The sequence below is a fragment of the Lentibacillus jeotgali genome (assembly GCF_000224785.1).
GTDB lineage: Bacteria > Bacillota > Bacilli > Bacillales > Amphibacillaceae > Lentibacillus > Lentibacillus jeotgali.
In genome coordinates this window covers 57,672-115,342 of sequence record NZ_AGAV01000013.1, presented here as the reverse complement: position 1 = coordinate 115,342, position 57,671 = coordinate 57,672, and the positions used below count along the sequence as shown (strand labels likewise).

The window sequence follows — 57,671 nt, the reverse complement described above, 5'->3', positions numbered from 1 at the left end:
TCAGTAGCACTGGGGATGCTGTTTGCTTTCAGGGTAAGTAAAAAAGCATTTTCCGCGGAACTCCCGTATGAACAGTTGGTTTCCTGGCTTAAACAAAATGGGTATCCACTAAATATACCTGATATAGAGCCGGAGGATATACTGTTAAAAATGAAAAAAGATAAAAAAACATTACGCACTACAATTCAAATGGTACTTTTAGAAGATATGACCAAACCAGCGTTAATGGAAATAAGCGATGAAGATTTATTGGAATATTTGTATGACTTTCAAAAAGAACTTGCACAAAATCATTCATAAGGGGCGGTACGGAATGAAAAGCAAACAAATATTAAAAGAAATGACACCTTATCAGCCTGGGAAACAGACTGAAGAAGTAAAAAAAGAATATGGGCTGAACCGGATTGTCAAGCTGGCATCTAATGAAAATCCGTTTGGTTATTCCAGGAAAGTGGATGATTATCTTTCCGGACAGAAGCCTGCCCTGAATATTTATCCTGACGGTTATACGTCGAAACTGAGAACGGCGCTTGTAAATAAATTAGAGGTTTCCGAACATCAGCTGATCTTTGGGAATGGAACAGACGAGGTTGTACAGATTATCGGACGCGCTTATTTATATCCTGGTGTCAATACGGTCATGGCAGCCCCGACATTTCCGCAGTATAAACACAATGCGCTTATAGAAGGTGCCGAAGTCAAAGAAGTACCCACAATAAACGGTTATCATGATCTTCAGGGGATGCTGGAGGTTATTGACGATAATACAAACGTTGTCTGGCTGTGTTCACCGAATAACCCGACAGGAGCTCTTATACCGCGGGATGACTTGTATGAATTCTTGGGAAAATGCCCGTCGGATATACTGGTTGTATTGGACGAGGCATATTTTGAATATGCTGACAGTCAAAAGCAGCCGGATGTCTTGCAACATTTGCACCAATATAAAAATTTAGTGGTTCTGCGTACATTTTCCAAAGCGTACGGGCTGGCAGGATTACGGATAGGCTACGGCATTGCAAACGAAGAGTTAATACCAAGGCTTGACGTAGTCAGAGGTCCATTTAATACCTCATCAATTGCTCAACAAGCAGCAATCGCCGCTCTTGATGATGATGAATTTCTGAAAGATTCTATAAGCCGCAATAACAAAATAAAACAATCATTCGAACAATTTCTGAATTCAATCGGCTGGCCTTTCTATGATTCCCAGACCAACTTCTTGCTGGTGTCTACCCCGATCAGTGGTAAAAAAGCATTTCACTTTTTACAGGAAAACGGGTTCATCGTCCGTCCAGTCGAAGGATTAGGTTCCTCTGAAACAATCCGGGTGACTATCGGCACTGAAAAGGATATGCAAGAGTTACAGGACGTCCTGTACCAGCTGCATCAGAAAGTAAATGAGGGATTATTGACGTGAAAACAACAGTTACAATCATCGGACTTGGCTTGATTGGCGGTTCTTTGGCCCGGAGTCTTCATGAATCTGAAGACAACTATATTATTGGCTATGACATAAACTCCAAAACACTTGAATTTGCTTTGATGAACGGAATCATTGATGAATCCAGCACAAATGTTGCACAAGCTGCTAAAAAAGCTGATGTCATTATACTGGGAACACCAATTACCGAAACACTTGAATTTTTGACTCAGCTGGATGAGATGACTTTTGAGCAAGACGTGATCGTTACCGATGTGTCCTCTGTCAAAAAGCCGGTCATTGAGAAAGCAAACACATTAACAAACTCGCACATACAGTTCGTCGGCGGTCACCCTATGGCGGGATCGCATAAGCGGGGAATTAAGGCAGCCAAGGGGCATCTATTCGAAAATGCCATTTATGTACTGTCACCAGCTGAATACTGTCCGCCATTCGCGGTAGAAACGCTTAAAAGTCTGTTGCAGGCTTCAAAAAGCCGTATGATCGAATTAAAGGCTGATGAACATGATGACATGACAGGTGTTATTTCACATTTTCCCCATCTGATTGCATCTGCACTTGTTCGGCAGGCCAAAAAATGGGAGGAGACATATGAATTTATCCCAAAGCTTGCTGCCGGGGGATTCCGTGATGTTACGAGAATTGCTTCGGGAAATCCGGTGCTATGGCAGGATATTTTTTATCACAATAAACAAAAAATGGTGCGGATGATCGATGATTGGATGAATGAAATGACCGCGTTAAGGACGATGCTCCAAAATGATGGCAAATCGGAACTGACAGCCTATTTAGAGCAGGCAAAGGAATTCCGCGACGGGCTGGGCACTCAGGAAAAGGGAGCTTTTCCGGCTTTTTATGATCTGTATGTTGATATCCGTGATCAGGCGGGTGCTATTGCTTCTGTAGCAAACATACTTGCAGAAAATGAAATCAGCATTACCAACATAAGAATCCTGGAAATACGCGAAGGCATCACTGGTGTTTTGCGGCTGAGTGTCTCGACCAAAGATGAGCAGCAGAGAAGCTATCAGATTTTACAGCAATATGGTTATGATCTAATGCTTGAGGAATAACAAGAGAGGTGATCCCTATTGAACGAGGTAACGTTGACACCTTTATCCGGTCCAATTATCGGGCAACTTAACGTACCGGGAGATAAATCGATATCCCACAGGGCTGTCATATTGGGCGCGCTGGCAGAAGGGACCACGAACATCACGAATTTTTTAACCGGTCAGGATTGTTTGCGGACAGTGGAAGCTTTCAGGCAGTTCGGTGTATCTATTGAGCAAGAAGGCAATTCACTTAAAATAAACAGCAAAGGTCCCAGTCATTTTACAGAGCCTGCAGAGCCTCTTTATTTTGGAAATTCAGGCACCACTGCCAGACTAATGCTCGGAGTCCTGGCAGGCCTGCCATTTTTCACTTCCGTTTATGGTGATGCCTCGCTGACTAAGCGGCCAATGGATCGTGTTGTAACGCCGTTGAGAAAGATGGGAGTGCAATCTGACGGATGCTCAGACGGTTCATATTTACCGATGGCGATAAGAGGCGGGAATATTAAGGGCATCGATTATACACTACCAGTTAAAAGCGCTCAGGTTAAATCAGCAGTCCTTCTGGCAGGATTGCTGGCGGAAGGCGTTACAAATGTAACTGAAGAAACTGCTTCGAGAAATCATTCGGAAAATATGCTGCAGGCTTTTGGTGCTGATATAATTACTAAAGATCATCAAATCCGTATCACAAACCTACAGACTTTAAAGGGGACCGATGTTTACGTGCCAGGGGACATTTCTTCTGCAGCATTCTTTATGACAGCTGCTGCGATTGTACCGGGTAGCAAACTGACTTTAACAAATGTAGGTCTGAATGACAGCCGCACTGGCATCATAGACGTACTGAGGAAGATGGGAGCTGCAGTTGACATTTCAAATAAACAAACAACTGGTGGCGAGGCATTCGGAGATGTTACAATTTCATCTCAAAAACTTAAAGGTGTCGTCATAGACGGTGACATCATTCCAAGATTAATTGATGAAATCCCGATTATTGCATTAGCAGCCACACAGGCAGAAGGTGAAACAGTGATACGGGATGCCGCAGAACTGCGGCTTAAGGAAACAGACAGGATCGAAGCGGTCACAGACGGATTATCCCGTCTTGGTGCCAATATCAAACCAACCGAAGATGGAATGGTCATTAACGGCGTTTCCGGACTTAGTGGCGGAAGCGTAGCAGCATATAATGACCATCGAATTGCAATGATGCATGCCATTGCATCTTTGATCACGAAACAAAACGTCATAATTGATGACATTTCATCGATAGCTATTTCCTACCCCGACTTTTTTAAGCATTTAAACAGCATAACCGATAAAGGATAATGTCAATAAGGAATCTGTTAAAGCACAGGTTCCCTTTTTGTGCTCACAATTTTTGTCCTTGAATAAACAAATTGTTTTCGATATGATGAAATAATCAAAAGATATGTACGCAGAATTGAAAGGATGTTCTTAATGGACAGTACCATAATGGAAGCCGTTCATCTGATGGAGGCCAAAGAATCGGACAAGGCGATTGCATTACTTGAAGAATATTTGCCCAAAGCAGATGATGAAGATAAATTCACCATCGCAGAATTATATATTCAATGGGGATTTTTAACAGAAGCTATTGATCTTTTGGAGGAATTATCAAATCGTTTTCCGAAAGAAAGTGAAATAAAAATCATGCTAGCGGACGTTTATATCGAGCAGGACAATGATGAGGAAGCTATAAACCTGCTTAATGAAATCGAAGAAGATGACCCCGCATATGTGCAAACACTCATGCAACTGGCGGATTTATATCAGGCTCAGGGATTGTTCGAGGTAGCTGAACAAAAATTATTAAGTGCAAAACATTACGAACCGAATGAGCCGATTATTGATTTTGCGCTGGGAGAATTGCTCTTTTCAAATGGGGATTATCGGGAAGCCATCACGTATTATGAAAAAATACTCCCGGTTGAAAAAGAAATCGCCAACGTATCGATTAATGATCGGCTGGCAGAAGCTTACGCAGCATCAGGTGAATATGAAATTGCCCTGGAGACTTACCAGAGCATTGATAGTGAGGATCCGGATACTCTCTTCAAATACGGTTTTACTGCCTTACATGCAGGCCGGCGGGATATTGCCATTCAGGCCTGGAAGCATGTAATTGAACAGGATATGTATTACCATACCGCATATTATCAATTGGCAAAAGCTTATGAAGAGGAAGAAATGATTAACGAGGCATACGAAACGGCCAAACAGGGGATTCAAATTGATGAATTTAATAAAGAACTGTACTTTTTCGCAGGTTCAATGGCGCACCAGTTAAATAAAGATGAAGAAAGTGAAAAATGGGTGAGGGAAGCTGTAACCCTTGATCCGGATTATAAAGAAGCCATTTTATTTTTAATTGAATTATTTAAGCAACAGGGAAAAGAAGATAGCATCGTTGATCTGATTAACGAGATCAAAAATATGGGGGCCAGTGACCCGCTTTATGAATGGGAACTTGCCCGGGCGTATAATGAATTGGAATCGTATAACAATGCATTAAAACATTACCAGGAAGCATATAATAGCTTAAACCAGGATAGCGATTTCCTGAAAGAATACGGCTATTTCCTGACGGAGGAAGGGAGGATCGATAACGCCATCCAGATCTTTGAAGCCTACTTGCATCTGCAGCCGCTGGATCCAGAAATTGAGGAATTCGTACAACGGTTAAAGCAGTCGGAAGATATATAGTCCACATGAACGTTATATTTGAAGGAGGTTCGTTACATCAATGCAAACTCCTGTGTCTGTAAAGGATAAAAAAAGCTTTATTCAATGGTTTTTAAACAACTACCAGCTAAAAAAGCGGGAAAGTGTGTGGATTCTCAACTATATTGTCAACCATAACAAACTGCTGTCAAATGTTCATTTCGTCCGAGAAGCTAAATTTTGTCCGCGCGGATTAATCATAACCAGCAACTGTTCTGATGAAGTACCGTTCCGCTTTTACAAAAAGCAATTAGTAACAACCGATGCCGAAAAGCCCTTTCATGACATTCGCATGAATCAGCATGAGCCCTTATATATTCAATTGAATTTTAATAAGTCCCACCAGAGTATTTTTTATGCCGCGGTACTTGTTGAAAACCCGTTTATTCCGGATGAATACTTCATAACAGAAGCGGATCAGAAAATGGCAAAACAATTATTAGATAAAGCCATTTATGATTCCCGGCGTAAATCACTCTGGGAAAAAATTGACAGCGCTTTAGATGAGCGGGACCGGCAAACGTTCACTGAATTATCTGAACAACTACATAAATTGGAACGGAGCAAATCAAATTAGCCTTATTAACCTATACAATAGGTTGATTTTTTTTGTCTTATTAGGATAACATATAAGCTATATGAATTTTTTCTCTGTTTTAAGTATAGAGAGGAGAGGAGGTAGTATACTATGGAATGGACGAAACAGGATTTAAAGCAATATATTCAGGCAAAAGAATATGTTGACACCGTCATTTTACCTTTAATACCTTTTCACTATTCAACTGATTCAAGTCTTGAAAAAGATGCGTTTCAACGCGAAGTATTGTCAGTTTTTACCCGGGAACTTGAAAAGGAAATAACCGGCAGGGTTATGTTGTCTCCGAACTACAATTATTTAAAGTCCGCCGATAAGGAAACAGAAGTGACACGGATCAATTCATGGGTTGATGACACGCGGTCACAGCCTTTCGATCATTTGTTTTTCATAACATCTGATGCTGGCTGGAAGAAGTTTGAACAGGACATGAAGGGGACCTTAATCTGGCTTCCCGGCGCCGTGACTGAATCAATGCAAGCCAAGGAAAGACAGTCGGTTATCCGAAGTCAGGTCCAACAGGTGTGCGAGCTTATTCGTTCGTATTGGAAGGATAATAACTAACAAAATCTCCGGGTTTAGGTGAAAAATTTGGCGGTTGTTCTTAAAATGAATCATTTCATGAGATTCCCGGTGAAAGTGCAAATGGATTTATATTGACCCGCTCATCAGATTGCGCTATCATGGTATTGTCCTAGTAATCTGATTTAATAAACTTGTCCGTGAAAAATGTATAGAGGGGGGGGAAATCATGAGCGAAGACAAGCAACCAGTATCCCGTCGACAATTTTTGAACTATACACTTACAGGTGTAGGCGGTTTTATGGCAGCAGGCCTGATGGTTTCACCATTAAGGATGGCAATTGACCCTGTGTTGCAGTCGGGGTCGTCTGAAGGCGATTTTACCAATGTTCAGCTGGCTGAAGAAGATATTACAAACGAACCTCAGCGTATTGATTGGGAAATTGAACAAGTTGATGGCTGGTATACATCCAAAGTCACCAAGTCTGCATGGGTTTTTAAAAATGACAATGGTGAAATAGTTGCACTTTCCCCGATTTGTAAGCACCTTGGCTGTGTTGTTTCATGGGAAGGCAGCGAGGAACATCCGGAGCGGTTTTACTGTCCTTGTCATGACGGATTGTATTATAAAGACGGCAAGAATGTTCCTGGAACACCTCCGACAGCCGGCTTGGATATTTACGAGCATAAAGTTGAAAACGGAATGTTGTTCCTTGGTAAAGCTCAACTTAGAGAGGAGTTGTAAGGGCTAATGCTGCAAAAATTATATGACTGGATAGACGAGCGTGTGGATATTACGCCTATATGGCGCGATATTGCAGACCACGAAGTTCCTGAACATGTTAATCCGGCCCACCATTTTTCTGCCTTTGTTTATTGCTTTGGCGGATTGACATTTTTCGTAGTGGTTATCCAAATACTGTCCGGTATGTTTTTGACCATGTATTATGTTCCGGATATTGAAAATGCATGGCGATCGGTTTATTACTTGCAGACTGAGGTCGCACATGGCCAAATTGTACGCGGTATGCATCACTGGGGAGCCAGTGTTGTTGTCGTCATGTTACTGCTACATACATTGCGCGTATTCTTTCAGGGCGCATACAAAAAACCGCGTGAACTTAACTGGATGGTTGGCGTGCTTTTATTCTTCACCATCTTAGGCTTAGGTTTCACAGGCTATCTTCTGCCTTGGGACAATAAAGCATACTTTGCGACAGAAGTTGGGTTGAATATCGCAGCGGATGTTCCGATAATTGGAGAAGAATTAAAAACATTGCTAGCCGGAGATGAAGAAATTGTCGGTGCACAGACATTGGCACGATTCTTCGCAATTCACGTTTTCTTCCTGCCAGCTGCATTGTTTGCCTTATTAGGTGTACACTTTATATTAATCCGCAGACAGGGAATATCCGGACCACTATAAATAGAGGAGGTTAAGCTGTGCATAAGGGTAAGGGAATGAAGTTCGTCGGGGATTCCCGAATCTCCACGGAACGCAAACCAAATATACCGAAAGATTACTCAGAATATCCCGGCAGGACAGAAGCATTTTGGCCTAATTTCCTGTTAAAAGAGTGGCTGGCAGGGGCTGTGTTTTTAGTAGGCTTTCTATGTCTGACATTAGCACATCCGTCTCCGCTCGAAGGAATGGCCGATCCGACTGATGCAGGATATATACCTTTGCCGGACTGGTACTTCCTATTCTTATATGAATTGTTAAAGTATGACTTTGCAAGTGGACCATATATTTTATTTGGTATCATTATTATCCCTGGATTAGCTTTCGGCGGATTGCTGTTGGCACCTTTCCTGGATAGAGGCCCAGGCAGACGGCCGCACCAGCGCCCAGTTGCAGTTGGCATGATGCTGTTAGGGCTTATATCAACCATCTGGCTTACTTATCAATCTGCTTCCGGAGTCGACTGGGAATCAAGGGCTGAAGCGAATAAACCAATCCCGCCATCAGAACAGGCTAATATTGACAAGGAATCCGAGGGGTATGCAATATTTGAAAGTAACTGTATGAGTTGTCACGGTGAAGATCTTCAGGGTGGTTCTGCCGGTCCGCCGCTGATTGGAATTGATCGTTCTGCTGAAGAAATTAAAAATATTGCCCAGAATGGTATCGGCTCCATGCCGCCGGGACAGTTCACAGGCTCGGACGAAGAGTTAAATAAACTCGCTGAATTTATTGTTTCGGTGAATGAACAACAACAATAATGTGATGTGAAACACCTTTACCAAAACAGAATTGGTGAAGGTGTTTTTACTACGATTTTTTAATCATCTTAGGCTTTCGCCATTAAAGCTTGGCGATAAGCCAACATTTCTAAGAAGGGACTTTGTAATGATTAAATACATACTCCTTGATAAATGGTTCTTATTCCTGTTGTTTATCATTAACTTATTTGGCACTGCTTACGGTTATTACTGGTATCGATATCAATTATCCGAAACGCCTGATACATTCCTGTTGTTTGTTCCTGACAGTCCTACCGCAAGTTTGTTTTTTACGATTGTATTAGTGTTTTTTCTGTTTAATAAAAATATCCCATACATTGAGGCACTTGCCTTGATCACACTATTTAAGTACGGCATCTGGGCAGTTGTCATGAACTTGCTCACCTTTATGATTGAAGGATCACTGGGATTCACAGGCTATATGCTTATGTTTTCCCATGGGGCAATGGCGATTCAGGGATTGCTCTATGCACCTTTTTACGCGATTAAGTTACGGCACATCGTCGTTGCAGCCATTTGGACATTGCATAATGATGTCATTGATTATGTGTTTGGGCAAATGCCGATGTATGCATCTTTAATGTCATACATAAATGAAATTGGCTATTTTACGTTTTGGTTGAGTATCGTATCGATTGGGATAGCCTATCTATTGACAGTTAATTTGAAAAATTCACTTTGATGACAAGTTATATAATGGAATAGCCGCACATACATTAGTTATGAACATGTTATGTGAGGTGACCTCCATGAAATGCATGAAGAGTTTGCTGATTGTCATGACCGGGATATTCGTATACACACAACTGTCAGCACCAATCATCGCCTCAGCGTATGAACCGTTAACATTCACAGCAAAAGCCGCCTCTAATGTGAACATGACTCCCTTTTATTGGATGGTGGGGATTGTTGGCGGTTCGATAGCGATTACATTATCTTATGTCAGCTGGAGAAAATACAAAGGAGAAAAAAAGAAACAAACAGAGGACGACACAAATAATTGACGATTGATGAGTTTTTGACTAAAATTGACCTTAAGGAAATGTATTAAAATCCTATAAATATAACGGAGGAATGAACATGCTAGGTGGTATTGGCGGATATATCATTTATATTGCGCTATTAATGCTTATCCCTTTATGGGCCCAATCCAAAGTAAAAAACACGTATAAAAAATATGCAAACAAAGCAACGTCATCCGGTATGACCGGAGCTGAAGTCGCACGTAAGATTCTTAACGACAACGGTATTTACAATGTAGAAGTTCGTGAAACGAAAGGGTTTCTTTCAGACCATTACCATCCAAAAAAGAAAACCGTAAACCTTTCAAGTGATAATTACCATGGACAATCCATGTCATCCTCTGCCATTGCAGCGCACGAGGTAGGGCACGCCATTCAGGATGCACAGGACTATGCGTTCCTGCGCTTTAGGTCTTCACTGGCTCCTTTAGCGGCAACGGGATCGAATATGGCGATTTTCCTGATAATCGCTGGTATGATCTTTAGTCAGGGGCTGCTATTACTTGGTATCATTTTCTTTTCAGCAGCTGTCTTGTTCCAGTTAGTAACACTACCGGTTGAATTTGATGCTTCCAATAGGGCAATGGCACAGCTTGTTTCGACAGGCGTTATCCGAAATAACGAAGAACGTGAAACGAAAAAGGTTTTGAATGCTGCCGCATTGACATATGTTGCAGCTGCGTTGGTTGCTGTTGCTGAACTTGTTCGGTTTATCCTTATTTATGCTGCCAGCGGTGAATAGGAAATATATGATAGTAGAAGGGATGACAAATCGTTGTCATCCCTTTTTGATATGAGAATAGTTATTCTATCGGGTTTTTGTTTTCATCCAATGTAAATCCTTCGCCAACGACATCGTGTACCGAGCTCATGGCGACGAATGCATGCGGATCTATTTCATTTATAATATTTTTGAGCCGGACGATTTCATTCCTTCCGACAATACAGTAAAGCACATCGCGTTTTTCGCCAGTAAAACTCCCGCGGCCGTCCAATACCGTTACCCCCCGGTCCATCTCTTTAATAATGGCATCAGCGATCTGATCACTCTGGCTTGAGATGATTGTTGCCCCGCGTGCTGCATAGGCACCTTCTTGAATAAAATCAATGACTCTTGCCCCAATATAGACAGCCAAGAGCGTATACATGCCTTGCACCATGTCAAGGTAAGCAGCAATAGATGATGCTATGACGAAGAAATCAAAAAGAAACATCGTCCTGCCCATACTCCAGCCGGCATATTTATTGACAAGCCTTGCGATGATATCAACCCCGCCGGTTGTACCGCCATAGCGAAAGATAATACCCAGGCCGACACCGATGAACACCCCAGCAAAAAGTGCTGCCAGCGTCATATCCGACTGCAGTTCAACTGCGAACGGGTTAATCTGAAATACGGCCAGAAACAGTGAAACGGCCAATGTGCCAATAATTGTATAAATAAATGTATTGCGTCCGAGAAATTTCCATCCGATGAAAAAGACAGGAATGTTAAGCACAATATTGGAAATGGCCGGATCCCAGTCCCATAAAAAATACAAAAGTAATGTTATGCCTGTGAATCCGCCTTCACCAAGGTTATTTTGCATATTAAAATGGACAATCCCAAACGAGAAAACAGCTGATCCAAACAGAATAAATACAATATTTTTAAGTTTTAAGCCGAGCATCACCAATAAACCTCCCATTCAATCCAAATAGATGCTTTTTCTATTATAGACAATTAACATGCAAAGTCAAAAGCCCAATGATTTGTCAAAACGAGCCCTTTTAGCTAACATAAAAAGAGATTAGATTTATATAAAGAGGCGATTTAAATGACAGCAAACCATCCGCGGTATACGACGGAAGAAATCCAAAAACGGGTTGACAATTATATCGGGCAGTTTAAAGAAGGTTATTTTTCACCCTTAAGTCTGATGGCCAGGCTTAGCGAAGAAACCGGTGAGCTGGCTCGTGAAGTCAATCATTACTACGGCGAAAAGCCAAAAAAGACCACGGAAGAAGAAAACACCGTGGAAGAAGAACTTGGTGATATCATGTTTGTTTTAACTTGTTTTGCCAACTCGCTTGATATTGATTTATCTGCAGCATTCGAGCGTTCAATTGGCAAAATCGAAACGCGAGATAAAGATCGCTGGACGCAGAAATAATACAGACTGATACAAACATTACAACAGGAGGTTTAAGACCATGCAAATTAAAATCATAATAGCAGGACCGCGCGGAAAGATGGGGTCAGAAGCTGTGCGGATGGTACATAATGAAGAATCATTCGAGCTTGTTGCTTGTATTGATCGTAAAAACGGAGGAAAAACACTAAACGAGATTGAGAACCTGCCCGCATTGAACATTCCAATTTATGAAGATCCGGAGCAATGCTTTCAGGAGACGGATGCCGATGTGTTTATTGATTTAACAATTCCTGATATTGGGTTTGAACATACGAAACTGTCTCTGCTGTATGACATCCGCCCGGTTGTTGGAACTTCAGGCTTTACAAACGAACAAATTGAAGCATTGGAGGATTTATCAGCAACACATGGCACGGGCTGCATTATAGCTCCTAATTTTGCGGTTGGAGCCGTTCTGATGATGCAATTCGCCAAAACGGCAGCCAAATATTTACCTGATGTTGAAATCGTTGAGAAACACCATGATCAAAAACTGGACGCGCCTTCAGGTACGGCAGTCAAAACCGCAAACATGATACAGGAGACACGTGAAAGTAAACAGCAGGGACACCCCAATGAAAAAGAAACATTTAACGGTGCGCGGGGAGCTGAAACAGATGGCATTCACATTCACAGTGTACGGCTGCCAGGATTAATGGCGCATCAGGAAGTGTTATTCGGCGGACCCGGACAGACGCTGACAGTCAAGCATGACTCATACAACCGTGCATCATTTATGGAAGGTGTTAAACTGTCTGTCAACAAAGTGATGGAATTAGATAAACTGATCTATGGACTGGAGAATATTCTTGAATAGGCGGAGATACGATGAATATCGCTTTGATTGCACACGATAAAAAGAAGCAGGACGTCATTCATTTTACGATTGCCTACAAACATGTTCTCGAAAACCACCAACTGTTCGCAACAGGGACGACCGGCAAAAAGATTGCTGAAGGTGCCGGATTGACCGTTCACCGATTTCAGTCAGGTCCGCTGGGCGGTGATCAGCAAATCGGTGCAAAGATAGCTAGTAATGAGATGGATGCCATTATCTTTTTCAGGGATCCACTGACTGCTCAACCGCATGAACCGGATGTCAGTGCCTTAATGCGATTGTGCGATGTTCATCTGATTCCGCTGGCAACCAATCCCGCAGCAGCCGAAATCATGATCCATGCACTGGCAAGGGGCGACTTTGAATGGCGTCAGATTGTAAAACAAAAAGAGCAAGAAGGTAATATCACATGAAGAAAATTGGTATCACATGCTATCCGACGGTCGGTGGTTCAGGTATAATTGCCACAGAGCTTGGCATGCTGATGGCTGAACAAGGGCATGAAATTCATTTTATAACCTCCAGTCTTCCGTTTCGGTTAAACGGAGTTAATCCTAACATTTATTATCACGAGGTTGAGCTTAATCATTATCCGGTTTTTCAATACCCGCCATTTGATCTGGCACTTGCCAATAAGATGGCAGAAGTCATCGACCAGGAACAACTTGATATTCTTCACGTTCATTATGCAATGCCACATGCAATCTGTGCTATACTGGCTAAAGATATAGCCAAACATGATGTAAGCATCGTTACAACCCTGCACGGGACCGATATTACGGTTCTGGGGATCGATCATTCTCTGAAGAAAATGATCCGTCATGGCATCGAACAATCTGATGCCGTCACTGCCGTATCCAACAGTCTCGTGCAACAAACCCATGATGTGGTTGGTGCCGACAAAGACATTCAGGTCATTTATAATTTTGTAAACGAAGCGGAATATGCAAAAACAGATGCCGATTTAATCCGGGATGAGTACGGCATCGATCCCGATGATAAAGTCATCATTCATATCTCCAATTTCCGTAAAGTAAAACGTGTTCAGGATGTCATCTATACATTTCAGCAGATTCAGGAAGAAATGCGTGCAAAACTCCTTTTAGTTGGGGACGGACCAGAGTATTCAGAAATGCATCAGCTTGCAGCAAAATTGGGCCTGACTGATAGTGTATTGTTTTTAGGTAAACAAAAAAATGTCAGTGATTTGTTATCAATATCTGATTTAAAATTACTCATGTCTGAAAAAGAAAGCTTCGGTCTTGTCCTTTTAGAAGCGATGTCGTGTGAGGTTCCCTGTATCGGCACAAATATCGGCGGCATACCCGAAGTGATTAAGCACAATGAAACGGGGTTTATCGTTGAACTTGGAGATACTAATCAGGCTGCGGCATATGCCATTGATTTGCTGCAAAACGATGCGCTGTTAGAACAATTTTCTGTTAATGCTTTAAAACATGCCCGAACCTATTTCTATTCACAGGACATTGTACAGCAATATATCAATTTATATGACCAGCTCATGACGAATTAACACTGAAGATGGTGATTCCGGTGCAATGGACCAAACAGTTCAGACAAGCAATTGGGGTATTGGAACAAATCGAATCATATGGTTACGAGGCCTATTTTGTCGGCGGTTGTGTACGTGATTTATTGTTGCGTCGACACATCGGGGATATAGATATTGCCACATCCGCCCGCCCGGATGTCATTCGGGAGATTTTCAGTAAAGTCATCCCTGTAGGTCTGGAACATGGGACAGTTATCGTGCGGTATGAACATCACTCTTATGAGGTGACGACATTTCGGGTTGATGATGAATACACCGATCAAAGGCATCCTGATTCCGTTCAATTCGTTACAACAATTGATCAGGACTTAAAACGGCGTGATTTTACGATCAATGCGCTGGCAATGGACAAGACGGGGGTCATAATCGATCTGTTTAATGGCCAGGAGGATATCCAAAAAGGAATCATCCGTACGGTAGGCAATGGTTATGACCGGTTTAAAGAGGATCCTTTACGCATCATGCGTGCACTCCGCTTTTCAAGCCAGCTGGGCTTTTCACTGAATAAACACACATTAAAGGCAATGCAATCTGTAATAAATGAATTGAAATCGATAGCAGTGGAACGCATTTTACAGGAAACCGCTAAATTCTTTGCAGGAGCATATATTGAAACGGGCATGAATTATTTCAAGGTGATAAACGTAGAGCAGCATTTGCCTGTTTTTAAAGATAACCCTGCGATTATGAAACGGCTGCCGCAACCTATCAAACCGCTGCAGTCTTTCGGGGCGGTTATAGCTATGCTCCATTTTGTCGAACCGGCCATTTCAATTGATACCTGGGCAAAAAAATGGAAGTGTTCCAATAGAATCAAATTTGAAGCAGAATCCTTTATTAAAGCGTTGTATTATTATGAACGTAGCGGGTTGGATCCATGGCTTGTATATGGCCTGCATACGACTGGCTACAGTGACTTTGTCTTACTGGTTAATGTGTTGTTTGATAACCGCTTATCTAAGCAAATTGTTAATAAAATGGCTCATAGCCTTCCGATTCATTCTAGCCAGGCGTTAGAGATTAACGGAACAGATCTGCGCCTGCTTTTCCCGGACAAACGACCCGGACCATGGATCGGTGATACTTTGAAGCAAATAGAGAAACAAGTCGTTACAGGACATCTGAATAATAACAAGAATGCATTAAAGGAATGGGTGAAATGGAATCCACACGCTACCGATTAATTGAGCTTCTTGAAACAAGTAATCATCAATATGTCTCAGGACAATTTCTCTCGGAAAAGTTAAATATATCCCGCAGTGCAATTTGGAAACATATGAAAGAATTGGAAAAAGACGGATATTTAATTGAAGGCGTCCGGCGGAAAGGTTACAGAATTGCCGGATCCCCTGACAAGGTGAGCGAGAACACATTGCATTGGGGGCTGCAGACAAAGTGGCTGGGCAAAAATATCATACATAAGACAACAACAAATTCAACACAGCAAGTGGCTCATCAGGCGGCACGGGACAACGCTGAACATGGAACTGTCATAATTGCTGATGAACAGACAAGAGGGAAAGGGAGGATGGCCCGTCAGTGGCATTCGACCAGAAATAAGGGCATCTGGATGAGTATGATATTACGTCCCTCGATTCCTCCTGCTGCTGCACCGCAGCTGACATTACTGGCGGCCACTGTCCTGGCTGATGTCATTACGAAATATACTTCAGCAGAACCAAAAATTAAATGGCCGAACGATCTATTGGTCAATGATAAGAAAACAGCCGGCATTTTAACTGAAATGCAGGCTGAACAGGATCGGATACAATATATTGCGGCAGGGATCGGAATTAATGTCAATCATTCAAATAATGATTTCCCAGAGGACATAAGCAATAAGGCAACCTCACTTAAATTGGAAACAGGTGAAGATCAGCAAATCGTACAAATCATTCAGAAAATCTTAATGTCCTTTGAAAAGGCCTATGATTCGTTTATCCAGGACGGTTTTTCAGATGTAAAAAATAAGTGGGAGTCGTACGGATATAAAATTGGAGAAGCCATCCGGATCCGGACAAACAGTGAACTATTGGATGCGACCTTTACCGGTATTGCTGAAGATGGCGCATTGATTGTTCAGAGTGAAACGGATGGACCTCGGAGAATTTATTCAGGCGAAATAGAATGGTTCCGCAAATAAGTCGGAAGGAACAATTGTAAATGATTTTACTGTAATACGTTTAATTGAGAGTAAGGTGGCATTATGAACGAAAGGTTTGTTGTAGTCGATCTTGAAACAACAGGACATTCACCGGCAAACTCCGATAAAATTATTGAAGTTGGAATAGTTGTTATTGAAAACAATGAGATCGCCGGCGAATATTCCACGTTTCTTAACCCAAATAAGCCGATCCCGGCTTTTATAACAAATTTAACAGGTATAACGGATACAGAAGTTCAGGAAGCGCCTTTATTTCAGGACAAAGCTGCAGAGATAACAGCTTTGTTTGAGAATAGTTATCTGGTGGCACATAATGTACCGTTCGACTTAGGTTTTCTGAATGGTGAACTGCATAATAGCGGTTTTCCTGAACTGCATAACCCGGTAATGGATACAGTAGAACTTGCCCGGGTGCTTTATCCGCAGGCTCCAGGTTTTAAATTGGGGCAATTGGCGGATTACCTGCAGATCACACATGATGAACCGCACCGTGCATTAGCAGATGCGCATATGACTGCAAAGTTACTGTTAATATTATTGCAAAAGCTCAGACAGCTTCCTTATGAAACCATCGGGCATATGCTCAATCTCGAAAAGGGTATGAAATCCGATTTGAATGCCATACTGTCAGAACAGCACCAGGCACTTGCCTTTTCAAGTGATGAAAACGAAGGTATGGATATATATCGGGGGCTGGCTATGAAAAAAGTGGCCGATACTAAACCGAAGAAACAGCACATCGATACATCTTTCGGCGTCTTCCTTGATCGTATTTACGAGGCTGGCGGCGCCATGGAACAGCACCTGCACAAGTATGAAAAACGCAGTGGACAGCGCGAAATGTCTGAAACAGTATTCGATGCCTTTCACACAAAGAAACATGCGCTTATTGAGGCAGAAACAGGGACAGGGAAAACATTAGCTTATTTGCTTCCGGCCATTTATGAGGCAGTAACCCAAAATAAAAAAATTGTTATCAGCACATATACAACTCAGTTACAATCTCAATTGCTGGATGAAGAGATTCCATTAATCCACCAGCTTGTATCATTTCCATTCCGTGTCGCTTTGCTTAAGGGCAAACAGCACTACATCAGCCTTGAAAAATTTGAGCGTGCCCTCACTTCAGAACAGACAGAAAATTACGATGTCACTTTGACAAAAGCCATGCTGCTCGTCTGGCTGACAGAAACGGAAACAGGGGATATTGATGAGATTCAGCTTCCATCAAGCGGCTATTTATTTTATAAGCAGATATCGACGGATACAGAAGGTGTTATCGATCCATCATCACCATGGTTCTCGCGATCATATTATCAACGAGCCCGCAGAAAAGCACAGCAGGCGGATATTCTGATTACGAACCATGCCTTATTGTGCACGGATATGTTTAATGATTATCAGTTGCTGCCCTCCTATGATAAAGCAATCATTGATGAAGCACACCATTTGGAAGAAACGGCTTCCAAACATTATGGTTTAAGACTGCATTACGTCCAGGTACAAAACACGCTTTCCCAGATAGGGAGAACAGATGAAAGTGACTGGCTGAGCAAATTGCTTATGGATCATCCGATAAATGATAATGACCGTTTTTCAAACGACGCCTGGGATGATATCTTCGGAAATACAAAAAATGAAGTCGATGATTTGTTTCGCATGTTGTTTCAATATGTTGTTGAACAGAAACAAAAAGATAAATCCCTGAGTGATACCGGCAGGATCCAGTACCGTTTTGTTGGTGATAAAGAAGATCCTCAACAATGGAATGTCATTAAGGAAATGGTGAGTAGGCTAACCTTTTATCTACGTGACCTGATCCATTTGCTTTCATCCCTGAAACAACATCTCGAATCCATCCAAACACCGGTTGATCACTATTTGGAAGATGTCAGAACACATATGGAGGCACTCCAATCCATCATCGACCGGATGGAACAGCTGTTTTTAACGGATAGCGAGCAGGCCGAGGTCAAATGGGTTGAGATGGAAGCATACGGAGCCAAAAATGCTGTTTATCTGTATAGTGAACCGACAGACATATCGACTCTACTGGCCCATGACTTTTTCAACCAAAAAGAAAGTGTCGTTTTGACGAGTGCCACATTATCAGTACGGAATTCATTTTCTTTCAGCCAGAAAAGACTTGGACTGTCACCGGAACAGGTAATGACCGCCAAAATAAACTCGCCGTTTTCCTATCAGAATCAGGTGCAGTTAATGATCCCGGATGATTTCCCTGATGTCAGACACAGTTCATTGGATGAATTCGTTCATGCTGTATGTGATGCCATTATATCACTGGCTAGGATTACCGACGGCAGGATGCTCGTTTTGTTCACATCATATGACATGCTGCGGAAGGCTTATCATCTGTTGAGAGAAACAATTGATACCAGTACATTTATGCTGATTGCACAAGGAATATCCAGCGGCAGCAGATCCCGGCTGAAGAAGAATTTCCAAACATTCAGCCAGTCCATTCTGCTGGGGACAAGCTCCTTCTGGGAAGGTGTCGATATCCCGGGAGAGGACCTGTCATGTCTTATGATCGTACGACTGCCTTTTCAGCCGCCGAATCATCCTGTATATGAGGCAAAATCGAATCAGTTTAAACATGCAGGTAAAAACCCATTTTTTGAATTAGCTTTACCAAACGCCGTCATCCGATTCAAACAGGGATTTGGCAGGCTAATTCGTTCCACAAATGACCGCGGGATCGTGTTTGTATGTGATGCCCGCATCATGAAGGCACGATATGGAAAATATTTTACTGAATCAATTCCCGCTGTACCGATAACGCATGATACAACACACGCGATCATGGAGAATGCACAAGAATGGTTTTAACGTATAAAAAATACTGATGCATGGGGTGATGCATCAGTGTCCAAAGGGTATGGGGCCGGAAATTTATTTGTTGAAATAAATAACACATTTGCCGCAATGCTTGTTATACTATATAATGTGATTTGCTAATTTATTTTCAACGTTACTTATAGTGTTAGCATAGTTATCGGCAATATAAGTAGCAAAATATGATAAAATAAGCAGCATTTTATAATTACAGGATGAGATAAATGAGGGAGAAACGCTTTTTACAATTGACGATACCCCGATGGCTGAAGTGGGGGTTGGGTATTGTTATTTTTCTGACGGTTACATTTCTTGCTTTCGGAATTTATTTGTATCAGGCTGTTGAGGGTAATCGTACAGCAGCATTTGAGCAAATTCAAACGAAGCTACTCGAGGAAACCAAACTAAATTCAATCAGCAATATTGAGCGCTATCATGGTGAAAATGCGTATTATACAGTTTATGGCAAAACGAATGCGAACGATGACGTCATTGTTTTTTACCCGTTCGACGGTAATTCTTCCAATATAATACGCGTTAACCAGTCAGAAATCATTGCAGAAAAGAAAATTGAAGAAAATTGGTACAATCAGTGTAATACCTGTACACTGTTTGATATTAAACCGGCCGTCATTTCGAATGATGGTAATCAGCCCGCATGGGAAATAACATATGAGAATAATCAAAATCAGTATGTGATGGAATACTTATCTTTTCAAGATGGATCAACGATTGACGTGATCCGGTTCAACCAGATATTTGATTAGGAAGGTGATGAATATGGAACTGGCAAATCGAGTGAAAACATTAACGCCCTCATCGACATTGGCGATTACTGCAAAAGCGAAAGAATTAAAATCTCAAGGATATGATGTCATCGGGCTTGGAGCAGGGGAACCTGACTTTAATACACCAGAGTATATACTAAAAGCAGCCGGGGAAGCGATGCAGAATGGCTTTACCAAATATACGCCGGCCGGCGGCATTACGGAGTTAAAGCAGGCAATTGCAAATAAATTTCGCCGTGATAACGGACTCACTTACACAACTGAGGAAATCATCGTTACAACAGGTGCCAAACACGCCCTATATACACTCTTCCAGGTTCTGTTAAATAAAACTGATGAGGTAATTGTACCTGCTCCGTATTGGGTCAGCTATCCAGAGCAGATCAAACTGGCTGAAGGAAAACCTGTTTTCATTAATGCAGAGGAAAAAAATGCGTTCAAAATAACGCCGGAACAGCTTGAAGCTGCCATCACACCGAAAACAAAAGCTGTCATTATCAATTCACCAAGCAACCCGACTGGTATGATGTATAATCAGGAAGAACTGCAGCAGCTTGGCGAAATTTGTCTGAAGCATAATATTTTAATCGTGTCCGATGAAATTTATGAGAAATTGATTTATACGAGTGACAACCACGTATCGATGGCTGAAATCTCGAGTCAACTGAAAGATCATACTGTCATTATTAACGGTGTATCCAAATCGCATTCAATGACGGGGTGGCGAATTGGGTATGCCGCGGGACCGGCTGACATTATTAAGCCCATGACCAACCTTGCGTCTCATTCAACATCCAATCCGACGTCTATTGCCCAGTATGCAGCGTTAGCGGCCTATAATACAGATGAAGACCCCAATGCTGAGATGCGGGAAATATTCAGTGAGCGGCTTGAATTATTGTACGATTTGTTAACAGACATACCAGGAATTTCTTGTGTCAAACCTAAAGGTGCCTTTTATGTCTTCCCGAATGTACGGGAAGCCGTCAGTCAGAATGGCTTTGATACTGTTGATGACTGGGTTAAGGCGTTGTTGGAGGAAGAAAAGGTTGCCTTAGTGCCAGGATCAGGGTTTGGCTCACCGGAAAATGTCCGTTTATCTTATGCTGTATCAGCCGATTCACTAAAAGAAGCCGCAACACGAATCAAGCGATTCATACTAAATCATCAATCATAGCTTTGGAGGGTATATTTTGAAAACAACAATTTCTCAAGTACCAGCATATGAAGATCAAGACGTGACAATTGGTGTATGGCTTGCTAATAAAAGGTCAAGCGGTAAAATCGCCTTTTTGCAATTAAGAGACGGCACCGGCTTTATTCAGGGTGTTGTGGCCAAAAATGATGTGACAGAGGAAGTATTTCAGCTTGCAAAAAATATGACCCAGGAATCATCGATGTACATTTCAGGAAAAATTGTTGAGGACACGAGATCACCCTTTGGTTATGAAATGCAGGTAAAAGACATTAAGCTTATCCAAGAAGCCGTTGATTATCCAATTACACCGAAAGAACATGGCACTGAGTTCCTGATGGATCATCGTCATTTATGGCTTCGGTCAAGCCGTCAGCATGCCATTATGAAAGTAAGAAATGAAATTATCCGAGCAACTTACCAATTTTTTAATGATCAGGGGTATGTGAAAGTTGATCCGCCGATTTTAACAGGATCTTCTGCAGAGGGCACAACCGAACTCTTCCATACACAGTACTTTGATGAAGAAGCTTATCTGTCCCAAAGCGGACAATTATATATGGAAGCTGCTGCAATGGCTCTTGGTAAAGTGTTTTCATTTGGTCCGACATTCCGGGCAGAGAAGTCAAAGACGCGCAGACATCTGATTGAATTTTGGATGATTGAACCTGAAATGGCTTTCGTTGATCATGAAGAAAGTCTGGAAATACAGGAGCAGTATGTCAGTTTTGTCGTTCAGTCAGTTTTGGAAAATTGCCAGCTTGAACTCAATACACTTGGAAGGGATACATCAAAACTGGAGAAAATCAAAGCGCCATTTCCTAGAATCAGCTACGATGGTGCCATTAAATTGTTAAAAGATAAAGGGTTTACCGATATTGAGTGGGGAGAAGATTTCGGTGCACCACATGAGACAGCAATTGCCGAGAGCTTTGAAAAACCAGTTTTCATTACAAATTATCCGGCTGATATTAAATCCTTTTATATGAAGCCTGATCCTGAACGGTCTGAAGTTGTTTTGTGTGCAGATCTTATTGCACCGGAAGGCTACGGAGAGGTTATCGGCGGTTCGCAGCGTATTGATGATTTCAAACTTATGGAACAGCGTTATGAAGAGCACAATCTCACTGGTCCTGCCTATAAATGGTATCTTGAATTGCGTCAATATGGCAGTGTACCGCATTCCGGTTTTGGATTAGGTCTTGAACGGACGGTTGCCTGGATAGCCGGAGTGGACCACGTTCGCGAAACGATCCCATTCCCAAGACTGCTGAATCGTTTATATCCATAATTTGAATTGTTTTTAGTCATGATCCCTTGCCAATCAAAAGCAAGGGATTTTAACATCTCTTCAGACTGAAACATGCTATAAATAGAAATAAGGCAGGTATTCATTTATGACACGATTCATTTCATTTCAAGATATTTTATTAAATCAGGTGCAAGTGCCTGTTCAATTACTTGATAAATACAAAGCATTGGGGCTTAATGAACAAGAAGTAATGGTCATTTTGCAGCTGCTTCGCTTTTTGCAGGAAAAGAATGATTTTCCGACGCCAAATGACCTTGCCAGTCAGCTGACCATCAGTGAGAAAGAATGTGCCAATATTTTACGCAGCCTTATCCAGCGGAATTTTTTATCCATCGAACAATTAAAAAATGAAGCAAACCAGATTACTGAGGCGTACAGTCTTAATCCACTTTGGAAAAAGCTTTTTACGGAAGACACAGAGGAGATTCAGACGGAAAATGACGGGACAATTTTTATATTGTTTGAACAGGAATTCGGCAGACCGCTTTCGCCATTTGAAATTGAGATGATCAATACATGGTTGGATGAGGATAAACTTGTACCATCGCTCATAAAAGCAGCTTTAAGGGAATCTGTTCTCATGGGAAAGCTTAATTTTAAATATATTGACCGGATTCTCCGCGAATGGCAAAAGAAAGGAATTCAAACGGTTGAACAAGCGCGCGATGCCAGTAAAGCTTTCCATGAACATCAGGCAGTAAAAAAGGAGCCAGCTCCTAAAAAACGGGACACATCCATTTATTATAACTGGCTGGAGGAGGAATAACGGATGCTTAACAAAACACAGGTTCAGCATTGTCTTGATATCATGAAGGAAATGTATCCTGAAGCAAAGTGTGAACTGAACCATGACAATCCTTTTGAACTCGTTGTTGCTGTTTTATTATCAGCTCAGTGTACAGATACCTTAGTCAATAAAGTTACAGCCACATTATTCAAAAAATATAAGACACCCGAAGATTTTCTGTCGGTACCGCTTGAAGAACTGCAACAGGACATTAGATCAATCGGCCTTTATCGGAACAAAGCAAAAAATATTCGAAAGCTATGTCAAATGCTGATTGATGATTATGACGGAGAAGTGCCAAGAACGAAACAGGAATTGATGAAGCTTGCCGGAGTAGGGCGAAAAACCGCCAATGTGGTAGCATCAGTCGCATTCAGAGAGCCGGCGATTGCCGTTGATACTCATGTCGAACGTGTTGCCAAACGGCTGGCAATTTGCCGCTGGAAAGATTCCGTTTTGGAAGTCGAACAGACTTTGATGAAAAAAGTCCCCAAAGACGAATGGGCCGATACGCATCATCGGATGATTTTCTTTGGAAGGTATCATTGCAAGGCCAGAAACCCGCAGTGTCCGGAATGCCCGTTGCTTGATCTATGCCGGGAAGGGCAAAAGCGGATGAGAAAAGCAGCTGCGGCAGAAGGAAAGTAAAAAGAGACAGCCTCTTTAATTTTGGAGGCTGTCTCTTTTTTAATGGTTGTTGTTAACTTGCGTTTTCACTATCTTCTTCTTCGGCACCTTGGTCATTATCGCCATTTTCTTCGCTACCACTGCCGTTGCCATTACCCTCGCTGTTACCTTGTTCATTTTCAGTGTCGTTACTGCTACCGTCACCGTTACTTTCTTCAGCTTCAGTGTCGCCCTCGGTTTCTTCTCCATTTTCATTGCCGCCGTTATTGTTACCATTACCTGGACCATTTCCACTACCAGTGCCGTTATTGCCATTTCCTTCGTTATTACCGCCATTTCCATTACCGCCGGAATCATCTGTCTCAGGGATCGTCACTTCTGTCGTCGATTGTTCTCCTCTAACACCCTGGTTGGCACCATTTTGACCTACAGGTGTAACAGCTATCGAATAGGTTTGACCTGGTTGAACACCATCACCTTCAATGACGATTCCCGCTGAATTAACCGTTTGTGTCTGGAGCTGGCTGCCGCCTTGAGAAACAGCCACTTCAAATTGAGCAGGCGGCCCATCATACTGCCAGGAAACATCTATCGCCGAACTGGCTGAGGTAGCATTAAGGCCGTTGACTGCCGGAATGTTTCCTTCACCATTCTCTTCTTCGTTCTCTTCCTCGTCTTCTTCATTTCCTGGTACTTCAACAGAGGCTGTCACCGGTTCACTGGTATTTGAATCCGTCGTGGCAACAACCTGAATTTCATATGTTGTGCCAGGTTCAACATTGGAAATTTCCATCGATGTATCGTCAGTAGACGAAAGTCCCTGCATTTGACCGCCATCAACACTTGCGCTTACCTCGAAGGACACATCTTCGCCTGAATCATAACTCCATTCCACTTGAATCGAACCTGAATCCTGATCATAATTTGCCTCCAGTCCGTTGACCGGATCAAGCTGGTCAAATTGTTCCGAAGTCTCGGATGGTTCATTTCCTTTTACAAACAGTTCAGTAACGATTTCTGATTCAGGTGTATTCTCACTCGGCAGTTTGGCAGGTCTTGACCCTTTTTCGACCGGTACTTCCACAACCGAATCAGGTTTTGAAAAGTCTGGTGTCTCAACACCCTCTGACAGTTCCGACATCGTGTTCTTATATAATTCCTGCGCAATTTTTGTGTCCGGTAATGCTATGTCGTTGTTGTTATAACCGGTCCAAACCGAAATCGTGTAGTTCGTAGTATAACCGCTGAACCAGGAATCCGGAGAACCCTCAACACCTTCTCTTGTAGTTGTTCCAGTTTTTCCGGCATCAGGCAGTCCGGGAACGTTTGCCTGTGTACCTGTCCCCTCTGAAATAGCAGTTTGCAGCATGTCGTTTATCATATATGCAGTGGATTCCGACATTGCTGCTTCAGATTCCGGCTTTAAATTTACAGTTCTGCCACTGTCCGGAAACTCCACTTTTGTAACAGCGTACGGCTCATTATAAACACCACCATTTGCAAAGGCGCGATAGGCACCTGAGAGTTCAAGCGGATTTGTACCGATATGTCCCCCAAGTACATCACCTACTAAGATGTTATTGTCACCGAATGATATACCCAGACCTTCGGCAAATTGTTTGGCAGTCTCTCCTCCGATCTCTTCATATGTTTTCGCTGCCGGCACGTTCAGTGACTGCTGCAGCGCATAACGCATGGATACCCAGCCATAGTACTGATTAGCCCACGTATTTATTTGCTTATCACTTCCAGCGATATCATATGGACCGTCATCATTAAGCTGATGATACGTCGACCATTGATTCTCTTCAATCGCAGGTCCATAACCAATAATCGGTTTAAACGTTGAGCCTGGCTGGCGGCTGATGTCTGTTGCATAATTCAAACCGTCATTTTCCAAACCTCCACGGGCACCGCCGATCGCACGTATCGCACCTGTTTGCGTATCAAGCACTGTCATACCTGCTTGCATCTTCTGTTCGTTACCTTTCGGGCCGGTGACCGGTGCCGGATAATTGATTGGACTGTCCTCAGCGAGCAAAGACTCAACGTGTTTCTGTGCATCAATATCGATTGTTGTGTGAATATCTAAACCATCTGTATAAATATCGGCACCGTCAACTTTTTCCTCAACTTCTTTACGCACCTGCTGCAAGAAAGCCTGATATGGCGTCGGATTCGGTGTATCATCAGTCAGCAGGGAAGGGATGTCCACTTGCCTTGCTTCTTCAGCTTCACTTTCTGATATTTTCCCGTTATCAACCATTAAGCTTAGAACTGTACTCATCCGGTCTTTTGTTAATTCAGGATTTTCAAATGGATTATAGGCGGATGGACGCTGCGGCAGACCGGCAAGAATGGCAGCTTCCGGCAGTGTCAGTTCACTCAAGTCTGTTTTCCCGAAATAACGTTCTGCCGCTTTGCCGACACCGTATGCCCGGTTCCCGTAATAAATTTTATTCAAATACATCTCGAGTATTTCCTCTTTAGAATATTGTCGCTCCAATTTTAAAGCCAGCCACATTTCCTGAACCTTGATGCTAATTTTCTTTTCCGGTGACAGGAAAGATTTCTCAACCAGCTGCTGGGTAATCGTACTGGCGCCCTCAGAACCGAAACCATTGGTTACATTGGAAACTATCGCACCGCCAATCCGCCATATATCAATACCGGGATGCTCAAAAAAGCGTGCATCCTCAGTTGAAAGAACAGCATCAATCAGCACTTGCGGCAGTTCCTCGTATTCAACTTTGGTTCGCTGCTCGGCCCCCAGGTTGGCAAACAGTTCACCATCTTTATCATATATTTTTGACGGAAATGGCGTGTCCAATTTTGATGCATCAATTTCCGGTGCTGTGACAATATAATAAGTAAACAGTGCACCAACACCTATTCCTAAAGCCAGTATAGCAATACCGGTAATCATTATTATTTTTTTCCAAAGCGGTTTTTTAGCAGATTTTTTTTGTTTTCGTCTTGCTGTACGAGATTGGCCGTTTGTTGCCATAACTCTTTTTCCTCCTATCTAAAAATAAAGCTGATCAATGATGGCTAAATAATTAACCCTTGCCTGATAATGAAATGGAATTCTATACGCCGATTTTTGTATCGTCTCATAGGGAATTGATTTTTTCCCATCGTTAAATTGATTATCCCAGTAAGGGAAAAACATTTCTGCAGGTATATAATATGTTTCATTATAGACGGAAAATCGTATAATTAAAAAGCAAATACCTCCGTGTCTGATGACTCCTTTCATATGTTCAATCTGATGTCCATGTATATTTGCCAGCGGAAACCTTGTTTTATTTTTGGTTTCCTTTGCCTCGAAATCAATATATCTTGAGCGGTACACACCATTATAGTCTGTAGTGGAGGGCTGTTTAAAATATCCCTCGGTTATGACAGCGGCACTTCTTTTTGGGTAATGGACATTTACAATCTGTACCGGTGTCGGCTTTTTATGAATAATTGCCTTATCGGTATTCCGATAAAAGTCATTCGTGGCATTGATATCTTCTTCCAGCGTCATCCCGCGGTTGCTGAACCCCATTGTGCGGGCTGCACCAGATACTCGTTGGACATGTTTGTTTTTTTGACCATTTGGATAACGCATTCTTCTCCTCCCGGTTTATTACAGTATCATACCAAAAAATACAGAAATTGACTATATAACCTATATAATGAGGTCATCATATGGATGTCGCGCAGGGAAAAAACAACTATATTCATTATATTATATCTGAAACAAAACAGCACAATTTTGATAACGTTTCACGGACAAAAGCCTATCACAACTTTTATGAAGCCTTTCCCGAAATAAAATGGGCATTGGTTGCCGGCGTTGTATCACGGAACGCAGGGTGGAATATGACCGATTTAGCCTTGCCGCCTTTCCGGAAAATACTGTCAAATACTCAGCGAAAGCGTCTGTTTATGACATACGAGCGTGCCAACTGGCTTATATTTTCCGATGCCTATCCGCAGCTTTTGACTTATAAGCTTTCGACTTATTTAAACAAGCCAATGTTTCACTTATTGTCTCATTTTTATGTATCCCGGTTCATGCAGAAAGAATGGGCATACTTTTGGAGGCATCAGGACAAAGAGCGCCTTATGATTTCGCTGATTATCAACGAACAAAATGTTATCCACCATCCTGTCATTAAGCAAGATTACTTTAAGCACCGGGTATTTCTGCGCCCGCCATACTTGTTACAGGACATGCTGCTGCTGAATGCCATTATTATACCAACCAGATCATTGACACTGTATGGGGCTTTCGTCCATGATTTTACGAATGTCAGTAAACGAATTGCGCTTGGGAAAAGAATTGCATCCATTCTTTTTCATCCCGCCGTTTACGACGACATGTATAAATTTGTGCGTACAGTTGAGCACACGGGCTCTCGTTATGATTATGAACGTTTTCTCGGTTTACAAACAGACAAGGCCCCGTGGTTGCGTACCATTTATCCGATCATAACCCATCAAGATACCATTCGGAATGATTGGTATAAAAGAAGGGGGGTAAAACGAAAATGGATGGAGAACATTTTTCAAAAACCGGATCCAGACATCAAAAATACATTTTATAACAGACGCAAAATGCTCTATGCCTATTATCAGTTAAAAAGTATATTCACGTAAAAAAGGATTTGCCATAAGAACAAATCCTTTTTTGCGCAATTTTAAGTTGACGGACGGTTCGGGCCGTCTAATTTTTTGTTTTGGCTTTTACTTTCTTTTTTCTGGTGATGCTCTTCAGTTTTATGCTGAGATGGTTTCTTAGACATGACTTCTACCTCCTTTGCAATTAGTTTGTCTGAACTGAAGCGAATATACTCTTGTTTTGCCATTATTCTTCTAGTTTTGTCGATAGGGAAGGTAAGGAACGATTTTTCGAGAAGTAGTGATTAACAAATACTAATATGAGGGTGAGCATGATGGCAAAAATCAAGGCAGCCAGTTCAAAAGTGAAAAGAAACAGCACACGGGATTTCAATGATGCATTGTCAGATATGACTGACCGACTCCGTCTGCTCGATCAAAAAATCACCATGGCAGTTGACAACAGCATCCAGGAAGAATTCCAAAAGCGGCAACAGGAACTTTATCGCACAACTTACACAATAAACAAACTGGAACAAAAGCAGCGAATCGACCGAAAAAAGGTTTCTCCCAGTCGCTTCGTTCCTGAAGAATTAGAAAAAAGACTGTCATAAAGGATGCTTTTTAATTGGCCGGATGATAAAATGACTCTGTCAGTTAAAATGTTGCAAAGGTCATGATATTTTATGAATTTAATGCAGGAAACCGAACAGCTCAAGGAGCATCTTGAACGATTAAAGCATATATATGAAGAAAATAACCCCCCCGAAAGTAAAAAAGATAAGCAGTTTTTTCTGATGGTTAAGGAGCGTACAGAACCAGTCTATGAGATACTGGCCGAGTGGGAGGAGAAGGTGCTTAAACTTGTCAAAGAGCGAAAAGTCAATCTTCATCCGCAGCAAATTACCTCAACACGGGAAAATATGGAACTGCTTTTGCTGAATAGCTATTATGTTGATGTAAAGCGGAAACGTTATATGGAGTTAAATCATTCGATACTTTTTATTTTCGATCAGTTGTTAATTGAGCTTTATGACGAATAAAACGCTTTACAAATGATGGTGATATCGATTACAATAACCTTCCATTTTGGTTAGAGGGGGAAAAGTATGAGCAATCAGGAATTGCTTAAAGAAGCAATTGCAATAAAAAACAAGGCTTACGTTCCATATTCCAAGTTCCCTGTCGGTGCAGCATTATTGAGTCGTTCGGGAAAAATTTATACAGGATGCAATATCGAAAATGCTGCCTATCCGGTAAGCTGCTGTGCAGAACGGGTGGCAATTTTTAAAGCCGTTGCCGACGGTGTTTACGATTTTTCTGAGATGACAGTTGCGGCTGATACTGAGCGGCCCGTTCCACCATGCGGTTCCTGCCGACAGGTTATGAGTGAGTTTTTTGACAGCAGTATGAAAATTCATCTATCCAATACCCATGAGCAAACCAAAACCTTAACAATGAACGAACTACTGCCATTTTCCTTTCAATCAGAAGATATGGGTGAGAGAGGCTGATAAAGCGAAACTTCAATCAGCGGGAGACGGTTTAACCCCGCTGATTGTTAGTTGAACCGAGTCAAGTTGGCATGTCACTGGAGTCAGACCCTGCTTTTCCTTCCTTAAGTAAATCCAATAAGACAACTGTTTGGAATCATGTTATACTAGAAATAAGAGAAAATGGTACATATAGAAAAAGGAAAACAATACATATGTAAATAGACATGCTTTTTTCTTCGTTTTGAAACGACTAAGCAAAGAAAAATTCGAGGTGACTGAAGATGAATACAAACCGGATTCAACTTACAGGAAAAGACATACTTGAGAAAGAATTTAAAACAGGTATGCGGGGTTATAATCAAGAAGAAGTTGACGAGTATCTTGATGTAATCATTCAGGATTACGAAGCGTTGCAACAGGAAATTGATAAACTCAGACAAGAAAATGAACGGCTAAAAAAGCAATCGGATCAGACAAGAAGCCGTCAAACAGCGCCAAACCATCAGGTGAATTACGATATTTTAAAGCGCGTATCCAATCTTGAAAAAGCTGTCTTCGGCAATAAATATGCTGATTCTGAGTAATGTTTTAAATTACCAGTGAACAAGTCTCTGAAAATATGGTATAATTATGTTTGGCCAAATGGTTGAATACGCACGTAATCGCTGTATATGTTTTATATGCAGAGGAAAGTCCATGCTCACACAGGCTGCGATGCCTGTAGTGATCGTGCTTGACGAAATCATAAGTCAAGGTAGCGGCTAACGTTAACGGCAGTGGAACATCCTAACTCATAAGATATGGACCAGTACACTTGAAAGTGCCACAGTGACGCAGTCGGATTGGAAACAGTCCGAATGGAACGCGGTAAACCCCACGAGTGAGCAACCCAAAAATAGGTAGGGGCACCCTTGATTAGGAAAATGAACCAAAAAAGGGACGGGCATTTACGAAAAATGTTCGTAGATAGATGATTACGACCGATGTACAAGGCTGACCACCGCATAAGTACAACGGAACAGAACATGGCTTACCAAGTATTCAATGGTCTTACAATTTTTTACGTGAACCTTTCTGATGCTGTCAGAAAGGTTTTTTAATTTATATAAACGATGTGATAAACTAGTACTGATGTAATTCGGAAATGAAAGGAAATACATATGACCAATAATGTTACATTAATTGCAACAGCTGCAATGGGACTGGAATCAATTGTAGCCAAGGAAGTGAGACAACTTGGTTATGAGGTAGATGTCGAAAATGGAAAAGTTGTTTTTGATGCACCTGTCTCGGCTATCCCGCGCTGTAACTTGTGGCTGCGAACCGCTGATCGTGTCAAATTACAGGTTGGGCAATTCAAAGCCGTTACTTTCGATGAATTATTTGAAGCAACCAAAGCGCTGCCATGGGAAGACGTTATTACAGAAGAGGGAAAATTCCCTGTGTCGGGAAAGTCCGTTAAATCTGTCCTGCATAGCGTTCCCGATTGTCAGGCCATAGTGAAAAAGGCAATTGCCGAGCGCTTAAAGTTAAAATACGGGGTTGCAGGAAAAATGCCTGAAACGGATGCACTGTATAAAATTGAAGCTGCTATTCATAAAGATCAGGCTACATTAACGATTGATACATCCGGCTCAGGATTACATAAACGCGGTTATCGTGTAGGGCAAGGAGATGCACCACTAAAAGAGACAATGGCTGCAGCACTGATCCTGTTGACTAATTGGAAACCTGATTACCCGTTAGTAGACCCTTTCTGCGGATCCGGGACAATTCCGATTGAGGCAGCGTTAATCGGTCAGAATATCGCTCCAGGCTTCAATCGTGAGTTTGCCTCTGAAAACTGGGGTTGGATTGAAAGCCGGTACTGGGAACAGGCGTTTGAAGAAGCGGAGGAGGAAGCGGACTATGATCAGGAGCTTGATATAACCGGATCAGATATTGACCATAAAATGATCGAGATTTCAACGGATAACGCCATTGAAGCAGGACTGGGTGATCTTATATCGTGGAAGCAAATGCAAGTAAACGATTTGTTTATCCGAGAAGACAATGGCTATTTAATCGGTAACCCGCCTTATGGACAACGCATCGGGGATCAGGACGATGCAGCAAAGATATATCACGATCTGGGAAACATCATGAAAGACCACCCTTCCTGGAGTGTCTATATATTAACGGCGTTTGAACAATTTGAGCAAAAGTATGGAAAAACAGCCACCAAGAAACGAAAACTTTTCAATGGGTTCATTCAAACCAATTACTATCAGTATTTCGGAAACAAAGGGTAAAGTGAAACCTCATTCTATGGGGGGCGTTTTTTCCCACTGAATGCTAGTTGAACAGAATCGATTGTATGAATTTTGCTTCATGAATGGCTGCGAGTTATATGCGGGAAACATACTTCAGAATACAAACCAGGGTTTGCCACCCTGGTTTTTTATTTGGTATCTAAAGCTAGCCTGACGGTAAACCAAGTTTTTGAATCAATTCGGGTGCAGACACAGCAACTTCTTCGGGAAAAGTGAATTTAAAAAATGTCGGTAAGACTGTGAAATCATGTTATATTTTAGCCGGTAATAGCCAAACTAAAAAAAACGGAAAGATATAGGAGGAGAGTAACGATTGATCGCTTCAATAGGTACGGGAATTCCGCCAAATGAAAGAACTCAACCGGAAGTAAAATCACTGGTCAGAGAAATATTCAAGCAGCATGATTCAAAATTAATCCAGCGGCTCCAGCCGGTATTCGATCATGCTCAGATTGACAAAAGGCAATTTGCAGTTGAAACAAAGTGGTTTAAAGAAGCCCACACTTTTCAGGAAAAAAATAGCTTATATCATGAATTGGCCATTAAACATTCCTTGGAGGCAGTCGATAGCTGCCTATCAAATAGGAAATTCCTCAAAGAACCTATTCCGTTTGAAGCGGTTGATATGATTATTTTTGTGTCGAGCACAGGCATTGCTACACCATCACTTGATACATACATGATGGCTAAACGTCCATTCCGGGAGGATACATCTCGCATGCCACTGTGGGGGCTCGGTTGTGCAGGCGGAGCAATCGGTCTGTCACGTGCATTTGATTGGATCAGAGCACATCCGGAAAAGAATGTGCTCTTAGTTTGCTGTGAACTGTGCAGTCTGACGTTCCAAAAAGATGACTATAATAAGAGTAATATTGTTGGCACGGCGCTATTCGGAGATGGAGCAGGGGCAGCACTTGTAATGGGCAATAAATCACCGTATCTGCCATACAGCAAACAATCCAAGCCTCGGATCATCGAAACCAGTTCCGCTACCAAGAAAAACAGTCATTCTGTGATGGGGTGGGACATTACAAACAGGGGGCTGGAAGTGGTATTTTCCAAAAGCATACCAGCACTTGTACGCTCTTTTTGGAGTAAGCATATCAGTCTATTTTTAAATAACGTCAATATAGATCATGTTCATTCTTACATCGCCCATCCCGGAGGCAGGAAAGTACTTGAAGCGATGACGGAAATTTTACAGATCCCGCAGGAAAAAATAAAACATTCCTGCAACGTACTGCGGGATCATGGCAATATGTCTTCGGCTACGATTTTGTACGTATTGAACGAATGGATGCAGGAAGGAATAGCTCCTGGTTCGAAAAGTGTTCTTTCAGCTTTGGGTCCAGGATTCAGTTCAGAATTACTGTTATTGGAGTGGCACGAATCATGACGACTTGGATGTGGTTTTTTATTCTGGCGATTATCATGCAGCGCCTAGCAGAACTATCAATTGCCAAAAGTAACGAAAAGTGGATGAAGAGCATGGGGGGGATTGAAAAAGGGGAGAAACACTATAAATGGTTTATCATTCTTCATTGCTGCTTTTTTATATCTATCTTGACTGAGACCTCACTCAATAAACATATATTGACGGATGTAAACTATTTTCTGCTGCTTATTTTTTTGGCTGCGCAGGCAGGACGGGTATGGTGCATTCATACGCTCGGGAAATTTTGGAATACAAAAGTGATAGTTCTGCCCGGCGTCATCGTAATAAAAAAAGGGCCATACAAATATGTCAAACATCCGAATTATATCATTGTAGCAGTTGAACTGTTTGTCATACCGATGCTTGTGGGCGCCCAGTTGACGGCAGTTCTGTTTCCGCTATTGCATCTTTTGTTACTAAGGATCAGAATACCGCGCGAAGAAAAAGCCTTAACAAAAGCGACATAGAATAAAAACCAGGGTTAGCTTGGCACAGCTAGTCCTGGTTTTTCATATTTTTGGCTATATACATAAATGGTGTGTCAACAAGTGCAACGATAAATTTGATAAAATACGTTGTCATAAGAACTTCCAGCCAGACAGAAAAAGGGTATTCACCCAAAAATGCAATCGAGCAAAAGACAACGGAATCCAGAAGCTGACTGATAGCAGTACTGCCGTTGTTACGGATCCATAAAAATTTATCTGATGGAAATAGGCTGCGAATTTTGTTATAAATCCAGACGTCAAAATATTGACTGACGATGTATGCAACTAAACTGCCCAAAGCAACCCTTGGAATGACTTCAAATAGTGTTGCAAGTGCTCCATGTGCGAAATCATCAGGCCCCGGCTGAAACTGCAGGGCAATTTGCATCATGATAATCATGGTAATTAATGTTGAAAAGCCGAGCCAAACCGCCTTTTTGGCATCTTGCCTGCCGTATTTTTCATTCATAATATCAGTCGCTAGAAAGGCTGTCCCATAAAGGATATTTCCCAGTGTTGCCGTCAACCCGAATAGTTCAACAGTTTTCAGCACTTGAATATTAGCAACTACAGTGGCCATGCCAACCCAGACAAACAGTCCCATTTTCCCGAATAACCGGTAGAAAATTAACAACAGTGAAAAGTTAATAAGTGCAAATATAATCCAAATGATTTCATTTGGCATATCGAATTCCTCCTTAGTTTTGATAACGCGGGAGTTTGCGAACCGCGGAACAAAAACCATTATACGCCGATGCGTGCTGAAAGGCAATCAGTTATTTTTTTCCGAAATAAAAAAGCGGCAACCTTTGTCAGATTACCGCTTTGTATATATGGTTCAAATCGTTTATTGTTTTACAACATTTGCAGCTTGCGGGCCGCGCTCGCCTTCCACAATATCAAATGTTACATTCTGACCTTCTTCAAGTGTTTTGAAGCCTTCTTCCTGGATAGCGGAATAATGAACAAATACGTCATTTCCTTCTTCCACCTGAATGAAGCCATAGCCCTTTTCCGCATTAAACCATTTAACTACGCCGTTTTCCATTGTAAATAATCCTCCTAAAAACTTTCACGTAAAACGTGTTAATACAAAGCAGACAAACAGAATTTAAAAAAGCAGCTTTCTTTAGAAGTGCTGGATCACTATTGCATCCACTTCCATAGAAGCCGCCTGTCATTAATGATTCCATACATCTTCTTTGCTTGTTTCTAATATAGCTTATTTTAAGCCTTCAGTCAAGAAAATGCCTGTATTTATCTGGCTTTTTTAAATTATGTCGAATAATCACAGAAAAAATCATGAAATCGCTTCATAAAGTGGAACTTCATTCAGCGGAGTGCTTGTGTAGAATCGGCCATTTAAGGTCGTTTTTGGATGGTTTACTGTCCATTGCATGCGGGGAAAATTAACATAAAAGTATATAAAAAACACAATCGTTAAGTTAAACTGGAAGCAAGTTAATTTCGAGAGGAGCCTTTCAGATGAAAACAGATATCGAAATTGCGCAGGAAGCTAATTTGAAGCCTATTCAAGAAATAGCTAAAAAGCTTGGTCTGGAGCCGGAGGATTGGGAACCGTACGGTCATACAAAAGCAAAACTCGCCAATACATTAATGGATAAGCTGAATGATAAACGGAACGGCAAGGTTATTTTAGTCACGTCCATCAACCCGACACCAGCCGGGGAGGGCAAATCAACCGTAACAGTCGGATTGGGACAGGCACTTGATAAAATCGGCAAGAACGCAATGATCGCCCTCCGTGAGCCATCATTAGGACCCGTTATGGGAATGAAAGGCGGTGCAGCAGGCGGTGGATTCTCGCAAGTGCTACCGATGGAGGACATAAACCTGCATTTCACTGGTGATCTTCATGCCATTACGAGCGCCAACAACGCGTTATCTGCCATGATAGATAATCACATTCATAGGGACAATGAATTGAATATGGACCCGCGCCGTATCGAATGGAAACGGGTTATGGATATGAACGACCGCGTGTTAAGACAGATCGTTGTGGGACTTGGCGGGCCTTTGCGCGGTGTCCCAAGAGAAGATGGTTTTAATATTACCGTTGCTTCGGAAATTATGGCCATCCTATGTCTGGCAACAAGTCTGGAGGATTTAAAATCACGCATTTCAAAGATTGTGGTTGGCTATACTTATGATGAGGTACCTGTAACAGTGGGGGACCTAAAAGTGGAAGGCGCTTTAACGCTACTGCTGAAAGATGCGATCAAGCCAAACCTGGTTCAGACAACCGAAAATACGCCGGCGATTATTCATGGAGGACCGTTTGCAAATATAGCCCATGGGTGTAACAGCATTATGGCAACGAAAACGGCTGCCAAACTGAGCGATTATGTTGTCACTGAAGCAGGTTTTGGGGCTGACCTTGGCGCGGAAAAGTTTTTAGATATTAAGACACGTGCAGGTGAATTCAATACAGATGCAGTTGTTATCGTTGCGACCGTTCGCGCTTTAAAAATGCACGGAGGAGTCGATCAAGGCAATCTTAAAACGGAAAACGTGGAAGCATTGAGAGCAGGGATGGAAAATCTGCAAAAACATATTGAAACGATTGAAACGTTTAGACTGCCATTTGTCGTTGCCATCAATAAATTTCCGACTGATACGAAGGCAGAAACAAATTTTATCAAAACATGGTGCGAGTCCCAGAATGTTGATGTAGCTTTAACCGACGTGCATGCTAATGGCGGTGCGGGCGGAACAGAACTTGCTGAAAAAATTGTTAAGAAAGCTGACACGGCCGATCAGCATTCATTTCAGTATGTATATGATTTGGATGAATCGCTTGAAACTAAGATCAGAAAAATTGCACAAAAAGTCTATGATGCCAGTGAAATTGAATTGTCCCCAAAAGCAAAGAAACAGCTCACCTTTTACGAGCAGCAGGGATGGGGAAAACTTCCGGTGTGCATGGCAAAAACGCAGTATTCACTGTCCGACGATCCAGCGCTGCTCGGAAGACCTAAAAATTTTACTGTCGTAATCAGGGAATTAAGACCATCGATCGGAGCAGGATTCATCGTGGTATTGACCGGGAACATGATGACTATGCCTGGATTGCCGGCAAAACCTGCGGCACTCAATATGGATGTTGATCAAAATGGAAAAGTGACGGGACTATTCTAATGACAGTAAACGACAAGACAGCAGCAATCCGAGATTATGTGTATACCCTGTTTAATGATGATGTCACAGGGCACGACTTCTTCCATATGAAACGCGTAGCCTTTATGGCAAGGTATTTAGCAGAACAGGAACAGGCTGACCCCTTTATCTGTGGAGCTGCTGGCTGGGTTCATGATATCGGAGACCAAAAGTTGTTTGCCAACCCCGATAAAGCTATAAGTGAGCTTAGAGAATTCTTATGCTCCATTGGATGTACTACCGGTGAAATCAGCAATATACAAACAGCTTCTGAAGACGTCTCGTTCAGCAAGGGAAGCATACCGGATGCGTTGGAAGGAAAGATTGTTCAGGATGCAGACAGACTGGATGCAATTGGTGCCATTGGTATAGCACGGACGTTTGCATACGGGGCAGCGAATAGCCAGATGCTCTGGCATGATGATGAGGAAGGCCGTAAAGAGACATCCGTTCAGCATTTTTATGATAAGTTATTACACCTTAAAAATTTGATGAATACACCCGCTGCTGCCCAAATAGCGGTTGAACGGCATCAGTTTATGGAAACTTATTTGAATCAATTCTTCAAGGAATGGCAATAATTAAAAACTAATCGGGCAGAAGTACAGCTGCCTTCTGCCCGAACCAACTATTCACGCACAACTTCTTCATTTTCCACTCTGTCGTTATCCAGCAGCCAGTTATGCTGAAAAATTTCAGTAACGGCCAATAAAGCCCCTGTCAGAACTGCACCAAAAAAGGTAACAGCTGTATCGGCAAGAAGCATCGCACCAAAGTATATGATTAAGGTGCTGGCTATAAAATCCATACCGACACTCAGCCAATTGGTTTCTTCCCGTAACATTGCTCTTTCCATAAAATAACCGACAAATGCCAACACAACACCAAGAAGAATTGGCTGATACCAGTAGCCGAAATCAACATTTGGAAAAATCCATGAAGCAACATAAATTCCAATAGGACATATGAGTAATTTTACGATTAATCCTGTCATTCAACATCCCACCTTTATGATATGATACTGGTAGGGTGTGCAGTAAAGGCTAAACCTATTCACCGAGGCCTTTCTGGCTCGATATAGCAATTTTGCCAATATAATTATTTATCCTGCTGAATAAATTGGTCTTCACCAATAAATCCTATTGCTGTAATATTTTCTTTATATTAAGATAGGTGTATGAGGTGAGGAAAATGCTGAAAGGTGAACCAGGTTACCTGGATTTATGTCAATACATATTGAAAAATGGAACAAAAAAAACAGATCGCACCAATACCGGAACGTATTCGGTGTTCGGACAGCAAATGCGGTTTGACCTTGGGGATGGCTTCCCGCTGCTGACCACAAAAAAAGTGCCGTTTCGGCTGGTGGCCAGTGAATTACTATGGTTTCTAAAAGGTGATACAAACATCCGCTATTTATTGCAGCACAACAATAATATATGGAATGAATGGGCTTTTAAACGATGGGTTGAAAGCAGTAACTACGATGGCCCGGATATGACCGACTTTGGCAATCGAAGTCAGCAGGATCAGGAATTTAATCAGCTTTATCAGGAACAAATGAAGATTTTCAAAGACAACATTTTAAATGATCGTGCGTTTGCAGAGAAATTCGGTGACTTGGGAAATGTTTATGGCAAACAATGGCGAGCCTGGAAAACGTCACAAAGTCAAACAATTGATCAGCTGAAAAATGTAATCCATTCGCTCCGGCATAATCCTGATTCGCGTCGGCATATCGTTTCTGCATGGAACCCGGAGGATGTACCGAACATGGCATTACCGCCATGTCACACACTGTTCCAGTTTTATGTAGCTGACGGCAAGCTTTCATGCCAACTGTATCAGCGCAGTGCCGATATCTTTATCGGCGTGCCATTTAATATTGCAAGTTATGCACTGCTGACTCATTTAATCGCTCATGAATGTGGTCTCAAAGCTGGAGAGTTTGTCCACACACTGGGTGACGCCCATATCTATACAAACCATGTTGAGCAGGTGAAAACACAGCTTGGCCGTGATGCCCGGTCGCGCCCGACACTTCGGATAAATGGGGAAAAGCCGTCCATTCTTGACTTTGAATTAGACGATTTTGAATTGCTTGATTACGAACCGCACCCTTCGATAAAAGCGCCAATTGCCGTTTAAAAGAAGGGAGGAGGTGGAGATATGATATCATTACTTGTCGCTATGGACCGCAATCGCGTTATAGGGCACCGGAATGATTTACCGTGGCATCTACCGAATGATTTGAAATTCTTTAAACAGAAAACAACCGGACATACGATCGTTATGGGGCGGAAGACATTTGAATCAATCGGAAGACCGCTTCCAAATCGTCATAATGTCGTCATAACCAACCAGCACAGCAGCGAATTTCCGGATGGAATTGAGGTCATAAATCATGTCGACACTGTTTTGGACTGGAACCATCACGATCCGGCAAATGAATTGTTTGTGATTGGCGGTGAGGAGATTTTCAAACAGGTCTTGCCGCATGCAGATCGTTTATACATCACGCTCGTTGATGATATTTTTCAGGGGGATACATACTTCCCGGATTTTTCAGAGGCTGAATGGCAACTAACAGGCAGGGAAAAAGGGGAAACGGACAGCAAAAACCGTTATGACCATTATTTCTTGCAATACGATCGGCAAGGTGAGTAACTCATGCGAATTTGTGGCGTAATTCTTTCAGGCGGTAAATCATCGCGGATGGGCACAACCAAATCATTTTTGGAAATAGACAGCAAACCTGTCATCACACATGTTGCCGATGAATTAAAAAAATTAAGCAATCATGTAACGGTCATTACAAACAAACCGGCGGATTATCAATTTCTCAAACTGGACACATACCGCGACAGGTACAAAAACATGGGACCACTGGCAGGTATCGAATCAGCTATTTATCATACTGATGCTGACATTTATGTATTGGCTGCATGTGACATGCCGTTTATCTATCACGGTGTCTATCAGCATTTAATACAGTCATTGAATTCTTATGAGGCAGTCATTCCAATGTATAACGAAAGAAGGCACCCTTTATCCGGGATATATACGAAAAATGTACTGCCGCAAATTCAGATGCTTCTTGATAACGATCAACGAAAAATACGATCATTATTTGATTATATTACGGTGAATTATGTAACAAACTATAGTGGAATCCCAAAGCATACGTTATACAAGCATTTTTTCAATATGAACGATCCGGAACAATACGAACTGGCAAAGCAGTTCTAAAAGACAGTTCTAACTGGCTTATTAAGTTGCCTAAAAGCAGCTGGCCATGTTACACTTTTATCAGTTTCAGGCTGTCCGCAGTCGAATTGCGAACGTTGGCTATGTGAATTTCTGCTTTGAAGCATTATAATATACTTAAAGAAGGTGTCATTCATGGGATTAGGCAGTATCGGCTTTCCAGGGCTTATTTTGATTTTAGTGATTGCACTGGTTATTTTTGGGCCTAAAAAGCTTCCAGAAATCGGGAAAGCTGCCGGAAATACGCTGCGGGAGTTCAAAAAATCAGCACAGGATTTAACAAGCGACGTTTCTGATGAGGTCAAAGAGACTAAAGACATTGTAAAAGATGACAAAAATAAATAACATGCGGAGTGATCATACATGGGATTAGGCAGTATCGGTATTCCCGGGCTTATTTTAATTCTGATTATTGCTTTAATCGTTTTCGGACCTTCCAAGTTACCCGAAATCGGTAAAGCAGTCGGCAGTTCACTGAAGGAATTCAAAAATGCGACAAAAGGACTTGGGGCAGATGATTCCAGTAACAATAATGAATCATCAAAGAAATGAGCGATTTGACAAAGGTGTAGGGGTTAACCTTACATCTTCTTTTATGCTTGGATTGGGAGCGTGAACAATGTCTGAAGAACAGCGATTTGATAATGAAAAAGAGATGAATGTCGTAGGTCATCTTTCCGAACTCAGAAATCGTCTCATCGTAACGGCCATTTTTCTCGTTATATTTTTTGTTATTGGCTTTATGTATGTTGAAATTATTTATGGTTTTATTGAAGATGATCTGCCGTTCAAATTAAGTGTCACCGGTCTGACAGATCTTATCTCCGTTTATTTAACGCTGGCAGGCGTGACAGCAATGATCGGCACGCTGCCGATATTATGCCTGCAAGTCTGGTTGTTTATCAGACCGGGACTGACCAAACCCGAACGAAAAGCGACCCTGCTGTATGTTCCGGCAATTTTTATGTTATTTATCGCAGGCATTGCCTTCGGATATACCGCTTTTGTGGATTTTATAATACCGTTTCTGCTTTCATTAAATGACGGGATGTTTAATGAAATATTTACATACGACCGGTATTTTAAACTGCTATTCCGGATTGTTCTACCGTTTGCTTTATTTTTTGAAATCCCAGTTATTGCAATGTTCCTTACCCATTTGGGAATTCTGACGCCAGACTTCATGCGGCGGACACGAAAGTATGCATATTTGATTCTTGTCATTATTGGTGCGCTGATAACACCGCCGGATTTTGTATTGCAACTCGTTGCAATCGTACCACTGATTATTTTATACGAAATCAGTATCTATCTTTGCCAGATTGTTTATCGCAGAAAACTCAAAAAACACCAGGAATTTATGGAGAATAACAGCGTTGAGTAATGGGGGCTTATATTATGCGTTCGTTTTATCACTATGCATTAACCTTTAGAGGCAAAAAAACCCCAGATGATAAAAGCCGGCTGGCTGACTGGATGTTCTATGATCATGATTTTCCAAAACAGTCAACAGACTATGATGAAATCAGCAGATATCTGGAATGGAATAGTCCGTTTACCAATGCCCTGGCTGTGTTTGATCAGCTCTGGGAAGCGTATGAACTGAATAGGTTGGATTAATTGCTGGAGCGTAACTAAAATGCTCAACACTAAAGACGAACGATGGATGGGGTTCTAGTACAATGTTGGTATATGTTATAACCCGATCGTTTCGGAAAAATACTCCGCTTTACAATAAAATGGAAAATCCGAACTGATTCGAACTCTAGCTGAAGAAACTTGAATCATCGTCCGGATTTTCCATTACCTTAAATACTTTTGTCCCGACCTCTTATTTAAATGTAAGCTGACAGATATCACTGAATGCAATCCGTTTAACTGATTGAGCGGTCGTTTCCAATGTAACAGTGTTTGTTTGACTGTCCAGGCTACTAATCGTGCCTGACCATTCTGTTATGGCGCCATTTTCATAAACGCAAAGGCTGATAGGGGAGTGGCATCCCAAAGCCTCCAGCAGCTGATCATTTAACAGCTCAACTTGCTGTTCATCAAGCTCTGGCTTTGATTTTATATCATCTTCCAGCCACATTTCTTTTAATAATTCGGTATGTTCCGGAAGCATTAACGAAGCCCACTTAATGCTCCCTCGATCTCTTGGCATACTTATTCACCTCATCTACTATTATACACAAACGTACGTTCGCAATTCAATTAAACAACATGACAGTAATCCCCATTTCTCTCCAAAACCTTCTCGGAACCTGTAGCATTATGTAAACTTATGCGGTTGCCCGGGAAATAATCACCGTAAAAACTTAATAACTTCATGGAATCGCCACAATTACAGGCATTTAAACACGTTTATGTCGCTTATACTTCTGAAGCCAGAATCATTTTTCGGCTGAAATGCAGATAACCGCCTACACTATTATGTTTTGCCCACGTACAATAATTTAAGTGACTTTATGGAAAGGGGAGGATTATAATGGTATGGCCTATCCAGCAGCAATATTCCAATAGCGGTATGATGCCGCGTCAGGGTTTTTATCCTGGACCTGTGTCTGCACCACCTCAACAGCATGCTCCAAGGGGACTGCAGCAATTCTTATCCCCTCAGGTTTCCCAAAGCCTGTTATCACCAGAACGAATCAGCGGCTTCTCACAGAAGCTCAGCAACGTGCAGCAGGTATTAAATGTTGTTCAGCAGGCTGCCCCGCTTGTGCAGCAATACGGACCAATGGTAAGAAACCTGCCGATGCTGTTTAAACTGATGAAAGCAATGAATGAAAACGATTCTGAAGCAGAGCAAAATCAGAACCAACTTGAAAGTGAACAAGAAACAGACACGGCAAATACATTAGAGGAAGATGACCACGTGGATGAAACAAATGTGGACACAGTGAAGTCAGGTGAATCAACCCCTAAATTGTTCATTTAAAAAGCCATTACAACCTCCATGAAATCATCATCTCATCACAAGCACATGACTTGATTTTTTCTGTTAGAAACGAAAAAATAAACATAAGATAACCTTGAATGGAGGTATAATATGACGACTGAATTAGCTACATTTGCCGGAGGATGCTTTTGGTGCATGGTGGAACCGTTTGACGAACGCCCAGGTGTCGAAAGCATTATCTCAGGCTACACCGGCGGCCATGTTGAAAACCCCACATATGAACAGGTTTGTTCTGATACTACCGGTCACGTCGAAGCGGTGCAAATTACATTCAATCCGGATGTAATGTCATATAGAAAGCTTGTTGATACGTTTTGGCAGCAAATTGACCCGACCGATACCGGCGGTCAGTTTAACGATAGGGGAGAATCGTATCAAACAGCCATTTTCTACCATAATGAAAAACAGCGGCAAATAGCAGAACAATCCAAACAGGAACTGGAGCAGAGCGGCAGGTTTTCCAAACCAATCGTTACACCAATTCTACCTGCAAAGACTTTTTATAGAGCTGAAGAAGAGCATCAGGACTACTACAAAAAGCAATCGTTCCATTATCGCTTATACAAGAAAGGGTCAGGAAGGGAAGATTTTATTAAAGAAAACTGGAAACAGAACCCCGATAAATCCGAGCTAAAGGCAAAACTCACACCGACCCAGTATAGTGTGACACAGGAGAACAGCACGGAGCGGCCTTTTGCGAATGAATATTGGGATAATGAAGATGAGGGAATCTATGTCGATCTGATTTCCGGCGACGTTCTATTCTCCTCGCATGATAAATTTAATTCGAATTGTGGCTGGCCAAGCTTCACTAAACCTGTGGACCCATATCAGGTTGAGGAAAAAACCGATAAAAGCCACGGAATGATCCGGACCGAAGTCAGAAGCAGGAATGCTGATTCCCACTTGGGCCATGTATTTGAAGATGGACCGCAGGATAGGGGAGGACTCCGTTATTGCATGAATTCAGCAGCAATGAAATTTATTCCGAAAGATGAGATGAAAGAAAAGGGCTACGAAAACTATTTATATCTTTTTAATTAAGTTGACGAGATTTTAATTATGTAAACTAGCTGAGGAGAGGTAACTAACATGATTCATTTAAAGTGGGAAGATAATGAAACGATTAAAAAAGTTGAATGCGTTCACGCTGACGCTGAAAAATTCATTGTGCATGATAAGTTAACACCAGGCAAGCAGTATGAGGTAAAAAATGAAACGGACGAATTCTACTTCATTATCGACAACAGTAATCGCATTGGCGGTTTTTATAAGGATTATTTCGAGGAGGTAAAGTAACGGGGCGAATAGCCTGTTATTTTACCCCTTTTTTTATAGATATAAATTCGCCAGCATAATCCCGAGCGTCTCCTCATAAATTCCCTCAAACTGGCTGAAAGGAAGCGGATTGACTCCGGCTCCTAATTCAACTGTATAACCTGGACGTCTAAATTCCTGGATAAACCAATCCTTATAACCAGCATAATTATCTAAACGGGGTATTTGCCGATACCCGCTCACACGGCTATATTCTTTTACAATAGTCTTTGAAACCAGTGGTTCCAATCCTTCAAAGCCCCAATAGATTTCTTCACCCTGGGTATGAAAAGCATTAAGCCGTAAAAACTCCCGCTCTTCTGCCAGTTCTCCCATTGCTATTGCTTCAGGTTCTGATAATGGGTGGGGACCGGGATAATCCCGGGGTTGCGGCGAATCAGGCTTACGCGTTGCTTCAACTTCCCAAAGTGCCGGATATTGCTTATTCAAATCAACACCAGCAATATTTGCTTTCCAATTTGAAAAGTCTGGGTTCTGGTTATTCAGTGTCAAAACCAGTTCTTCATACATTCCGGCTGCAGGTGCGCCATCAAGCACAAGGTCAACCCCGTCCGGATTAACCATTGGAACAACTGATAAGTTTGTGGCTAAAAAGTATGGAAGTAAATTCAGCTCCCGTACTGGCGTCCCGTTCGTCAATGCCCGTGCATATTCATTGATGAATCGCATGATGACTGAGGTCGTTATCCATTCATTGGCATGAAATGATCCATTCAGATGGACTTGTTTGTTTCCGATGCCGATCTGCAATTCAATAATATCTTTTCCCATTACGGAACTGCCGATGGTATTCTGAAGAATGAATGGATAGACAGTGAGTAAACGACTCATATCGCGTACCATTTTCTCAAATGTATAATGGTTTAAATCCGTTATCATTAACTTTTTGATACGTTCGGGGATAATAATCCGCCGGCCAGCCTGCAGGTTTTGCGAATCAATATCCGGATTTGCCAATTGGAGCATGTCAAGCGGAACACCCCGCTTCATCGCAAAATCCCATAATGTCTCGCCGGCAACAATTTGATGAGACCCTTCTATATAACCAGGCACCTGCACCGTCTGACCAGCTCTTAATTCGTCAGTATTTAATTGTGAATTCGATTGTTCTATCAGGATCGCCGGAACATCAAACAGTTCACTGTAGTACCACATTGAATCATTGGGACGGACGATAACTTCCATTAGGATCGCTCCTCAAATTTCACTAGATAATAAATAATATGTGTGGACGCCCGCACATGTGTACTTTGACTTGAAACAGGCTGTAATATTCTGTAGTATATTTATATAGAAAGAATGTGAGGCTTTATTTTTAAGGAGGAGATTTACTTGGCTTTTGTTATAACATCACCTTGTATAAATGAAAAATCAGGAGAATGTGTGGAAGTCTGTCCTGTTGACTGTATAGAAGAAGGAAAAGACATGTTTTATATCGACCCTGATATTTGCATCGACTGTGGGGCGTGTGAAGCTGTCTGCCCGGTCGAGGCCATTTATATGGAAGATGAAATTCCGGAAGGGGAAGAAAAGTTCATTGACCTGAATGCCAAATTTTTTGAAGAAGGTTAAATAAAAGCCGCTGTCACAGCTGATAGCGGCTTTTATCATGCCATATCAATTCGGTTCAGCTTTACCTTATGGAAAAACTGCTGTATCCTTTTTCATCCTGCTGCGTATCCACCTTCATATCATCCACTTTAATAGCGGGGTTCAACCCTTCTTTCAAGTCATTTAAAAATGCATGAACCCCGTCTTTACTGCCTTCAACTTCCAATTCCACTGTACCGTCAGATTTATTTTGAACCCATCCGGTTAAATTGTATTGATCAGCCTGCTGTCTGGCTGAAAACCTGAATCCGACACCTTGAACGCGTCCGCTGACAATAACATGTGCCAACATACTTACCGTCTCCTTTACAAAAGTTCCTCATACATTGTATAGCCGTTCAGCAGATTAGTAAAACTATACTCTCAATTATATTTTCCCTTTAACACGAACGTTTAGGCAACAGTTTCTAACAAGAGACCCTGATTACAGTCAATAGCTTATTTTTCAACAATACTGTTACCGAAATTCTGTGATAGTTATCACATAACTTCAAATTTTCTTCAGTATTAATTGTTCCTTATCCTATTGAATGATATGCTGAAATCAATAGAAAGCTGTCCATAAGAATTATTGATTTCAAAACTATCACAGCGAGGTGAAACAAAATGTCCGGTCCTGCGCTCAAGCATGTTGATAGTCACAGCGCTATACATGAAGCAGCATTGAATGAAGCAATAGAGCTGACGAACATGCTCGACACACTTCATCAAGAAAACGAAAAAGAGAAGGCACTGGAATTAGCATACGTACTTATAGAACAGTGGGAAACAAGGACACTGGCACACGCTGACGCAGAGGAAAATGGGTTATATAAAGATCTGGTTGAGGAAGACCCGAAAGTGAAAGATGACATTATAGCTTTGACACGGGATCATAATTTATTGCGTGTGATTGTCGAGGAAATTAAAGAAGAACTCCCGGAAACAGGAATTAATGATGCGATCATACAACGTTTTCAGTCTTTGATTATCGTCGACGAACTTCATAATAAAAAAGAAATGGAAGTTCTTCCCGATCACGATCACTAATGACACATATCAAAATGGAGGTGACATAATTGAGCTCTGAACAGACATCATCCAAACGAGAACAGCCGATGCGTGTCATTTTACCGGATCTATACAAAGAGATAACGACAAATTTAGAAGAACGCCACAATATTCATAAATATGATATTCAGGCACACGCGGCGAAAACGCCATCTGGATACGAAGCGATCATTTACTTTGGTGACAGTTATGCACATATGGAGTCACAATATTTCTCAAACCAATCAATCAAAAATATGAATCATGAGATTATGGAGTTTATAGAAAGAGTCGGAAACGCCTGTAAAGAAGTTATGATTGCCGATTACTTTAAAATGATGAGACCTAAATAGCTTCTGAGTGAAAGGAGTGCATCAGTTTGTTTTTATTCGAAGATGAGGCAAATATAGTTGATGACCGCGAAGACTTGCTTTCCGTACTGAAAATGCGTTTTGGTGATATCCCTCCTAAAGTTGTCGAAGCAATTTATGATATTAAGTCATATGAAACGCTGGAACGTCTAATACTGGTTGCCTCCAATGTTCCAAGTCTGAAAATATTCCTTGAGGAACTTGAAGAAGGAGAAGGCAGTTTCCGTATCCTGGGCGACCGGTTTAATCCGATTGAAGCACAACATGGAGGAGGTGGCATGGATGGAGAGCAAAAATAAACTTTTTGAGAAATTAAAACATATTAAGCCGGGCAATCGAATTAATGATGACTGGACAGAAGAAAGCCCTCGTCCGCGTGATTCCGAAGACATATACCGCAGAAGATGGCAGCATGATAAAATTGTCCGTTCAACACATGGCGTCAATTGCACAGGCTCATGCAGCTGGAAGATTTATGTAAAGGACGGTATTATTACATCTGAAACACAGCAGACGGACTATCCGAGTACCGGGGATGACTTTCCTGAATATGAGCCGCGCGGGTGCCCGAGGGGTGCAAGCTTTTCCTGGTATACTTACAGCCCTATCAGGGTGAAGTATCCATATATACGAAGCGACTTATATGAATTATGGAAAGAAGCACGCGATAATAGCTCAAATCCAGTAGAGGCATGGGATAATATCGTCAGTGATCCAGTGAAACGTGAAAAGTATGTAAAGGCCCGTGGAAAGGGTGGCTTTGTACGTGCTAACTGGAGAGACATGTGTGAAATGATTGCAAGCGCCAGCATCCAAACGGTTAAAAAGTATGGACCTGACCGTATTGCCGGCTTCAGTCCGATCCCTGCCATGTCAATGATCAGTTATTCAGCAGGAACCCGTTTCCTGTCATTAATTGGGGGAACCATTTTAAGCTTTTATGACTGGTATGCTGATTTACCGCCGGCTTCACCGCAAGTCTGGGGTGAACAGACTGATGTACCAGAAAGTGCTGACTGGTATAATTCCAAATATTTTATTATTTGGGGTACCAATCTGCCGCAAACCCGTACACCGGACGCGCACTTCATGGTGGAAGCAAGATATAATGGCACAAAAGTTGTTGGTGTCAGCCCAGACTATGCAGAATACGAAAAATTTGCTGATATTTGGCTTCCGGCCAAAGCGGGAACAGACGCTGCACTCGCAATGGCCATGACACATGTTATTTTGAAAGAATTTTATGTTGATAGAGAAACACCTTATTTCAACTCTTATGCCAAGAAATTTACTGATCTGCCGTACCTTGTGATGCTTAATGAACAAGACGGCGAATATCGCAGCGACCGGTTCCTTCGTGCATCTGACATAAATGACGAACATGAACTCGGCGAATGGAAAACGTTAGTATGGGATGCTGAAACAGGTCAGCTGGAAGCACCAAATGGAAGCATGGGCTTCCGTTGGGATGGCGGAAGAAAGTGGAACCTGCAGTTGGATAAAGAGAATGGTAGTCAAATAGATCCTGAGTTAAGTTTTATAAATAAATCGGATGAAACTGTAATGATAAGCTTCCCTTATTTTGCTGAAAAAGAAGGGGATCTTGTCAAACGCGGTGTACCGGTAAAAACAATTCAGGATGTAAGCGGCAATACGCTTAAAGTGACAACCGTCTATGATTTAATGATGGCACATACAGGTGTCAGCCGGAACCTCCCAGGTGACTATCCGGTTGATTATGATGACCCTAAACCATATACACCAGCATGGCAGGAATCGATTACAGGTGTCAATAAAACACATGTTATTAAAGTTGCGCGGGAATTTGCAGATAATGCCGAACGGACAAAAGGAAAATCAATGATCGCCATGGGTGGCGGTACTAATCACTGGTTCCACAGTGACCAAATCTACCGTGCCATTTTGAACCTTGTATTATTAACAGGATCTCAAGGCGTTAATGGCGGCGGATGGGCTCACTATGTCGGTCAGGAAAAAGTACGGCCTCAAGAAGGCTGGCAGCAAGTTGCCTTTGCGGGTGACTGGCAAAAATCGCCGCGTCATCAAAATGGCACATCCTATTTTTACTTCGTGACAGATCAGTTCCGTTACGAGGCTTTGCCGGACGATAACGAAAAAACAGAATGGGGAAGCAAATATAATGCCATGCATCCTGCTGATTTAAATGCGCTGTCAGCACGACTTGGCTGGCTCCCATCTTATCCGCAGTTTTCACAGAGCTCAATTGATCTTGTAAAAGAAAGCAGGGATCGGGGAGCTCAGAATGAAGAGGAAATTATCGAAGACATTGTCACCCGAATCAAAGAGGAAAAAATTGACTGGGCAATTGAAAATCCGGATGACCCGCGAAACTTTCCAAGAGTATTCTTTAACTGGCGCTCCAATCTGCTTGGAGACAGCGGTAAAGGGCACGAATTTTTTGTCAGACATCTGGTTGGCGGTGATAACCAGGTAATGGCTGAACCAGAAAACTCATGGCAGCCGGAAACGGTTAAAACAGAAGGAGAAGCACCTACGGGAAAGGCTGATTTACTGGTCAGTGTAGACTTCCGCATGACAAGCTCAGGCCTGTTTTCTGATATTGTGCTGCCTGCCGCAACGTGGTATGAAAAAAATGATATCAGCAGTACGGATCTGCATCCGTTCGTTCACCCATTCAATGCAGCTATTTCACCGCCATGGGAAGCAAAGAGTGATTGGAACACGTTCCGTGAGATCAGTAGAGTGTTTTCAGAACTTGCCGAAAAACATCTGCCCAAAACTGAAGAATTGGTTACGTCTCCGCTTGGGCACGATACACCAGGTGAAATCGCACAGTCGCTCGGGAAAATAAAAGATTGGCGCAAAGGTGAAGTAGAAGCAATCCCAGGCAAAACAATGCCAAGTATGAAAGTCGTAGAACGTGATTATCCGAATGTTTACCAGAAAATGACCACCGTTGGTCCGTTAATTAAAAACGGCTATGGCGGCAAAGGGGTAACCATACCTGGTGAAGAAGTCTACGATGATTTGAGTAAGCGACTTGGCACATCACGCCGGGAAGGCATCGGAAAAGGCCATCCTGATTTATATAGTGACGAACAGGCCATCAATGCCATTTTGGCGATGTCCGGCGCCACAAATGGTAAAAGGGCAGTTGCGGGATGGAAATCACTTGAAGCCAAAACAGGCCAAAAACTGGAAGAAATCGCTCAGCCTCGTGCAGAGGAAAACCATACACTGAGAGATTTAAGCATTCAGCCGCGCAGTGCCATCTCAACACCGGTCTGGAGCGGTCTGGAAAAAGATCATCGCCGCTATTCGCCGTTCACTGTGAACACAGAATACAATATTCCGTGGCGCACATTGACAGGGCGGCAAAGTTTTTACCTTGATCATGAGATGATGCTCGACTATGGGGAGGGACTCCCATTGTACCTGCCGCCACTAAGGTATGGACCATTTCTTAAGAAAGAAGAGGGTGTGGATGAAAACGAAAATAAATCGATTACGGTGCGCTATCTGACACCACACCAAAAATGGGGAATCCATACAATGTTTACCGACACAACCCATATGTCGACTCTGTTCAGAGGGTGGCAGACAATCTGGATGAATGAAGATGATGCGGCTTCTATCGACCTCAAAGATAACGATTTTGTGGAAGTTTATAACCGAAATGGGGCCATTGCAGCAAGAGTCGTTGTCACATACCGGATACCAAAAGGAATGGCTTACATGTATCATGCTCAGGACCGAACATTAGGTGTTCCCGCTACATCAATTAATAAAAAACGCGGGGGGACCCACAATAGTGTTACCAGAGTGACACTTAAAGGAACTCATATGATCGGTGGCTATTCGCAATTGAGCTATGGATTTAATTATTATGGCCCTACCGGTCATCAGCGGGATACAATAGCTGTTATCAGGGCATTAAAGGAGGTAGATTGGCTTGAAAATTAAAGCACAGGTCGCAATGGTGATGCATTTGGATAAATGCATCGGATGTCATACATGTTCTGTAACATGTAAAAATACGTGGACGAACCGGCCTGGAACTGAATATATGTGGTTTAACAATGTGGAAACCCGCCCGGGAACCGGTTATCCAAAGCGCTGGGAAGACACAGAGCGCTTCAAAGGCGGATGGACATTAAAAAACGGGAAACTGCAGCTAAAAGCCGGCGGTCCCATCTCCAAGCTGATGAACATTTTTTATAACCCGGATATGGCGACGATGGATGATTATTATGAGCCATGGACATATAATTATGAGCATTTAATCAACAGTCCTAAAAGTGAAAATCTGCCTGTTGCAAGACCTCAATCCGTCATTACAGGTGAATATATCGATAAACCTGAATGGGGTTCCAACTGGGACGATGACCTGGCAGGCGGAACCGAAGTGGTATCACAGGACCCGACAGTCGAGAAATTGCAGGATCACATCTCGATGGAATATGAGAAAACATTTATGATGTATCTGCCGCGAATCTGTGAGCATTGCCTGAATCCTTCTTGTGTGGCATCTTGTCCTTCAGGAGCATTGTATAAGCGAGATGAAGATGGCATTGTTCTGGTTGACCAGGAAGCATGTCGGGGATGGCGCTTTTGCATGAGCGGATGCCCGTATCACAAAGTATATTATAATTGGAACACACACAAGGCCGAGAAATGTAATTTTTGCTATCCAAGGACTGAAGCGGGACTGCCAACGATTTGTTCAGAAACGTGTGTCGGGCGCATCCGTTATATCGGTGTTGTATTATACGACGCCGACAAAGTAAAGGAAGCGGCATCTGTCGAAGATCCGCAAGCCCTGTACGAATCACAGCTTTCTGTATTCCAGGATCCATTTGACCCCGAGGTGATTGAAGAAGCCCGTAAAGCAGGTATTAATGATGAATGGATTGAAAGTGCACAAAAGTCACCGGTTTACAAAATGGCCATGAAGTGGAAAATTGCGCTTCCGCTGCATCCGGAATACCGCACATTACCAATGGTCTGGTACGTGCCGCCGCTTAGTCCAATCATGAACCATATTACAAACGAAGATGACTTAAGCACAGACGGTTACATTCCTGCCATAGATCAAATGCGGATCCCTGTGGAATATCTCGCTTCCATATTGGCAGCTGATGGTACGAAAGTCATCCGAAAAGTATTGCTTAAATTAACAGCCATGCGGGTACACATGCGTGGAAAAACTGTCGGCGGCATTGACGAATTCAGACAAAGTGAGTTGCTGAAAGAAGCCAACACAACGCCTGAGGAACTTGAGGACATGGCTCGTTTGTTAGGGGTCGCCAAGTATAATGAACGGTTTGTTATCCCGACTGGAAGAAGAGAAATGGATGATAATCTTTATTATGAACAGGGAGCATGCAGCCTGGAGGACTTGGCACCACCCGAGGGTATGGCATCCCTTATCGGAGGGAACAGATAATGGATAACCGGGAGCGTACCTTACTTGTCATAGGATCCCGATTGCTGGCATATCCGGTTGATGATTTCCGCAGCGAACTAAATGATATTTACGACTGCATTGATGAAACTATAGCATCTACCGATTTGCACAACAGGCTCAAAAACATTGTAACAACCTTTAATCTCTTTACACTCGAAGACTTGAGAAAACTATATGTGTCAACGTTCGATCTGAGAGCTAAAAATGGCCTCTATCTGACCGCACATGAGCTTGGTGACAGCAGCAAACGGGGCGCCGCCCTTATCAGATTGCAAAAAATCATTAATCAGGCAGGCTATGAGAGAAGCGATAAAGATCTGGCCGATTATATACCAATGCTGTTTGAATTTCTTGCCGTTGCGCCGGAAAGCCAAGACAATGAACGGCTAGTGAGGCGACTTGCAGTTGCTGTCCAGCGAATCATGAACAATCTGCCTGATGAGAGTCCGTATTTCAACTTTTTGTATTTTTTAATGGAGATGGTGCTTCCGCAGCCAACCAAACAGGAAATTAAAAGATTGGAATTTGATCGGGAAGAAGCTGATTTGGAAGAATTGCCGTATCCAATCATGTATGGGTAAGAAGGTTTTCAGCGGAAGGTTTGCCTTGCGTTGGATACCTTCTCGCCAAAAGGAGGGTTAACGTGTGAGTGATATTTTCTGGTGGGTTATTTTCCCTTATGCATGCTTAATTATTATGATTCTTGGCTTATTATACCGCTTTGCATTCCTCCAATTAACCTGGGCGGCGCCGTCAACGGAATTCTTTGAAAAAAAATGGCTGCGGCTTGGTTCACCTTTGTTTCATTGGGGAGTAATCTTTGCCTTTTTCGGTCACATAATGGGGATTGTCATCCCAATGAGCTTCTATGAGGCCTTGGGAGTATCTGACCACCTGTACCATATGGGCGCTGTTTACGGCGGCTCACTAGCAGGTATAGTAATGGTTGCTGGACTGATTATTCTGCTGATCCGGAAAATCGTGTTTGATCCTGTCAGAGTGCATGCCACATTTGCAGATTTCTATTCTGTCATCGCACTATTGGTGATTGCAGCTATTGGAACATACATTACTATGTTTGGGAATTATACTCCAAATGAGTTTGACTACCGGACAGCTATTGGACCGTGGTTTAGAAGCTTATTCATTTTAAACCCGCAGTATGAACTGATGACGAACATACCATTTGTTTTCAAGCTACATACTCTGCTTGGTTTTGGTTTGTTCGCTTCGATACCATTTACACGCTTGGTTCATTTCTACAGTATTCCAGTATCATATCCAACAAGGGCACCCCAGCAATACCGTTCAAGGGCCCAGTATAAAAAGAAAAGCAGCTGATGATTGAATCGGAAAAGAACTGAAAGCAAATAATTTTTGTTTTTAGTTCTTTTTTTATTGAAATAAAGCTGACCCACAAAGGGACAACCATAAATGAAATCAACTGCCTGCAGAATTGGAAAATGAGCCTGACTCATATTAAAATAGAATTATGAAACTTTTTACTGACCGTATCCGTATTAATAATATACAACGGATTTAGACAGCTGAGTGCATATTCATAAATCATGGGAGCTGACACATATGCGACGATTTTTTCAATTTATATTCCAGACAACAATTGGCACCTCGACTGCTGCACTAACCGGCCTGATCAGTTTCTTTGCTTACAATGCTGCCTTTCTGATGTCGGGCTTGTATGCTCTCATTGGCGGGGGCGCCGGTTATATTTTGACTAAACAGCTCATCCACTATCGCTTTTTAAAACAAAAGGGGCTGACCCGAAAAGAATATAAGTATATCAACGAAAATCTTATCGAAGCCAGCGAAAAAATAAAGCGTCTGCAGCGGACATTAAAAAGTGTCCGAAGTTTGCAGCAGGCCAGACAGTATTTTGAAATACTTGTAACAGTACGGAAGATTTATGCGAACACAAAAAAGGAACCTCATCGATTCTACCAGGCTGAACCGTTTTACTATAAACATTTAGACTCCCTTGTTGCGTTAATGGAAAAATACGCCTATCTTAAATCACAGCCAACTCATTCCAAAGAAATAAATGAATCGCTGAAGGAAACGCGTGAGACCCTTACTGCAATGGATGGTGTCATCAAAGCGGATCTGCATGTGATGCTAAACGACGATGTGAACACGCTTCAATTTGAACTGGATGTGGCCAACCAGTCTTATCGACAAGTACGCAAACATGAAAGCGAGGCATTAAAATGAACGAAAAGAACTTATCAAAACAATCTGCTGACATTGACGACCTGCTGGCAAACCCGCTTGGAGAACAGCAAACCCAAAACGTTTCCGGGGAGGAAAAAGAAAATTCACATAAACTGATTGATAAATTGCCCGAACAAAGCCGGCAGCAGGCTCATAAGCTGGCCGATCAAATTGATCCGAGCAATTATCAGTCGATTACACAGTATGGAACCGAGGCGCAATCGAAGCTGCTCAATTTTTCACATTCCATGCTGGAACATGTGCAAAAAAATGATACGGGTGAAATTGGGAGTATCCTTGAAGATCTGATGAAAAAACTGGAGCAGGTTAACCCGGATGAGTTAAAACCGGAGAAGCGCGGCGTTTTATCACGTATGTTTGGTAAAATTTCAAACTCCATAAACGAAGTCCTATCCAGATATCAGAAAACAGGTGCACAGATTGACAGAATCAGCGTGAAGCTTGATAACTATAAAAGTGTGCTGACAAAAGACAATGACATGCTCCAACAAGTGTTTGACAAGAACAAAGACTACTTTGATGCCCTCAATATCTACATTGCAGCCGGAGAGCTTAAACGTGAAGAATTGGAAACACAGCTCATCCCTGATTTAAAACAGAAAGCTGAACAGTCCGATAGCCAGATGGATGTGCAGGAAGTAAATGACATGATGCAATTCGCCGAACGTCTTGACAAGCGTGTGTATGATCTGAAGCTGAGCCGTCAGATCACAACCCAAAGTGCGCCGCAAATCCGGCTGATTCAAAACACGAACCAGGCACTTGTTGAAAAAATCCAGTCTTCGATTTTAACCGCGATACCGCTTTGGAAAAACCAAGTTGCCATAGCGCTTACACTTATCCGGCAGCGCCATGCGATGGAAGCTCAAAAGCAAGTGTCTCAAACAACAAATGATTTGCTATTAAAAAATTCCGAAATGCTTAAGACCAATTCCACCGAAACAGCTAAGGAAAACGAGCGGGGATTAGTCGATATCGAAACATTAAAACAAACACAGGAGAACCTGCTGACTACGATCGAAGAAACGATACAGATTCAATCAGAAGGCAGGGAGAAACGGGATCAGGCTGAAAAAGAACTGACGGGCATGGAGGATGAATTGAAAACAAAATTACTGGAACTAAAATAAGAAAATCGGGTTAATTGCCCGGTTTTTATTTGTCTAAGAACACATGATAACCGGAATAAAATCTGGTGATTGAGTGAAACTAGAAAACAACACCCTAAAGGTATCTGGAAGGATTGATGATATGTCAAATTCGGAAAACATCCCGCAGTTTCCAGAAACTTTCTGGAGAGATTCTGTTTCACTACCTGATTTTCCAAAGCTACAAGAGTCTATTAAAACAGACACGGCAATTGTCGGAGGCGGGATCACTGGCATTACAGCAGCTTATTTGCTGGCCAAAGAAGGCGTAAACGTTACACTTATCGATGCCGGTGACCTCCTAAACGGGGTTACAGGCCATACGACAGCTAAAATAACCGCCCAGCATGGTATTATCTATGATGAGTTCATTCAGCACTTTGGAAAAGAGAAAGCATCCCTGTATTACCAAGCCTGTATGAAGGCTAAAGAATTCATTGAAAATACCATCCAGACACACCATATTGACTGTGATTACAGCCAGGAAGATGCATACATTTTTACTAACTCGGATGAATATATTTCCACGCTGGAATCGGAAAAAAAAGCATATGACCAGCTTGATATTCCCGGTGAACTAACAACCGACATGCCAGTCGATATTCCGGTTAAATCCGTGCTGAAAATGAAAGACCAGGCGCAGTTTCACCCGCTTAAGTATTTAAACGTACTAGTGGATGAAGCTGTTAAAAATGGTCTGAAAATATACGAACATACAACAGCGGTGGACATCGAATATAATAAACATCCGACAATTATTACCCG

The 57,671-nt window shown here is 42.2% G+C and carries 65 protein-coding genes and 1 other RNA gene (2 of these 66 cut by a window edge); 57 read left to right on the top strand and 9 right to left on the bottom strand.

Translation table 11 applies throughout. The annotated features are described in order from the left end of the window. The 13 genes from aroB to ON01_RS09505 all read left to right on the top strand — a co-directional run. Positions 1-300 carry the end of a 3-dehydroquinate synthase gene (gene aroB / locus ON01_RS09565; RefSeq protein WP_029329074.1) on the top strand. 780 nt of this gene lie to the left of the window's left edge, so the window shows 300 of its 1,080 coding nt (coding positions 781-1,080); its start codon lies off the left edge, out of view; it ends in the stop codon at positions 298-300. A gap of 13 nt (positions 301-313) precedes the next feature. Next, a complete protein-coding gene (hisC, locus tag ON01_RS09560; RefSeq protein WP_010530816.1) occupies positions 314-1,420 on the top strand; it encodes a histidinol-phosphate transaminase in 1,107 nt (368 codons plus the stop codon). Continuing rightward, entirely contained in the window at positions 1,417-2,517 is a 1,101-nt protein-coding gene (locus tag ON01_RS09555; RefSeq protein WP_010530815.1) for a prephenate dehydrogenase, read from the top strand. Before hisC ends, ON01_RS09555 begins: the two co-directional genes overlap by 4 nt. 18 nt (positions 2,518-2,535) lie before the next feature. Next, positions 2,536-3,831 (top strand): 3-phosphoshikimate 1-carboxyvinyltransferase, encoded by a 1,296-nt coding sequence (gene aroA, locus ON01_RS09550; protein WP_010530814.1) that lies wholly within the window; start codon positions 2,536-2,538, stop codon positions 3,829-3,831. Positions 3,832-3,963: 132 nt separating this feature from the next. After that, positions 3,964-5,229, top strand: coding sequence for a tetratricopeptide repeat protein (locus ON01_RS09545; protein WP_010530813.1), 1,266 nt, complete (start codon positions 3,964-3,966; stop codon positions 5,227-5,229). Positions 5,230-5,269: 40 nt separating this feature from the next. Continuing rightward, positions 5,270-5,824 carry a ReoY family proteolytic degradation factor gene (locus ON01_RS09540; RefSeq protein WP_010530812.1) on the top strand — a complete coding sequence of 185 codons (555 nt, stop codon included), beginning with the start codon at positions 5,270-5,272 and terminating at the stop codon, positions 5,822-5,824. A gap of 111 nt (positions 5,825-5,935) precedes the next feature. Next, positions 5,936-6,406 carry a YpiF family protein gene (locus ON01_RS09535; protein ID WP_010530811.1) on the top strand — a complete coding sequence of 157 codons (471 nt, stop codon included), beginning with the start codon at positions 5,936-5,938 and terminating at the stop codon, positions 6,404-6,406. A 187-nt stretch (positions 6,407-6,593) separates the two neighbouring features. After that, positions 6,594-7,109, top strand: coding sequence for a QcrA and Rieske domain-containing protein (locus ON01_RS09530; RefSeq protein ID WP_010530810.1), 516 nt, complete (start codon positions 6,594-6,596; stop codon positions 7,107-7,109). A gap of 6 nt (positions 7,110-7,115) precedes the next feature. Then, complete coding sequence (gene qcrB, locus ON01_RS09525) at positions 7,116-7,790, top strand: menaquinol-cytochrome c reductase cytochrome b subunit (protein WP_010530809.1); 675 nt, start codon at positions 7,116-7,118, stop codon at positions 7,788-7,790. Between the two features lie 17 nt (positions 7,791-7,807). Further along, entirely contained in the window at positions 7,808-8,587 is a 780-nt protein-coding gene (locus ON01_RS09520) for a menaquinol-cytochrome c reductase cytochrome b/c subunit (protein WP_010530808.1), read from the top strand. Between the two features lie 127 nt (positions 8,588-8,714). Then, positions 8,715-9,290: a lipoprotein heptaprenylglyceryl N-acetyltransferase LhaT gene (gene lhaT, locus ON01_RS09515; RefSeq protein ID WP_010530807.1), complete on the top strand. Its 576-nt coding sequence runs from the start codon at positions 8,715-8,717 to the stop codon at positions 9,288-9,290. 67 nt (positions 9,291-9,357) lie between these two features. Next, positions 9,358-9,612, top strand: coding sequence for a sporulation protein YpjB (locus ON01_RS09510; RefSeq protein ID WP_010530806.1), 255 nt, complete (start codon positions 9,358-9,360; stop codon positions 9,610-9,612). A 76-nt stretch (positions 9,613-9,688) separates the two neighbouring features. Then, positions 9,689-10,372, top strand: a complete 684-nt coding sequence (locus ON01_RS09505) for a zinc metallopeptidase (protein ID WP_010530805.1) — start codon at positions 9,689-9,691, stop codon at positions 10,370-10,372. Positions 10,373-10,433: 61 nt separating this feature from the next. On the opposite strand, the gene ON01_RS09500 is transcribed toward ON01_RS09505, so the two are convergent. Further along, a complete protein-coding gene (locus tag ON01_RS09500) occupies positions 10,434-11,300 on the bottom strand; it encodes a YitT family protein (protein ID WP_010530804.1) in 867 nt (288 codons plus the stop codon). 147 nt (positions 11,301-11,447) lie between these two features. On the opposite strand from ON01_RS09500, the gene ON01_RS09495 reads away from it, so the two are divergent. The 12 genes from ON01_RS09495 (at position 11,448) to nth (ending at position 23,965) form a co-directional block, all read left to right on the top strand. After that, positions 11,448-11,783, top strand: a complete 336-nt coding sequence (locus ON01_RS09495; protein ID WP_010530803.1) for a nucleotide pyrophosphohydrolase — start codon at positions 11,448-11,450, stop codon at positions 11,781-11,783. Positions 11,784-11,823: 40 nt separating this feature from the next. After that, entirely contained in the window at positions 11,824-12,621 is a 798-nt protein-coding gene (dapB, locus tag ON01_RS09490; protein WP_010530802.1) for a 4-hydroxy-tetrahydrodipicolinate reductase, read from the top strand. 11 nt (positions 12,622-12,632) lie between these two features. After that, positions 12,633-13,055, top strand: a complete 423-nt coding sequence (locus ON01_RS09485) for a methylglyoxal synthase (protein ID WP_010530801.1) — start codon at positions 12,633-12,635, stop codon at positions 13,053-13,055. Further along, a complete protein-coding gene (gene bshA, locus ON01_RS09480) occupies positions 13,052-14,176 on the top strand; it encodes an N-acetyl-alpha-D-glucosaminyl L-malate synthase BshA (protein ID WP_010530800.1) in 1,125 nt (374 codons plus the stop codon). The genes ON01_RS09485 and bshA overlap by 4 nt, the downstream gene beginning before the upstream one ends. A 20-nt stretch (positions 14,177-14,196) precedes the next feature. After that, the gene (locus ON01_RS09475; protein ID WP_010530799.1) at positions 14,197-15,399 is read left to right on the top strand and encodes a CCA tRNA nucleotidyltransferase; all 1,203 of its coding nucleotides are present in this window, start codon (positions 14,197-14,199) and stop codon (positions 15,397-15,399) included. Then, positions 15,375-16,358, top strand: coding sequence for a biotin--[acetyl-CoA-carboxylase] ligase (locus tag ON01_RS09470; RefSeq protein WP_029329072.1), 984 nt, complete (start codon positions 15,375-15,377; stop codon positions 16,356-16,358). The genes ON01_RS09475 and ON01_RS09470 overlap by 25 nt, the downstream gene beginning before the upstream one ends. 63 nt (positions 16,359-16,421) lie before the next feature. Further along, positions 16,422-19,229, top strand: a complete 2,808-nt coding sequence (dinG, locus tag ON01_RS09465) for an ATP-dependent DNA helicase DinG (protein WP_010530797.1) — start codon at positions 16,422-16,424, stop codon at positions 19,227-19,229. A 230-nt stretch (positions 19,230-19,459) separates the two neighbouring features. After that, the gene (locus tag ON01_RS09460; protein WP_010530796.1) at positions 19,460-20,002 is read left to right on the top strand and encodes a cell wall elongation regulator TseB-like domain-containing protein; all 543 of its coding nucleotides are present in this window, start codon (positions 19,460-19,462) and stop codon (positions 20,000-20,002) included. Between the two features lie 13 nt (positions 20,003-20,015). Then, positions 20,016-21,200, top strand: coding sequence for a pyridoxal phosphate-dependent aminotransferase (locus ON01_RS09455; protein WP_010530795.1), 1,185 nt, complete (start codon positions 20,016-20,018; stop codon positions 21,198-21,200). 16 nt (positions 21,201-21,216) lie between these two features. Continuing rightward, positions 21,217-22,509, top strand: coding sequence for an asparagine--tRNA ligase (asnS, locus tag ON01_RS09450; RefSeq protein ID WP_010530794.1), 1,293 nt, complete (start codon positions 21,217-21,219; stop codon positions 22,507-22,509). Positions 22,510-22,615: 106 nt separating this feature from the next. After that, positions 22,616-23,296, top strand: a complete 681-nt coding sequence (locus ON01_RS09445; protein WP_010530793.1) for a DnaD domain-containing protein — start codon at positions 22,616-22,618, stop codon at positions 23,294-23,296. A 3-nt stretch (positions 23,297-23,299) separates the two neighbouring features. Next, the gene (gene nth / locus ON01_RS09440) at positions 23,300-23,965 is read left to right on the top strand and encodes an endonuclease III (RefSeq protein WP_010530792.1); all 666 of its coding nucleotides are present in this window, start codon (positions 23,300-23,302) and stop codon (positions 23,963-23,965) included. A gap of 52 nt (positions 23,966-24,017) precedes the next feature. On the opposite strand, the gene ON01_RS09435 is transcribed toward nth, so the two are convergent. Together ON01_RS09435 and recU are read right to left on the bottom strand one after the other, a co-directional pair. Then, on the bottom strand, positions 24,018-26,951 hold the full coding sequence (locus ON01_RS09435) for a penicillin-binding protein 1A (RefSeq protein WP_010530791.1): 2,934 nt from the start codon (positions 26,949-26,951) through the stop codon (positions 24,018-24,020). Between the two features lie 18 nt (positions 26,952-26,969). Beyond that, positions 26,970-27,560, bottom strand: a complete 591-nt coding sequence (recU, locus tag ON01_RS09430) for a Holliday junction resolvase RecU (protein WP_010530790.1) — start codon at positions 27,558-27,560, stop codon at positions 26,970-26,972. Between the two features lie 80 nt (positions 27,561-27,640). Here recU and ON01_RS09425 point away from each other — a divergent pair, with 80 nt between their 5' ends. From ON01_RS09425 to ON01_RS09390, 9 genes are all read left to right on the top strand, one after another. Then, on the top strand, positions 27,641-28,594 hold the full coding sequence (locus ON01_RS09425; protein WP_010530789.1) for a DUF2515 family protein: 954 nt from the start codon (positions 27,641-27,643) through the stop codon (positions 28,592-28,594). Between the two features lie 296 nt (positions 28,595-28,890). Further along, positions 28,891-29,169, top strand: coding sequence for a hypothetical protein (locus ON01_RS09420; RefSeq protein WP_010530788.1), 279 nt, complete (start codon positions 28,891-28,893; stop codon positions 29,167-29,169). 72 nt (positions 29,170-29,241) lie between these two features. Next, positions 29,242-29,598: a DUF1798 family protein gene (locus ON01_RS09415; protein WP_010530787.1), complete on the top strand. Its 357-nt coding sequence runs from the start codon at positions 29,242-29,244 to the stop codon at positions 29,596-29,598. Between the two features lie 66 nt (positions 29,599-29,664). Next, positions 29,665-30,069 (top strand): cytidine deaminase, encoded by a 405-nt coding sequence (locus ON01_RS09410; protein WP_010530786.1) that lies wholly within the window; start codon positions 29,665-29,667, stop codon positions 30,067-30,069. 263 nt (positions 30,070-30,332) lie between these two features. Then, on the top strand, positions 30,333-30,635 hold the full coding sequence (gene gpsB / locus ON01_RS09405) for a cell division regulator GpsB (RefSeq protein ID WP_010530785.1): 303 nt from the start codon (positions 30,333-30,335) through the stop codon (positions 30,633-30,635). A 66-nt stretch (positions 30,636-30,701) separates the two neighbouring features. Next, positions 30,702-31,089: RNase P RNA component class B (rnpB, locus tag ON01_RS18925), an RNA gene on the top strand. Positions 31,090-31,211: 122 nt separating this feature from the next. After that, positions 31,212-32,342, top strand: coding sequence for a THUMP domain-containing class I SAM-dependent RNA methyltransferase (locus tag ON01_RS09400; RefSeq protein WP_010530784.1), 1,131 nt, complete (start codon positions 31,212-31,214; stop codon positions 32,340-32,342). Positions 32,343-32,676: 334 nt separating this feature from the next. Beyond that, positions 32,677-33,759, top strand: a complete 1,083-nt coding sequence (locus ON01_RS09395) for a type III polyketide synthase (protein ID WP_010530783.1) — start codon at positions 32,677-32,679, stop codon at positions 33,757-33,759. Then, a complete protein-coding gene (locus tag ON01_RS09390; RefSeq protein ID WP_010530782.1) occupies positions 33,756-34,265 on the top strand; it encodes an isoprenylcysteine carboxyl methyltransferase family protein in 510 nt (169 codons plus the stop codon). Before ON01_RS09395 ends, ON01_RS09390 begins: the two co-directional genes overlap by 4 nt. A 28-nt stretch (positions 34,266-34,293) precedes the next feature. Here the strand turns inward: ON01_RS09390 and ON01_RS09385 are convergent, their stop codons facing one another. Further along, positions 34,294-34,971, bottom strand: a complete 678-nt coding sequence (locus tag ON01_RS09385; RefSeq protein ID WP_010530781.1) for a queuosine precursor transporter — start codon at positions 34,969-34,971, stop codon at positions 34,294-34,296. 162 nt (positions 34,972-35,133) lie between these two features. After that, positions 35,134-35,334, bottom strand: a complete 201-nt coding sequence (locus tag ON01_RS09380) for a cold-shock protein (RefSeq protein ID WP_010530780.1) — start codon at positions 35,332-35,334, stop codon at positions 35,134-35,136. Between the two features lie 437 nt (positions 35,335-35,771). Between ON01_RS09380 and ON01_RS09375 the strand changes: the two genes are divergently transcribed. Together ON01_RS09375 and ON01_RS09370 are read left to right on the top strand one after the other, a co-directional pair. Further along, complete coding sequence (locus ON01_RS09375; protein WP_010530779.1) at positions 35,772-37,445, top strand: formate--tetrahydrofolate ligase; 1,674 nt, start codon at positions 35,772-35,774, stop codon at positions 37,443-37,445. Beyond that, entirely contained in the window at positions 37,445-38,044 is a 600-nt protein-coding gene (locus ON01_RS09370) for an HD domain-containing protein (protein WP_010530778.1), read from the top strand. The genes ON01_RS09375 and ON01_RS09370 overlap by 1 nt, the downstream gene beginning before the upstream one ends. 47 nt (positions 38,045-38,091) lie before the next feature. Here ON01_RS09370 and ON01_RS09365 read toward each other — a convergent pair whose 3' ends face one another. Further along, positions 38,092-38,457, bottom strand: a complete 366-nt coding sequence (locus ON01_RS09365; protein ID WP_010530777.1) for a DUF2512 family protein — start codon at positions 38,455-38,457, stop codon at positions 38,092-38,094. A gap of 197 nt (positions 38,458-38,654) precedes the next feature. Here ON01_RS09365 and ON01_RS09360 point away from each other — a divergent pair, with 197 nt between their 5' ends. The 7 genes from ON01_RS09360 (at position 38,655) to ON01_RS09330 (ending at position 42,350) form a co-directional block, all read left to right on the top strand. Then, a complete protein-coding gene (locus ON01_RS09360; protein ID WP_010530776.1) occupies positions 38,655-39,611 on the top strand; it encodes a thymidylate synthase in 957 nt (318 codons plus the stop codon). Between the two features lie 21 nt (positions 39,612-39,632). Next, positions 39,633-40,130, top strand: a complete 498-nt coding sequence (locus ON01_RS09355) for a dihydrofolate reductase (protein ID WP_010530775.1) — start codon at positions 39,633-39,635, stop codon at positions 40,128-40,130. A gap of 3 nt (positions 40,131-40,133) precedes the next feature. Continuing rightward, complete coding sequence (gene mobA, locus ON01_RS09350; protein ID WP_010530774.1) at positions 40,134-40,712, top strand: molybdenum cofactor guanylyltransferase; 579 nt, start codon at positions 40,134-40,136, stop codon at positions 40,710-40,712. Positions 40,713-40,865: 153 nt separating this feature from the next. Then, a complete protein-coding gene (locus ON01_RS09345) occupies positions 40,866-41,075 on the top strand; it encodes a twin-arginine translocase TatA/TatE family subunit (RefSeq protein ID WP_010530773.1) in 210 nt (69 codons plus the stop codon). 18 nt (positions 41,076-41,093) lie between these two features. Further along, positions 41,094-41,282: a twin-arginine translocase TatA/TatE family subunit gene (tatA, locus tag ON01_RS09340; protein WP_010530772.1), complete on the top strand. Its 189-nt coding sequence runs from the start codon at positions 41,094-41,096 to the stop codon at positions 41,280-41,282. Positions 41,283-41,349: 67 nt separating this feature from the next. Beyond that, positions 41,350-42,114 carry a twin-arginine translocase subunit TatC gene (tatC, locus tag ON01_RS09335; RefSeq protein ID WP_010530771.1) on the top strand — a complete coding sequence of 255 codons (765 nt, stop codon included), beginning with the start codon at positions 41,350-41,352 and terminating at the stop codon, positions 42,112-42,114. Positions 42,115-42,128: 14 nt separating this feature from the next. Next, positions 42,129-42,350: a YozE family protein gene (locus tag ON01_RS09330; RefSeq protein ID WP_010530770.1), complete on the top strand. Its 222-nt coding sequence runs from the start codon at positions 42,129-42,131 to the stop codon at positions 42,348-42,350. Between the two features lie 211 nt (positions 42,351-42,561). Here the strand turns inward: ON01_RS09330 and ON01_RS09325 are convergent, their stop codons facing one another. After that, entirely contained in the window at positions 42,562-42,891 is a 330-nt protein-coding gene (locus tag ON01_RS09325; protein ID WP_083838377.1) for a YolD-like family protein, read from the bottom strand. Between the two features lie 324 nt (positions 42,892-43,215). On the opposite strand from ON01_RS09325, the gene vrrA reads away from it, so the two are divergent. The 3 genes from vrrA (at position 43,216) to ON01_RS09310 (ending at position 44,988) form a co-directional block, all read left to right on the top strand. Continuing rightward, positions 43,216-43,668 (top strand): VrrA/YqfQ family protein, encoded by a 453-nt coding sequence (vrrA, locus tag ON01_RS18570; protein WP_010530768.1) that lies wholly within the window; start codon positions 43,216-43,218, stop codon positions 43,666-43,668. A gap of 111 nt (positions 43,669-43,779) precedes the next feature. Then, positions 43,780-44,733, top strand: a complete 954-nt coding sequence (msrA, locus tag ON01_RS09315; protein WP_010530767.1) for a peptide-methionine (S)-S-oxide reductase MsrA — start codon at positions 43,780-43,782, stop codon at positions 44,731-44,733. Positions 44,734-44,781: 48 nt separating this feature from the next. Next, entirely contained in the window at positions 44,782-44,988 is a 207-nt protein-coding gene (locus ON01_RS09310; protein WP_010530766.1) for a DUF6501 family protein, read from the top strand. A 33-nt stretch (positions 44,989-45,021) separates the two neighbouring features. On the opposite strand, the gene ON01_RS09305 is transcribed toward ON01_RS09310, so the two are convergent. Beyond that, positions 45,022-46,212, bottom strand: a complete 1,191-nt coding sequence (locus ON01_RS09305) for a M14 family metallopeptidase (RefSeq protein ID WP_010530765.1) — start codon at positions 46,210-46,212, stop codon at positions 45,022-45,024. A gap of 147 nt (positions 46,213-46,359) precedes the next feature. Between ON01_RS09305 and ON01_RS09300 the strand changes: the two genes are divergently transcribed. After that, a complete protein-coding gene (locus ON01_RS09300; protein WP_010530764.1) occupies positions 46,360-46,599 on the top strand; it encodes a ferredoxin family protein in 240 nt (79 codons plus the stop codon). 61 nt (positions 46,600-46,660) lie between these two features. Here the strand turns inward: ON01_RS09300 and ON01_RS09295 are convergent, their stop codons facing one another. Next, positions 46,661-46,930 carry an acylphosphatase gene (locus ON01_RS09295; RefSeq protein WP_010530763.1) on the bottom strand — a complete coding sequence of 90 codons (270 nt, stop codon included), beginning with the start codon at positions 46,928-46,930 and terminating at the stop codon, positions 46,661-46,663. A 314-nt stretch (positions 46,931-47,244) separates the two neighbouring features. On the opposite strand from ON01_RS09295, the gene ON01_RS09290 reads away from it, so the two are divergent. From ON01_RS09290 to ON01_RS09245, 10 genes are all read left to right on the top strand, one after another. Continuing rightward, on the top strand, positions 47,245-47,667 hold the full coding sequence (locus ON01_RS09290; protein ID WP_010530762.1) for a hemerythrin domain-containing protein: 423 nt from the start codon (positions 47,245-47,247) through the stop codon (positions 47,665-47,667). A gap of 29 nt (positions 47,668-47,696) precedes the next feature. Then, entirely contained in the window at positions 47,697-48,020 is a 324-nt protein-coding gene (locus tag ON01_RS09285; protein ID WP_010530761.1) for a hypothetical protein, read from the top strand. A gap of 26 nt (positions 48,021-48,046) precedes the next feature. Next, positions 48,047-48,337, top strand: a complete 291-nt coding sequence (locus ON01_RS09280) for a hypothetical protein (protein WP_010530760.1) — start codon at positions 48,047-48,049, stop codon at positions 48,335-48,337. Then, positions 48,321-52,004: a nitrate reductase subunit alpha gene (locus ON01_RS09275; RefSeq protein ID WP_010530759.1), complete on the top strand. Its 3,684-nt coding sequence runs from the start codon at positions 48,321-48,323 to the stop codon at positions 52,002-52,004. The genes ON01_RS09280 and ON01_RS09275 overlap by 17 nt, the downstream gene beginning before the upstream one ends. Next, entirely contained in the window at positions 51,994-53,487 is a 1,494-nt protein-coding gene (narH, locus tag ON01_RS09270) for a nitrate reductase subunit beta (RefSeq protein WP_010530758.1), read from the top strand. The genes ON01_RS09275 and narH overlap by 11 nt, the downstream gene beginning before the upstream one ends. After that, the gene (gene narJ, locus ON01_RS09265; RefSeq protein ID WP_010530757.1) at positions 53,487-54,089 is read left to right on the top strand and encodes a nitrate reductase molybdenum cofactor assembly chaperone; all 603 of its coding nucleotides are present in this window, start codon (positions 53,487-53,489) and stop codon (positions 54,087-54,089) included. The genes narH and narJ overlap by 1 nt, the downstream gene beginning before the upstream one ends. A gap of 64 nt (positions 54,090-54,153) precedes the next feature. Then, positions 54,154-54,849: a respiratory nitrate reductase subunit gamma gene (gene narI / locus ON01_RS09260; RefSeq protein ID WP_010530756.1), complete on the top strand. Its 696-nt coding sequence runs from the start codon at positions 54,154-54,156 to the stop codon at positions 54,847-54,849. A 243-nt stretch (positions 54,850-55,092) separates the two neighbouring features. Next, positions 55,093-55,737 (top strand): 5-bromo-4-chloroindolyl phosphate hydrolysis family protein, encoded by a 645-nt coding sequence (locus ON01_RS09255; RefSeq protein ID WP_010530755.1) that lies wholly within the window; start codon positions 55,093-55,095, stop codon positions 55,735-55,737. After that, a complete protein-coding gene (locus tag ON01_RS09250) occupies positions 55,734-56,888 on the top strand; it encodes a toxic anion resistance protein (RefSeq protein ID WP_010530754.1) in 1,155 nt (384 codons plus the stop codon). The genes ON01_RS09255 and ON01_RS09250 overlap by 4 nt, the downstream gene beginning before the upstream one ends. Positions 56,889-57,009: 121 nt before the next feature. Further along, on the top strand, positions 57,010-57,671 hold the 5' portion of the coding sequence (locus tag ON01_RS09245) for an FAD-dependent oxidoreductase (RefSeq protein ID WP_010530753.1). 868 nt of this gene lie beyond the right edge of the window; only the first 662 of its 1,530 coding nucleotides appear in the window; it begins with the start codon at positions 57,010-57,012; the stop codon falls past the right edge of the window.

What these genes read in the sequence shown, in the direction of transcription:
- ON01_RS09420 (WP_010530788.1), top strand. Translation starts at nt 28,891, where the DNA reads ATGGCAAAAATCAAGGCAGCCAGTTCAAAAGTGAAAAGAAACAGCACA.
- ON01_RS09345 (WP_010530773.1), top strand. Translation starts at nt 40,866, where the DNA reads ATGGGATTAGGCAGTATCGGCTTTCCAGGGCTTATTTTGATTTTAGTG.
- mobA (WP_010530774.1), top strand. Translation starts at nt 40,134, where the DNA reads ATGCGAATTTGTGGCGTAATTCTTTCAGGCGGTAAATCATCGCGGATG.
- nth (WP_010530792.1), top strand. Translation starts at nt 23,300, where the DNA reads ATGCTTAACAAAACACAGGTTCAGCATTGTCTTGATATCATGAAGGAA.
- tatA (WP_010530772.1), top strand. Translation starts at nt 41,094, where the DNA reads ATGGGATTAGGCAGTATCGGTATTCCCGGGCTTATTTTAATTCTGATT.
- ON01_RS09310 (WP_010530766.1), top strand. Translation starts at nt 44,782, where the DNA reads ATGATTCATTTAAAGTGGGAAGATAATGAAACGATTAAAAAAGTTGAA.
- ON01_RS09455 (WP_010530795.1), top strand. Translation starts at nt 20,016, where the DNA reads ATGGAACTGGCAAATCGAGTGAAAACATTAACGCCCTCATCGACATTG.
- ON01_RS09355 (WP_010530775.1), top strand. Translation starts at nt 39,633, where the DNA reads ATGATATCATTACTTGTCGCTATGGACCGCAATCGCGTTATAGGGCAC.
- vrrA (WP_010530768.1), top strand. Translation starts at nt 43,216, where the DNA reads ATGGTATGGCCTATCCAGCAGCAATATTCCAATAGCGGTATGATGCCG.
- ON01_RS09390 (WP_010530782.1), top strand. Translation starts at nt 33,756, where the DNA reads ATGACGACTTGGATGTGGTTTTTTATTCTGGCGATTATCATGCAGCGC.
- ON01_RS09250 (WP_010530754.1), top strand. Translation starts at nt 55,734, where the DNA reads ATGAACGAAAAGAACTTATCAAAACAATCTGCTGACATTGACGACCTG.
- ON01_RS09505 (WP_010530805.1), top strand. Translation starts at nt 9,689, where the DNA reads ATGCTAGGTGGTATTGGCGGATATATCATTTATATTGCGCTATTAATG.
- qcrB (WP_010530809.1), top strand. Translation starts at nt 7,116, where the DNA reads ATGCTGCAAAAATTATATGACTGGATAGACGAGCGTGTGGATATTACG.
- ON01_RS09365 (WP_010530777.1), bottom strand. Translation starts at nt 38,457, where the DNA reads ATGACAGGATTAATCGTAAAATTACTCATATGTCCTATTGGAATTTAT.
- ON01_RS09530 (WP_010530810.1), top strand. Translation starts at nt 6,594, where the DNA reads ATGAGCGAAGACAAGCAACCAGTATCCCGTCGACAATTTTTGAACTAT.
- ON01_RS09385 (WP_010530781.1), bottom strand. Translation starts at nt 34,971, where the DNA reads ATGCCAAATGAAATCATTTGGATTATATTTGCACTTATTAACTTTTCA.
- ON01_RS09425 (WP_010530789.1), top strand. Translation starts at nt 27,641, where the DNA reads ATGGATGTCGCGCAGGGAAAAAACAACTATATTCATTATATTATATCT.
- ON01_RS09510 (WP_010530806.1), top strand. Translation starts at nt 9,358, where the DNA reads ATGAAATGCATGAAGAGTTTGCTGATTGTCATGACCGGGATATTCGTA.
- ON01_RS09370 (WP_010530778.1), top strand. Translation starts at nt 37,445, where the DNA reads ATGACAGTAAACGACAAGACAGCAGCAATCCGAGATTATGTGTATACC.
- hisC (WP_010530816.1), top strand. Translation starts at nt 314, where the DNA reads ATGAAAAGCAAACAAATATTAAAAGAAATGACACCTTATCAGCCTGGG.
- ON01_RS09445 (WP_010530793.1), top strand. Translation starts at nt 22,616, where the DNA reads ATGACACGATTCATTTCATTTCAAGATATTTTATTAAATCAGGTGCAA.
- dinG (WP_010530797.1), top strand. Translation starts at nt 16,422, where the DNA reads ATGAACGAAAGGTTTGTTGTAGTCGATCTTGAAACAACAGGACATTCA.
- ON01_RS09495 (WP_010530803.1), top strand. Translation starts at nt 11,448, where the DNA reads ATGACAGCAAACCATCCGCGGTATACGACGGAAGAAATCCAAAAACGG.
- ON01_RS09485 (WP_010530801.1), top strand. Translation starts at nt 12,633, where the DNA reads ATGAATATCGCTTTGATTGCACACGATAAAAAGAAGCAGGACGTCATT.
- ON01_RS09295 (WP_010530763.1), bottom strand. Translation starts at nt 46,930, where the DNA reads ATGTTGGCACATGTTATTGTCAGCGGACGCGTTCAAGGTGTCGGATTC.
- ON01_RS09535 (WP_010530811.1), top strand. Translation starts at nt 5,936, where the DNA reads ATGGAATGGACGAAACAGGATTTAAAGCAATATATTCAGGCAAAAGAA.
- ON01_RS09330 (WP_010530770.1), top strand. Translation starts at nt 42,129, where the DNA reads ATGCGTTCGTTTTATCACTATGCATTAACCTTTAGAGGCAAAAAAACC.
- ON01_RS09500 (WP_010530804.1), bottom strand. Translation starts at nt 11,300, where the DNA reads ATGCTCGGCTTAAAACTTAAAAATATTGTATTTATTCTGTTTGGATCA.
- ON01_RS09255 (WP_010530755.1), top strand. Translation starts at nt 55,093, where the DNA reads ATGCGACGATTTTTTCAATTTATATTCCAGACAACAATTGGCACCTCG.
- recU (WP_010530790.1), bottom strand. Translation starts at nt 27,560, where the DNA reads ATGCGTTATCCAAATGGTCAAAAAAACAAACATGTCCAACGAGTATCT.
- ON01_RS09325 (WP_083838377.1), bottom strand. Translation starts at nt 42,891, where the DNA reads ATGCCAAGAGATCGAGGGAGCATTAAGTGGGCTTCGTTAATGCTTCCG.
- tatC (WP_010530771.1), top strand. Translation starts at nt 41,350, where the DNA reads ATGTCTGAAGAACAGCGATTTGATAATGAAAAAGAGATGAATGTCGTA.
- ON01_RS09400 (WP_010530784.1), top strand. Translation starts at nt 31,212, where the DNA reads ATGACCAATAATGTTACATTAATTGCAACAGCTGCAATGGGACTGGAA.
- ON01_RS09410 (WP_010530786.1), top strand. Translation starts at nt 29,665, where the DNA reads ATGAGCAATCAGGAATTGCTTAAAGAAGCAATTGCAATAAAAAACAAG.
- ON01_RS09470 (WP_029329072.1), top strand. Translation starts at nt 15,375, where the DNA reads ATGGAATCCACACGCTACCGATTAATTGAGCTTCTTGAAACAAGTAAT.
- ON01_RS09460 (WP_010530796.1), top strand. Translation starts at nt 19,460, where the DNA reads ATGAGGGAGAAACGCTTTTTACAATTGACGATACCCCGATGGCTGAAG.
- ON01_RS09305 (WP_010530765.1), bottom strand. Translation starts at nt 46,212, where the DNA reads ATGGAAGTTATCGTCCGTCCCAATGATTCAATGTGGTACTACAGTGAA.
- ON01_RS09380 (WP_010530780.1), bottom strand. Translation starts at nt 35,334, where the DNA reads ATGGAAAACGGCGTAGTTAAATGGTTTAATGCGGAAAAGGGCTATGGC.
- gpsB (WP_010530785.1), top strand. Translation starts at nt 30,333, where the DNA reads ATGAATACAAACCGGATTCAACTTACAGGAAAAGACATACTTGAGAAA.
- ON01_RS09435 (WP_010530791.1), bottom strand. Translation starts at nt 26,951, where the DNA reads ATGGCAACAAACGGCCAATCTCGTACAGCAAGACGAAAACAAAAAAAA.
- lhaT (WP_010530807.1), top strand. Translation starts at nt 8,715, where the DNA reads ATGATTAAATACATACTCCTTGATAAATGGTTCTTATTCCTGTTGTTT.
- dapB (WP_010530802.1), top strand. Translation starts at nt 11,824, where the DNA reads ATGCAAATTAAAATCATAATAGCAGGACCGCGCGGAAAGATGGGGTCA.
- ON01_RS09290 (WP_010530762.1), top strand. Translation starts at nt 47,245, where the DNA reads ATGTCCGGTCCTGCGCTCAAGCATGTTGATAGTCACAGCGCTATACAT.
- bshA (WP_010530800.1), top strand. Translation starts at nt 13,052, where the DNA reads ATGAAGAAAATTGGTATCACATGCTATCCGACGGTCGGTGGTTCAGGT.
- ON01_RS09545 (WP_010530813.1), top strand. Translation starts at nt 3,964, where the DNA reads ATGGACAGTACCATAATGGAAGCCGTTCATCTGATGGAGGCCAAAGAA.
- ON01_RS09275 (WP_010530759.1), top strand. Translation starts at nt 48,321, where the DNA reads ATGGAGAGCAAAAATAAACTTTTTGAGAAATTAAAACATATTAAGCCG.
- narJ (WP_010530757.1), top strand. Translation starts at nt 53,487, where the DNA reads ATGGATAACCGGGAGCGTACCTTACTTGTCATAGGATCCCGATTGCTG.
- msrA (WP_010530767.1), top strand. Translation starts at nt 43,780, where the DNA reads ATGACGACTGAATTAGCTACATTTGCCGGAGGATGCTTTTGGTGCATG.
- ON01_RS09375 (WP_010530779.1), top strand. Translation starts at nt 35,772, where the DNA reads ATGAAAACAGATATCGAAATTGCGCAGGAAGCTAATTTGAAGCCTATT.
- ON01_RS09360 (WP_010530776.1), top strand. Translation starts at nt 38,655, where the DNA reads ATGCTGAAAGGTGAACCAGGTTACCTGGATTTATGTCAATACATATTG.
- ON01_RS09540 (WP_010530812.1), top strand. Translation starts at nt 5,270, where the DNA reads ATGCAAACTCCTGTGTCTGTAAAGGATAAAAAAAGCTTTATTCAATGG.
- ON01_RS09415 (WP_010530787.1), top strand. Translation starts at nt 29,242, where the DNA reads ATGAATTTAATGCAGGAAACCGAACAGCTCAAGGAGCATCTTGAACGA.